The organism is Geminicoccus sp. (assembly GCF_036263595.1).
Lineage (GTDB): Bacteria > Pseudomonadota > Alphaproteobacteria > Geminicoccales > Geminicoccaceae > Geminicoccus.
Window position 1 is genome coordinate 1 of the sequence record NZ_DATAGQ010000174.1, and the last position, 56711, is coordinate 56711.

52 protein-coding genes (1 of these 52 running past the window's edge) are annotated in these 56711 nt (G+C 67.2%); 31 read left to right on the forward strand and 21 right to left on the reverse strand.

Features of this window, described 5'->3' with window-relative positions; translation table 11 throughout:
* The first annotated feature begins 770 nt into the window (after positions 1–770).
* From VHL31_RS18715 to mnmE, 3 genes are all read left to right on the forward strand, one after another.
* A complete protein-coding gene (locus VHL31_RS18715) occupies positions 771–941 on the forward strand; it encodes a hypothetical protein (protein WP_329662761.1) in 171 nt (56 codons plus the stop codon).
* A gap of 660 nt (positions 942–1601) precedes the next feature.
* Positions 1602–1904: a DUF6489 family protein gene (locus tag VHL31_RS18720; RefSeq protein WP_329662762.1), complete on the forward strand. Its 303-nt coding sequence runs from the start codon at positions 1602–1604 to the stop codon at positions 1902–1904.
* Positions 1823–3217: a tRNA uridine-5-carboxymethylaminomethyl(34) synthesis GTPase MnmE gene (gene mnmE, locus VHL31_RS18725; RefSeq protein ID WP_329662763.1), complete on the forward strand. Its 1395-nt coding sequence runs from the start codon at positions 1823–1825 to the stop codon at positions 3215–3217. The genes VHL31_RS18720 and mnmE overlap by 82 nt, the downstream gene beginning before the upstream one ends.
* 24 nt (positions 3218–3241) lie before the next feature.
* Here mnmE and VHL31_RS18730 read toward each other — a convergent pair whose 3' ends face one another.
* A complete protein-coding gene (locus tag VHL31_RS18730; protein ID WP_329662764.1) occupies positions 3242–5749 on the reverse strand; it encodes a cation:proton antiporter in 2508 nt (835 codons plus the stop codon).
* A gap of 100 nt (positions 5750–5849) precedes the next feature.
* On the opposite strand from VHL31_RS18730, the gene mnmG reads away from it, so the two are divergent.
* Genes mnmG through VHL31_RS18750 form a run of 4 tightly spaced genes read left to right on the forward strand, consistent with a single transcriptional unit; the run spans position 5850 to position 10042 of the window.
* Entirely contained in the window at positions 5850–7709 is a 1860-nt protein-coding gene (mnmG, locus tag VHL31_RS18735) for a tRNA uridine-5-carboxymethylaminomethyl(34) synthesis enzyme MnmG (RefSeq protein WP_329662765.1), read from the forward strand.
* Positions 7706–8353, forward strand: coding sequence for a 16S rRNA (guanine(527)-N(7))-methyltransferase RsmG (gene rsmG, locus VHL31_RS18740; protein ID WP_329662766.1), 648 nt, complete (start codon positions 7706–7708; stop codon positions 8351–8353). The genes mnmG and rsmG overlap by 4 nt, the downstream gene beginning before the upstream one ends.
* Positions 8319–9137: an AAA family ATPase gene (locus VHL31_RS18745; RefSeq protein ID WP_329662767.1), complete on the forward strand. Its 819-nt coding sequence runs from the start codon at positions 8319–8321 to the stop codon at positions 9135–9137. The genes rsmG and VHL31_RS18745 overlap by 35 nt, the downstream gene beginning before the upstream one ends.
* A complete protein-coding gene (locus VHL31_RS18750) occupies positions 9134–10042 on the forward strand; it encodes a ParB/RepB/Spo0J family partition protein (protein ID WP_329662768.1) in 909 nt (302 codons plus the stop codon). Before VHL31_RS18745 ends, VHL31_RS18750 begins: the two co-directional genes overlap by 4 nt.
* A 130-nt stretch (positions 10043–10172) precedes the next feature.
* On the opposite strand, the gene VHL31_RS18755 is transcribed toward VHL31_RS18750, so the two are convergent.
* Entirely contained in the window at positions 10173–11003 is an 831-nt protein-coding gene (locus tag VHL31_RS18755; RefSeq protein ID WP_329662769.1) for a helix-turn-helix transcriptional regulator, read from the reverse strand.
* Positions 11004–11106: 103 nt separating this feature from the next.
* Here VHL31_RS18755 and VHL31_RS18760 point away from each other — a divergent pair, with 103 nt between their 5' ends.
* Complete coding sequence (locus VHL31_RS18760) at positions 11107–11535, forward strand: hypothetical protein (RefSeq protein ID WP_329662770.1); 429 nt, start codon at positions 11107–11109, stop codon at positions 11533–11535.
* Here the strand turns inward: VHL31_RS18760 and VHL31_RS18765 are convergent.
* On the reverse strand, positions 11526–13301 hold the full coding sequence (locus VHL31_RS18765; protein WP_329662771.1) for a long-chain fatty acid--CoA ligase: 1776 nt from the start codon (positions 13299–13301) through the stop codon (positions 11526–11528). The genes VHL31_RS18760 and VHL31_RS18765 overlap by 10 nt on opposite strands.
* A gap of 93 nt (positions 13302–13394) precedes the next feature.
* Between VHL31_RS18765 and VHL31_RS18770 the strand changes: the two genes are divergently transcribed.
* Together VHL31_RS18770 and VHL31_RS18775 are read left to right on the forward strand one after the other, a co-directional pair.
* Entirely contained in the window at positions 13395–15257 is a 1863-nt protein-coding gene (locus tag VHL31_RS18770) for a M3 family oligoendopeptidase (RefSeq protein WP_329662772.1), read from the forward strand.
* Positions 15241–16626, forward strand: coding sequence for an AarF/ABC1/UbiB kinase family protein (locus tag VHL31_RS18775; protein WP_329662773.1), 1386 nt, complete (start codon positions 15241–15243; stop codon positions 16624–16626). Before VHL31_RS18770 ends, VHL31_RS18775 begins: the two co-directional genes overlap by 17 nt.
* A gap of 7 nt (positions 16627–16633) precedes the next feature.
* Here the strand turns inward: VHL31_RS18775 and VHL31_RS18780 are convergent, their stop codons facing one another.
* The 8 genes from VHL31_RS18780 to VHL31_RS18815 all read right to left on the reverse strand — a co-directional run bounded on the left by VHL31_RS18780 (position 16634) and on the right by VHL31_RS18815 (position 26192).
* Entirely contained in the window at positions 16634–18085 is a 1452-nt protein-coding gene (locus VHL31_RS18780) for an aldehyde dehydrogenase family protein (protein ID WP_329662774.1), read from the reverse strand.
* Entirely contained in the window at positions 18082–18516 is a 435-nt protein-coding gene (locus VHL31_RS18785) for a type II toxin-antitoxin system VapC family toxin (RefSeq protein ID WP_329662775.1), read from the reverse strand. Before VHL31_RS18785 ends, VHL31_RS18780 begins: the two co-directional genes overlap by 4 nt.
* On the reverse strand, positions 18513–18791 hold the full coding sequence (locus VHL31_RS18790) for a FitA-like ribbon-helix-helix domain-containing protein (protein WP_329662776.1): 279 nt from the start codon (positions 18789–18791) through the stop codon (positions 18513–18515). The genes VHL31_RS18785 and VHL31_RS18790 overlap by 4 nt, the downstream gene beginning before the upstream one ends.
* Before the next feature lie 50 nt (positions 18792–18841).
* Positions 18842–19660: an SDR family oxidoreductase gene (locus VHL31_RS18795; protein WP_329662777.1), complete on the reverse strand. Its 819-nt coding sequence runs from the start codon at positions 19658–19660 to the stop codon at positions 18842–18844.
* Positions 19653–20708, reverse strand: coding sequence for an N-acetylneuraminate synthase family protein (locus tag VHL31_RS18800; RefSeq protein ID WP_329662778.1), 1056 nt, complete (start codon positions 20706–20708; stop codon positions 19653–19655). Before VHL31_RS18800 ends, VHL31_RS18795 begins: the two co-directional genes overlap by 8 nt.
* A gap of 111 nt (positions 20709–20819) precedes the next feature.
* Entirely contained in the window at positions 20820–21818 is a 999-nt protein-coding gene (locus tag VHL31_RS18805) for a hypothetical protein (protein WP_329662779.1), read from the reverse strand.
* Positions 21805–25302, reverse strand: coding sequence for an ATP-binding cassette domain-containing protein (locus VHL31_RS18810; protein WP_329662780.1), 3498 nt, complete (start codon positions 25300–25302; stop codon positions 21805–21807). The genes VHL31_RS18805 and VHL31_RS18810 overlap by 14 nt, the downstream gene beginning before the upstream one ends.
* Entirely contained in the window at positions 25302–26192 is an 891-nt protein-coding gene (locus tag VHL31_RS18815) for an ABC transporter permease (RefSeq protein WP_329662781.1), read from the reverse strand. The genes VHL31_RS18810 and VHL31_RS18815 overlap by 1 nt, the downstream gene beginning before the upstream one ends.
* Positions 26193–26359: 167 nt before the next feature.
* On the opposite strand from VHL31_RS18815, the gene VHL31_RS18820 reads away from it, so the two are divergent.
* Positions 26360–28072: a capsule biosynthesis protein gene (locus tag VHL31_RS18820; RefSeq protein ID WP_329662782.1), complete on the forward strand. Its 1713-nt coding sequence runs from the start codon at positions 26360–26362 to the stop codon at positions 28070–28072.
* Here the strand turns inward: VHL31_RS18820 and VHL31_RS18825 are convergent.
* Together VHL31_RS18825 and VHL31_RS18830 are read right to left on the reverse strand one after the other, a co-directional pair.
* Positions 28058–29341, reverse strand: a complete 1284-nt coding sequence (locus tag VHL31_RS18825) for a glycosyltransferase (protein WP_329662783.1) — start codon at positions 29339–29341, stop codon at positions 28058–28060. The genes VHL31_RS18820 and VHL31_RS18825 overlap by 15 nt on opposite strands.
* The gene (locus VHL31_RS18830; protein WP_329662784.1) at positions 29338–30234 is read right to left on the reverse strand and encodes a glycosyltransferase family 2 protein; all 897 of its coding nucleotides are present in this window, start codon (positions 30232–30234) and stop codon (positions 29338–29340) included. The genes VHL31_RS18825 and VHL31_RS18830 overlap by 4 nt, the downstream gene beginning before the upstream one ends.
* A gap of 129 nt (positions 30235–30363) precedes the next feature.
* Here VHL31_RS18830 and VHL31_RS18835 point away from each other — a divergent pair, with 129 nt between their 5' ends.
* The 8 genes from VHL31_RS18835 (at position 30364) to VHL31_RS18870 (ending at position 38148) form a co-directional block, all read left to right on the forward strand.
* Entirely contained in the window at positions 30364–31032 is a 669-nt protein-coding gene (locus tag VHL31_RS18835; protein WP_329662785.1) for an acyltransferase, read from the forward strand.
* Positions 31029–31877: a class I SAM-dependent methyltransferase gene (locus VHL31_RS18840; protein ID WP_329662786.1), complete on the forward strand. Its 849-nt coding sequence runs from the start codon at positions 31029–31031 to the stop codon at positions 31875–31877. The genes VHL31_RS18835 and VHL31_RS18840 overlap by 4 nt, the downstream gene beginning before the upstream one ends.
* Positions 31878–31881: 4 nt before the next feature.
* Complete coding sequence (locus VHL31_RS18845) at positions 31882–33750, forward strand: NAD-dependent epimerase/dehydratase family protein (protein ID WP_329662787.1); 1869 nt, start codon at positions 31882–31884, stop codon at positions 33748–33750.
* A gap of 22 nt (positions 33751–33772) precedes the next feature.
* The gene (locus VHL31_RS18850) at positions 33773–34570 is read left to right on the forward strand and encodes an HAD-IIB family hydrolase (RefSeq protein WP_329662788.1); all 798 of its coding nucleotides are present in this window, start codon (positions 33773–33775) and stop codon (positions 34568–34570) included.
* A complete protein-coding gene (locus tag VHL31_RS18855) occupies positions 34567–35010 on the forward strand; it encodes a GNAT family N-acetyltransferase (RefSeq protein ID WP_329662789.1) in 444 nt (147 codons plus the stop codon). Before VHL31_RS18850 ends, VHL31_RS18855 begins: the two co-directional genes overlap by 4 nt.
* A 20-nt stretch (positions 35011–35030) precedes the next feature.
* Positions 35031–35945 (forward strand): DMT family transporter, encoded by a 915-nt coding sequence (locus tag VHL31_RS18860; protein WP_329662790.1) that lies wholly within the window; start codon positions 35031–35033, stop codon positions 35943–35945.
* 110 nt (positions 35946–36055) lie between these two features.
* Complete coding sequence (locus VHL31_RS18865) at positions 36056–37408, forward strand: LLM class flavin-dependent oxidoreductase (RefSeq protein WP_329662791.1); 1353 nt, start codon at positions 36056–36058, stop codon at positions 37406–37408.
* Positions 37405–38148: a DUF427 domain-containing protein gene (locus tag VHL31_RS18870; RefSeq protein ID WP_329662792.1), complete on the forward strand. Its 744-nt coding sequence runs from the start codon at positions 37405–37407 to the stop codon at positions 38146–38148. Before VHL31_RS18865 ends, VHL31_RS18870 begins: the two co-directional genes overlap by 4 nt.
* A 69-nt stretch (positions 38149–38217) precedes the next feature.
* On the opposite strand, the gene VHL31_RS18875 is transcribed toward VHL31_RS18870, so the two are convergent.
* Positions 38218–39051: a hypothetical protein gene (locus VHL31_RS18875; protein WP_329662793.1), complete on the reverse strand. Its 834-nt coding sequence runs from the start codon at positions 39049–39051 to the stop codon at positions 38218–38220.
* 187 nt (positions 39052–39238) lie between these two features.
* Here VHL31_RS18875 and VHL31_RS18880 point away from each other — a divergent pair, with 187 nt between their 5' ends.
* Positions 39239–39508: a hypothetical protein gene (locus VHL31_RS18880; protein ID WP_329662794.1), complete on the forward strand. Its 270-nt coding sequence runs from the start codon at positions 39239–39241 to the stop codon at positions 39506–39508.
* A gap of 91 nt (positions 39509–39599) precedes the next feature.
* Here the strand turns inward: VHL31_RS18880 and VHL31_RS18885 are convergent, their stop codons facing one another.
* Positions 39600–39971 (reverse strand): helix-turn-helix domain-containing protein, encoded by a 372-nt coding sequence (locus VHL31_RS18885; protein ID WP_329662795.1) that lies wholly within the window; start codon positions 39969–39971, stop codon positions 39600–39602.
* 90 nt (positions 39972–40061) lie between these two features.
* On the opposite strand from VHL31_RS18885, the gene VHL31_RS18890 reads away from it, so the two are divergent.
* Positions 40062–40364 carry a SemiSWEET transporter gene (locus VHL31_RS18890; RefSeq protein ID WP_329662796.1) on the forward strand — a complete coding sequence of 101 codons (303 nt, stop codon included), beginning with the start codon at positions 40062–40064 and terminating at the stop codon, positions 40362–40364.
* 162 nt (positions 40365–40526) lie between these two features.
* Here VHL31_RS18890 and pucL read toward each other — a convergent pair whose 3' ends face one another.
* Positions 40527–41393, reverse strand: coding sequence for a factor-independent urate hydroxylase (gene pucL, locus VHL31_RS18895; protein ID WP_329662797.1), 867 nt, complete (start codon positions 41391–41393; stop codon positions 40527–40529).
* A gap of 70 nt (positions 41394–41463) precedes the next feature.
* Here pucL and VHL31_RS18900 point away from each other — a divergent pair, with 70 nt between their 5' ends.
* The 3 genes from VHL31_RS18900 to VHL31_RS18910 all read left to right on the forward strand — a co-directional run bounded on the left by VHL31_RS18900 (position 41464) and on the right by VHL31_RS18910 (position 43800).
* Positions 41464–41865: a GFA family protein gene (locus VHL31_RS18900; protein WP_329662798.1), complete on the forward strand. Its 402-nt coding sequence runs from the start codon at positions 41464–41466 to the stop codon at positions 41863–41865.
* 57 nt (positions 41866–41922) lie between these two features.
* Positions 41923–42636 carry a DUF599 domain-containing protein gene (locus VHL31_RS18905; RefSeq protein ID WP_329662799.1) on the forward strand — a complete coding sequence of 238 codons (714 nt, stop codon included), beginning with the start codon at positions 41923–41925 and terminating at the stop codon, positions 42634–42636.
* 105 nt (positions 42637–42741) lie between these two features.
* On the forward strand, positions 42742–43800 hold the full coding sequence (locus tag VHL31_RS18910; RefSeq protein WP_329662800.1) for a 2OG-Fe(II) oxygenase family protein: 1059 nt from the start codon (positions 42742–42744) through the stop codon (positions 43798–43800).
* On the opposite strand, the gene VHL31_RS18915 is transcribed toward VHL31_RS18910, so the two are convergent.
* Genes VHL31_RS18915 through VHL31_RS18930 form a run of 4 tightly spaced genes read right to left on the reverse strand, consistent with a single transcriptional unit; the run spans position 43801 to position 48500 of the window.
* A complete protein-coding gene (locus tag VHL31_RS18915; protein WP_329662801.1) occupies positions 43801–44652 on the reverse strand; it encodes a DMT family transporter in 852 nt (283 codons plus the stop codon).
* Positions 44649–45812 carry a glycosyltransferase gene (locus tag VHL31_RS18920; protein ID WP_329662802.1) on the reverse strand — a complete coding sequence of 388 codons (1164 nt, stop codon included), beginning with the start codon at positions 45810–45812 and terminating at the stop codon, positions 44649–44651. The genes VHL31_RS18915 and VHL31_RS18920 overlap by 4 nt, the downstream gene beginning before the upstream one ends.
* Positions 45805–47697, reverse strand: a complete 1893-nt coding sequence (locus VHL31_RS18925) for a transketolase C-terminal domain-containing protein (RefSeq protein ID WP_329662803.1) — start codon at positions 47695–47697, stop codon at positions 45805–45807. Before VHL31_RS18925 ends, VHL31_RS18920 begins: the two co-directional genes overlap by 8 nt.
* A 41-nt stretch (positions 47698–47738) precedes the next feature.
* A complete protein-coding gene (locus VHL31_RS18930; protein ID WP_329662804.1) occupies positions 47739–48500 on the reverse strand; it encodes an acylneuraminate cytidylyltransferase family protein in 762 nt (253 codons plus the stop codon).
* Positions 48501–48602: 102 nt separating this feature from the next.
* On the opposite strand from VHL31_RS18930, the gene VHL31_RS18935 reads away from it, so the two are divergent.
* Together VHL31_RS18935 and VHL31_RS18940 are read left to right on the forward strand one after the other, a co-directional pair.
* Positions 48603–49706: an FAD-binding oxidoreductase gene (locus tag VHL31_RS18935; RefSeq protein WP_329662805.1), complete on the forward strand. Its 1104-nt coding sequence runs from the start codon at positions 48603–48605 to the stop codon at positions 49704–49706.
* 61 nt (positions 49707–49767) lie between these two features.
* A complete protein-coding gene (locus VHL31_RS18940; RefSeq protein WP_329662806.1) occupies positions 49768–50829 on the forward strand; it encodes an SDR family oxidoreductase in 1062 nt (353 codons plus the stop codon).
* A 30-nt stretch (positions 50830–50859) separates the two neighbouring features.
* On the opposite strand, the gene VHL31_RS18945 is transcribed toward VHL31_RS18940, so the two are convergent.
* Positions 50860–51861 carry an SDR family oxidoreductase gene (locus VHL31_RS18945; RefSeq protein WP_329662807.1) on the reverse strand — a complete coding sequence of 334 codons (1002 nt, stop codon included), beginning with the start codon at positions 51859–51861 and terminating at the stop codon, positions 50860–50862.
* Positions 51862–52086: 225 nt separating this feature from the next.
* Here VHL31_RS18945 and VHL31_RS18950 point away from each other — a divergent pair, with 225 nt between their 5' ends.
* The 5 genes from VHL31_RS18950 to VHL31_RS18970 all read left to right on the forward strand — a co-directional run.
* A complete protein-coding gene (locus VHL31_RS18950) occupies positions 52087–52932 on the forward strand; it encodes a BtpA/SgcQ family protein (protein WP_329662808.1) in 846 nt (281 codons plus the stop codon).
* Positions 52929–53783 carry a ribokinase gene (locus VHL31_RS18955; protein WP_329662809.1) on the forward strand — a complete coding sequence of 285 codons (855 nt, stop codon included), beginning with the start codon at positions 52929–52931 and terminating at the stop codon, positions 53781–53783. Before VHL31_RS18950 ends, VHL31_RS18955 begins: the two co-directional genes overlap by 4 nt.
* Complete coding sequence (locus VHL31_RS18960) at positions 53780–54952, forward strand: carbohydrate kinase family protein (RefSeq protein ID WP_329662810.1); 1173 nt, start codon at positions 53780–53782, stop codon at positions 54950–54952. The genes VHL31_RS18955 and VHL31_RS18960 overlap by 4 nt, the downstream gene beginning before the upstream one ends.
* An 81-nt stretch (positions 54953–55033) precedes the next feature.
* Entirely contained in the window at positions 55034–55978 is a 945-nt protein-coding gene (locus VHL31_RS18965; RefSeq protein ID WP_329662811.1) for a substrate-binding domain-containing protein, read from the forward strand.
* Positions 55979–55980: 2 nt separating this feature from the next.
* Positions 55981–56711, forward strand: partial view of an ATP-binding cassette domain-containing protein gene (locus tag VHL31_RS18970; protein ID WP_329662812.1) — the 5' portion only. The gene runs 67 nt beyond the window's last position; only the first 731 of its 798 coding nucleotides appear in the window; it begins with the start codon at positions 55981–55983; the stop codon falls past the right edge of the window.

The following is a 56711-nucleotide window of genomic DNA, read 5'->3' on the forward strand; positions in this document are numbered from 1 at the left end:
ACCTTCGTCACCGCCTGCAGCTTTGCCAGGCACTACAGTGGCGGACGCCTTTCAAGGCCATCGGCGACGCCTGGAAGGACAACCCCTCCATCTTCAGAAGCGGCCCGCACCACCTCATCCCGGAACCAACCAACTAGGGAAAGGCTGCAGGCCACCCTGGCCCTCCCACCTTCGTGTTCCTCGATGCTTGAGCGCCAGAGGCGGCAAGGTCACCAGCACCAACATGGTCAGTCGCCATGGCTGGTGGCCGAAGATCCGGCGCCTGGCCAGCCATGGCCATACCGGCCTCGCCCTTCGTCAACAGATCGGGGACCCGGGCAGCCAGCCAGTGATCCCGTCAAGGCGGCAGGCGACACAGGCCGCCCGTACTGCCTGGATCGACGCCAACAACACAGCAACCTCCTTCACTGGCGTCCTCTGCCCTGCCGTCTTACCTGACTGGCGCAGAGGCTGACGAAGTGCAGCTGTCTCCGTGCATCGCCGTTCCGCTTGAACCCGACAAGCGGCCTCACCCGTGACAACGGGAGCTGGCCAGGAGCCAAGAATCCGAACGACGTTGGGCGCGCCAACTTGGGCTGGGTGGTGACCACGAAGTGGCGGGGCAGGGGTACGGTCGTCATCCTGCCGTGACCATGCCACATCCAGGATTAAGGAAGTGTTAGCATCCGCCACACTCGCTTGATGTTCTATATATGTTCTTATAGTGTGGCGGCATGAAAAACCCTCCCGAAGCCGACGTCGCGGACCTTCGTGTAGTGGGACGCGACCACTTGGCTCACGTCATCGCGCGAGCGCTCGACGTGAGTACCCGCAGCCACCAGCATCGGATTCCGGTGGCCCAACGCTACGACTTGGCCGAGCAGATCGCGGATTCGATCGAACTGCTTGGCTGGCAGGTCCTGCGGCCACATCGGGATCCGGCTCGGCGGGATGGCAGCTGACTGGACGCTGCTCGTCGCGTTGGCTCAAGCCTTCGATGTGTAGCCTCTGCACGAGTTCATTCCGGTTGACTCGGGCGACCGCCCCTGGCTTCAGGCCCACGGGTCGGCGTTGGGAGCGCCAAGCTCTGTAGGCGGAGGTGGTGATGAGGCCGGCTGGCCGAGGTGGAGATGGCGACGTCCTGTGCAGTGTTGCAGGGCCATGATGCAGTGGCCGGTGGAGCCCAGCGTGGAGTGCCAGTCGGCCGGGCATGACGAGCAACCCCGGCGGCTGCACGGACGGGCGTCGGGCTGCTTGAAGCCGACCATCATGGCAGCCTCGGTACCGCGACGTGCAGAGGAGGCGGCAGGACAACCGGCATCATCCCTATCGACGTCATGTCCGTCCATGTTTCCATGGTCGCCGCACCACCCATGGCCGTCTCACCTCCACCACATGCTGCCGCCTTACGGCCGGGTACGGCCGATGGACATCGGTCTGCACCGGCTCGCCGATGACCATGATCGCCCTTTGCTACTCCAGCACCTCTGCTGGCGGCTTTCCGCAAGGCCACGCCGATGTTTCGTCCGCTCGCAACTTTCGGCGGTCTGGCGCCCCTTGCCCCGACGTCAGGAGCGATCGTTCAAGATGACCGTTCCAGACCAGCCGCCGGCGCCGTAAGGATGAGGCGGCTCATCATGGACGGCGAGGCGACAATGAAGGTCAGCATCGACATCGACTGCACACCGGAAGAGGCACGCCAGTTCCTGGGTCTGCCGGACGTGGCGCCGATGCAGAAGAGCCTGATGGACACGCTGGAAAAGCGGCTGTCGGACGCGATCAACGCCACGGATACCAAGCAGTTGATGGAAACCTGGCTGCCGCTCTCCAAGGGACTGGAGCAGTGGCAGACGATCTGGACCCAGATGATGGCGACCGCTACCGGCATGCGGCCGCCGAACCCGACGAAGGACGAGAAGAGCTGAGCCAGGACACGATCTGGGCCTGGGCGACACCGCCTGGTCGCTCGGCCCTGGCGGTCCTGCGTATCTCGGGGCCCGCTGTCGGCAATGTGCTGCATGCCTTGGGCGTCCGGGTGCTGCCCGCGCCACGTCGGGCCAGCCTGGCACGGCTGGTCGATCCGGCCGATGGTCAGCCGATCGACCAAGCGATCGTGCTGCGGTTTCCCGCTCCGGCCAGCTTCACCGGCGAGGATCTGGTGGAAATCCAGCATCATGGCGGCCTCGGCGTCCGACGGATGTTGGCGAACGTCCTGGCGCACATGCCATCGCTCCGTCCGGCCGAGGCTGGCGAGTTCACGCGCCGCGCCTTTCTCGCCGGCAAGCTTGGTCTCTCCGAAGTCGCCGGGTTGGGCGACCTCGTCGATGCGACCACCGCAAGAGCCGCCCGACATGCCCTCCTGCGGCTGGAAGGGGAGGTGTCTCGGCAGGTCGAGGCATGGTCCGACCAGTTGCTCGGGCTTCGGGCGGAGATCGAGGCCGACCTGGATTTCGCCGCCGATCAGGCCGATGTGACGGCGGGGGCGCTCGGGCGTGCGGGACCCCGACTGGAACTGCTTCGGGATCAACTCCGGAAGGCGGTCCAATCGGCTGGCGCCGCGACACGGCTACGGGAGGGGTTCGTCGTGGCCGTGACCGGCCGGCCCAATGTCGGCAAGTCCAGCCTTGTCAACCTGCTGGCGGGGCGGGAGGTGGCGATCGTGACCGAACGGCCGGGCACGACGCGGGACCCGATCGAGGTGGAACTCGACCTCAATGGTCTGCCGGTCACGCTGATCGATACCGCCGGTCTGCGCGAGACGGACGATCCCATCGAGCAGGAAGGTATCAGGCGAGCCAGGGAGAAGGCCGCCGGTGCGGACCTTGTGATCGAGCTGGTCGATGCCCGGGACATGCCTCCCGCCGTCGTTGACTGCCCCAACCATCTGATCGTGGTGAATAAGGCCGACCTGGTGCCGGATCGGTGGGCGATGCTCGCAATCTCCTGCCGGACAGGTACCGGGATCGACGAGCTGCTGGCAGCAATCGCGGCGCGACTGGACAAGGACCTGCCGGCTGAGCTCGGGGCGGTGCCGGCCGATGCACGCGGGCAAGCGGCGGTGTCGCAGGCCCTGGAAGCGGTCGAGCAGGCCCTGGCAGCGCTGCCGCTGGCCGAACCTGTCCTCGTAGCGGAAGAGCTGCGGGCGGCGGCCCTGGCGTTGGCCAGACTCACCGGTCTCGGCGGTGACCCGGAGGACGTGCTGAGCGCGATCTTCGCCCGGTTCTGCATCGGCAAGTGACGAGCTGATGTTTCACGTGAAACATCAGCCTGGTTCAGTCTCCGGCATATGCACCACGCCCAGCCGTTCGGCCGCCACCCGCCTGATTGCATCGGCCGCTTGCGGATCGGCTCGCAGGAAGCGCTCGAACACGACTGTGTGCAACTCGAGCAGCTGGCAATAGCCAAGGGCCACGACGTCGTTGCGGCGCGGCTCATGCGTGATCAAACCGAGTTCACCAAAGAAATCGCCGGTACCGAGGCGGATCGGCTCGGGCAGCACGACCTCCACCGCACCACTGGCGATGAAGAACATCCGGTCACCCGCTTCACCCTGGCGGACGATGCGCTCCCGGGGGAGTGCGAGCCGCGGCCGCAGCAGCCGGCTCATGGCAGCCAACTGTTCCGGATCCAGGTCCTGAAACAACGGCAGATCGTGCAGGAGGCTCGGCACGTCCATGCGCAGGTCCAGCTTCGGTGCCTTCTCCAGTCGGCGCTTCCGCTCCCGCAAGGCCTCCATCAGGTCCCGGTAGACTGGTGGGGTGATCAGTCGTTCCTGCAGCATCTGGCCATACGCATCTTCCTCCATGCGCAGCGCGGCCCGATCCATGTAACGTGTGCGCAGCGCCTCGGCATACTCCGGGTACTGAAGCTCCAGCGCCTCGAAACTCCGCTCGGTCTGTTCGCGCCGGGCCTGGACAACGTGAAGCGCAGTTTCCGCAACGCGTCGCTCGAACAGCATCGGCAGCCGGCTCTCGGCAAAATCCTCGACCTCGCTCAGCACGCGGCGGCTGACCAGCATCACCTCGAACCGGTCCGCCAGCCTCATGGCGAGCGGCCCCGACCAGCGCAGCGTTCGCTGCAACCAGACCGACGCGCGCAGGAAGACGTCGAACTGGCTGAGCCGCTTGGCCTGCGATCGGTAGCCCCTGGCTCCGTCCGTCTGCAGCGCGTCCTGAAGCTGATCAGTATTGCTGAGCAGCTGGGAGGCGGTGCGCCGGCCGACCAGTGCGCGGCCAATTTCCGCCACATAGAGTTCAGCCTCGTGCCGGGTGAGGGTGAGCAAGGCGGCCGAGAGCTGCTGCGCCAGCATATCGTCGCCAAGCGGCGCTACCCGGCGCGGGGTGGCCATCCGCGCCTTGTAGAGGCGGTCGATCTCCGGTGACGTATCCGGGTTGATCCCGAGCCGGCCCGCCTCCGTCCTGAGCTGGTCGAGCATGTTCGACTGGCTGAGTTCGATGGCCCGGTCGCGCACCATCCGTTCCAGGGGCCCCAGCTGGTTGAGGCCAAGCCAGCCGATCAGCGCCCGCAGCGTGGTCCCCTGCACGAACAGGGTGAACAGCACGTAGGAAACAGCCACGACCTCGACCAGGTGCTGCACGTCCTCCCCGATTCCGTCGATCTCCGTAACCGCCAGGGCCAGCGCGAGGGTGACCGCGCCGCGCAGCCCGCCCCAGAGCATCACCGCGCGGTAGGCGCTGCGAATCGGCTTGGCGAGCTTCAGCGCGGCCAGCAGCGGGATGACCACGTAGAGGACGAAGATGCGTGCGACGAACGTCGCCGCGATCAGGATCACCAGGAGGAGCAGGTCGCCCAGATGGAAGTCGGCCAGCACCTTCGGGATCAGCATCGCAGCCAGCACGAAGACCAGCGATGCCGCCCAGAAGCCCAGTTGCTGCCAGATCTGCTGGATGGCAGCCCAGGCCGGCGCACTCACCCGGCGCCGCCCGAGAAAGCCGAACACGACCCCGGCTGCAACGGTCGCCACTACGCCGGAGATGTGCAGCACGTGCTCGCCAACGATGTAAGCGAGATAGGCGAGCGCCAGCGACAACGTGATCTCGGCCGGTCCGGCGCTGTCCAGCTTGGTGAGCAGGGCTGCCCCCAGCCGGCCGAGGACCACACCGAACAGACCGCCGCCGATGAAGTCCCAGACGAAGGTCGATGCGATCACGGCTGGATGGCCGTCGCCGCCGACCTGGAGCACCGAGACGAACGCACCGAACAGGGCGATCGCGGCCGCGTCATTGAGAAGACTTTCGCCCTCGACCAAGTCGGAAAGGCGTCGTGGCGCGCCCACTTCCCTGAAGACGCCGATGACCGCAATCGGGTCCGTGGTTGCAACGACCGCGCCGAGCAACAGGCAGCCTGCCAAGGGAACGACAGTGAACGGATTGAGCGACAGGCCAACGACGACCGTCGTCACCAGAACAGCTAGGACGGCCATGGTCAGGACCGGAACGGCATCGTCCCGCAGGGCACGTGCATCCAGGCTGATCGAACTCTCGAACAGGAGCACCGGCAGGAAGACCAGCAGCAGGGTGTCTGGTGGAATGCTGAGGCTCGCAAGGCTGTTCACGAGCGCGCTGAAGATCACCGGCAGTTCGTCGGCGTAGCGGCCATGCGCCAGAAATAAGCCGCCGCCGATGAGCATCCCGGCCAGTGCCAGCACGGTGGTTGCGGGCAGGCGCAGGCGCTCGGCGAGCGCCGGCACGAAAGCGGACAGACCTAACAGCGCCGAGATCGCCAGGACGGCCAGCACGATCGAGGACATGGTGTTTCCCTGCGTCTCGCTTTCGCCTATCACGCCGATGGCCCCGATGCGAAGCACCCTGCGATCACGTGGAACGGCACGTGACCGAATGTGAATGATCATGAAAATCGTCGACGTCATCGTCATTGGCGGAGGCCATGCGGGCGTGGAAGCCGCGGCGGCTGCCGCCCGATCCGGTGCAAGAACCGTGCTGCTGACCCAGCGCGCAGAGTCGGTCGGCCGGATGTCGTGCAATCCCGCGATCGGCGGGCTCGGGCGCGGCCAGCTCGTCCGCGAGGTCGACGCCCTGGACGGAGTGATGGCCCGAGCCATCGATGCGGCCGGCATCCAGTTCCGCCTGCTGGCGGCCGACAAGGGCGCGGCCGTGCGGGCACCGCGGGTCCAGGCCGATCGCTGCGCCTACGAGCAGGCAGTGCAGGCGCTGCTGGCCGACCAGCAGGGACTGGAGATCGTGGAAGGCGAAGCGGCCGACCTGCTGGTGCAGGGCGACCGGGTCGCGGGGATCGTCGACATCACCGGACTGAAGATCAAGGCCGGTGCCGTCGTCCTGACCACCGGCACGTTCCTGCGCGGCGAGATCCACCTGGGCGATGAGCGGCGCCCAGCCGGGCGCCGTGGTGAGCATCCATCGGTGCGCCTCGCGCAGCGCCTCGCGTCCACGGGCATCACGATGGGGCGCCTGAAGACCGGGACACCCCCGCGCCTCTTGCGGGACAGCATCGACTGGGATGGACTCGAGGCGCAGCCGGGCGACGATCCGCCCGTGCCGATGTCCTATCTGACCCGGGCCATTACGCGGCCACAGATCGAGTGCCGCATTACCTGGACCAATCCGTCGACCCATGCGCTGATCACGGCGGATCTCGCGCGCTCGCCGGTCTATTCCGGCCAGATCAGCGCCGGTGGCGTGCGCTACTGCCCGTCCATCGAGGATAAGGTAGTACGGTTTGCGGACCGGACGCGCCACCAGATCTTCCTGGAGCCGGAAGGTGCGGATGATCCGCTCGTGTATCCAAACGGCATTTCCACGGCGTTGCCGCGCGACATTCAGCTGGCCCTGGTCCGGTCGATTGCCGGCCTAGCAAGGGCGGAGATCGCCCAGTTCGGCTATGCGATCGAGTATGACCATGTCGACCCACGTGAACTTGGTCCGAGCCTGGAGGTGAAGCGCCTGCCGGGGCTGTTCCTGGCTGGCCAGATCAACGGGACCACCGGCTACGAGGAAGCAGCGGGGCAAGGCATCCTCGCCGGGATCAACGCGGCGCGATCGGCGGGAGGCGAATCCGGAATCGTATTGGATCGTGGCGAAGCCATGATCGGCGTGATGGTCGACGATCTCGTCACCCGCGGGGTTACCGAGCCCTACCGGATGTTCACGAGCCGCAGCGAGTTCCGCCTTCGCCTGCGGGCCGACAATGCCGACCAGCGGCTGACCGGGCGGGGGATCGAACTCGGGGTGGTCGGACCCGAACGTGCAGCGGCCTATCGGGCCAAGGTAGAGCGATTGGCACAGGCACGGTCGATGATGTCGGCGCTCAGCGTCAGCAGCTCACAGGCGGCGTCGGCTGGTATTACAGTCAACCCCGATGGCCGGCGCCGGAATGGCTTTGACCTGCTGCGGCAACCGGAGGTCGGCCCGACGCAGCTGTTCGGCCTCGCGCCGGCGCTGGAGACCATGCCAGGAGAGATTCTGGAGCAGCTGGTCATCGAGGCACGGTACGCCACCTATCTACAGCGACAGGAGGCGGAGGTCCGGAGGTTCCGGGCGCAGGAAGAACTCCGCTTGCCGGCAGATCTCGACTATGGGGCCATTCCCGGGCTCAGCGCCGAGGTCGTGGCCGTGCTGCGCCGCGTCCGGCCCAACTCGCTCGGCGCTGCGGCCCGCCTGCCCGGCATCACGCCCGCTGCAACGGCGCGACTTCTGCGGTACGTCGAGCGGCGAGCGGACCATGCGGCATGAACCAGGATCGTCCGCTTTCACCCGAGGACTGTGCGGCGCTCCTCGATGTTTCACGTGAAACACTTGCACGGCTCGAGCAGTGGGTCGAGTTGCTGGCCATGTGGCAGCAACGGATCAACCTGGTATCGGCCACGACACTGCGCGATCCGTGGCGACGGCATGTGCTCGATGGCGGGCAGCTGCTGCGCCACGCGCCGGCTGCTGCCATCTGGGCAGACCTGGGCACGGGTCCCGGTGTCCCCGGCATGATCCTCGCCATCATGGGCGTGCCGCAGGTGCATCTCGTTGAGAGCGACCAGCGCAAGGTCGCCTTTCTTCGCGAGTCCGCCCGGGTCACCGCCACCAAGGTCACGATCCATGCCCGGCGGATCGAGCAGGCCGACATGCCGCCGGCCGACGTGGTGACGGCCCGGGCCCTGGCGCCGCTCGACAAACTGCTTGGTTTGGCCAAACCGCATATGGGTCCTGCCACGGTAGGGCTCTTTCCCAAGGGTGAAGGGCTCCCGGCGGAATTGACCGAGGCAGCGCGGCACTGGCATATGAAGCCGGACGTCCTGCCGAGCCTCTCCGATCCGAGGGGCAACATCCTGCGCGTCTGCGAGGTTGCACGTGTCGACGGTCGTCGAGTTCAAGAGCGGTCCTAAAGCCCGCATCTTCGCCATCGCCAATCAGAAGGGCGGCGTCGGCAAGACGACCACCACCATCAACCTGGGCACGGCGCTGGCGGTCGCCGGCAAGCGTGTGCTGGTGGTCGATTTCGACCCGCAGGGCAATGCCTCCACTGGGCTGGGTGTCGACCGCTCAGTGCGGACCGTCACGGCCTACGAGATCATCACGGGCCAGGCGCCGGTGGCTGATGCACTGACGGAAACCGCCGTTCCCGGTCTTACCCTAATCACCTCGACCGTCGACCTCTCGGCCGCCGAGGTCGAACTGGTCGACGACGGCAAGCGAAATTTCCGCCTGCGCGATGCGCTGCTGCGGCTGGAAGACCGGTTCGACTACGTGCTGATCGACTGCCCGCCATCGCTGGGCGTCCTCACGGTCAACGGCCTAGTGGCGGCGCACGCCGTGATCGTGCCCCTGCAGTGCGAGTTCTTCGCGCTGGAAGGACTCAGCATGCTGCTGCGGACGGTGGAGCGGGTCCGACGGACCTTGAACCCGCGTCTGCAGATGCACGGCATCGTGCTGACCATGTTCGACCGGCGCAACAACCTGTCCGAGCAGGTGGCCGAGGATGTGCGGAGCTTCATGGGCGAGCGTGTCTACGAGACCGTGATCCCGCGAAATGTCCGTATCTCCGAGGCGCCCTCGCATGGTAAGCCCGTGATGATCTACGATGTCCGGTCGGCGGGTGCGGTGGCCTATGCCCATCTGGCCGGCGAAATGCTGAGACGGGACCGACGCATGGTGGCGGCAACGCGGTGAAGCACGAGACCGATCATCCCGTTCGTAAGCGCGGCCTCGGGATGGGGCTCTCCGCGCTCCTGGGGGACGACGCCGTCACGATCTTCGACAGTGAGGAGCAGGCAGCCAGGCCATCCTCGCGGTCATCGCGGATGGTGCCGATCGAGCAGCTGGCACCCTCGCCCCATCAGCCGCGCCGCCGGTTCGACGAGGCCGAGCTCGACTCGCTGGCCGATTCGATGCGGCGGCACGGTTTGCTCCAGCCCTTGCTGGTGCGGCCTGCCGGCGACGGACGCTACGAGATCGTCGCGGGCGAACGCCGCTGGCGAGCGGCCCAGCGGGCCGGTCTCGACGAGGTGCCGGTGCTCGTCCGCGAGCTTGGCGAGCGGGACACGCTGGAGATCGCACTGGTCGAGAACGTCCAGCGCAAGGATCTGACGGCCCTGGAAGAGGCGGACGGCTATCGCCGGCTGATCGAAGAGTTCGGCCATACCCAGGACGAAATTGCCACGGCACTCGGCAAGAGCCGCAGCCATGTCGCCAATACCATGCGCCTCCTGGCCTTGCCCGAGCCAGTCCGCCTGCTGCTCGACCAGGACAAGCTGACGGCGGGCCATGCCCGTGCCCTGCTCGGCGCCGCCGACCCGGTCAGATTGGCCGAGACGGTGATCGCCAACGGGCTGAGCGTCCGGCAGACGGAGGACCTAGTCCGCCGCGAGCAGGCGACGGCCGGTTCGGCCAAGCGCAGCACCACCGCACCCACCGCCGACCCTGACGTGAAGGCGTTCGAGGAACGCCTGTCCCGGCGGTTCGGACTGCCCATTGCCATCCGGCAGAACAAGGATGGCGGCGAACTGGTGATCCGTTGGCGGACGCTGGACCAGCTCGACCGCTTCCTGCATCAGGCTGGCGGCGACGACAGCTGATGCCAAGCTGGCTGATGGCAAGCGACTGAAAACTGTCTTCGTGGTTGCTGCCGATCTGGCCAGCCCGGCCGGAGCAGGGACGGGCAAGTGCCCGGTTCCTCAGGCTGCACGGGATCCTATGCTGCCGGGGCTAGCCGCTCGCAGACGCGCCCGCAGGACCTTCCTGCATGCTGTCCACCAACCGGCGCATCGTGGCGGCGGTCGCCTCATCCGCGGGAAAGAACGTCTCCAGCGCCAGCTCGGCCAGGGTGATGTCGATCGGTGTGCCGAACACGGTCGTGGTGCTGACAAAGGCGAGGGGACCGTGACGCGTGGCCAGATGCAGCGGCACGGCGATCCCGGGCTCGCGTGAGGTCGTGCCGCGCTGCTGGATCGTATCCGGCTTGGGATAGGCCGCCAGTTCCTCGAACAGGGCGGCCAGGTTCGGGTCGGCGGACAGTTCCAGCTCCCGATGAAGCCGCGACAGGAGATGGGCGCGCCACTCGCTGAAATTGGTGATCCGTGGTGCCAGCCCATCGGGGTGGAGCGCCAGCCTGAGCGCGTTGATCGGCGGGCGAAGCAGGGCCTCGCCAATGCCTTCGAGCAGCGGCAGGATGGCACGGTTGTGCGCCAGGATGGTCCAGTGCCGGTCCACCGCCAGCGCAGGGTGAGGCTCGTGCCCGGTCAGGATGGTGTCGATGACCTTGCGGGCCGCGGCCAGGGCAGGGTCCGACAAGGGCCGCTCGGGGAACACCGGCGCATAGCCGGCGGCGACCAGCAGGATGTTCCGGTCGCGCAAGGGCACCTCCAGGCGATCGGCCAGCTGCAGGAGCATCTCGCGGCTGGGCTGGGCGCGGCCCGTCTCGAGGAAGCTCAGATGCCGGGCAGAAATCTCGGCCTCCAGCGCCAGGTCCAGCTGGCTGAGCCGTCGGCGCTGCCGCCAAGTTCGTAATAGGTCGCCAACGGGTTGAGTCATGGTCATGACGTGAACCTACCGTCGCAACGTCCGCCCCGCGATGACCTCGAAGGTAATCGACGCAAGCGTCGGTGCGGGTGACATAGGGGCTCCACCAAGGAGATCCGCAATGACCACGCTCTGCCCGTCGAGGTTCCTGCGCCGCGTGCTGCTGGCGAACGCTGCCGGCAACGGGGCGCTGGGGGCGGCCGCGATCCTCTTCACCTCCCAGCTGGAGGACCTGCTCGGCCTGCCTCCCCTCGTGCTCAGCGCTGCCGGCATCTATCTGGTGCTGCACGCTGCCCTGGTTGGCTGGCTCGCCAGCCGCGAAACGCTGCCGAGTGCCGCCATCTGGGCGCTGATGGCGTTCAACGCGATGTGGTCATTCGAGAGCATCGTGCTGCTGGCCTTCGGATTCGTCCGGCCGACCAACCTTGGCATCCTCGTCGTCTGCGCGGAAGCATGGATCGCGCTGTTGTTCGTGGAACTGCAGCATGCCGGGATGCACCGCTCGACCAGGCTGCGCACCGGTCGGCAGGATGCCATCGGTCAGTCGTAGAGGTCCCGGATCTGGCTTTCGTAGCGCGCATAGATCAGCGAGCGTCGCAGCTTTAGGCTGGGCGTCATCAGCCCGTTATCCGTCGTGAACGGCTCGTCCAGCAGCTGCCAGCGCCGGATACGCTCGATCGCCGACAGGTTCTCGTTGGCCTGCTTGATGCCCTCGGCCATGGCCTTGCGGAACTCCTCGTCCTGGACGAGTTCCGCAAGCTCGGCCGACTTGCCGCGTGCCTTCGCGAACTGCTTGGCGAACTCGGCTTCCGGGACGATCAGCGCCACCAGGAACGGCTTGCCGTCGCCGTAGATCACCACCTGCCCGACCTCCGGGCGCAGGCCCAGGACGCCCTCGACCCGCTGCGGGCTGACATTGTCGCCGCCCGAGACGACGATGATGTCCTTCTTGCGGTCGGTGATCTTCAGGTAGCCGTCCTCGTCGAACATGCCGACATCGCCCGTGTGCAGCCAGCCTTCACGCAGGGCATGCCGCGTCGCCTCCTCGTCGCGCCAGTAGCCCTTCATGACCAGGTCGCCGGCCACCAGGATCTCGCCATCCTCGGCGATCTTCACCTGCACGCCCTTCAAGGGCGGTCCCACCGTGTCCAGCTTGACCGCACCGGGCGGGTTGACCGCCACCACGGGCGACGCTTCCGTCTGCCCGTAGCCCTGGAGGATCGGCAGGCCCAGTGCATGGAAGAACATGCCGACATCCTGGTTCAAAGGGGCACCTCCGCTCACCAGCGCCTTCAGCCGCCCGCCGAACCGGCCGCGGATCTTGTCGCGCACGAGCCGGTCCAGCAACTGGTCGGCGATCGAGTCGACGAGGCCCAGCCTGCCCTGCTCATACTTGCGCTTGCCCAGCTCGATCGTCTTGGCGAACAGCCTTGCCTTAAGCCCGCCCTGCCGCTGCACCTCCGCATTGATCCGCTGGCGCAGGACCTCGTACAGGCGGGGTACGCAGGTCATGATGGTCGGACGCGCTTCCAGCAGGTTCGTGCGGATCGTCTCGGTACCTTCCGCGTAGTAGATCTCCGCCCCCAGCGCGATCGGGAGGAACTGGCCGGCCGTGTGCTCGTAGCTGTGCGACAGCGGCAGGAACGAAAGGAACACCTCGTCGCCCAGGCCGATCCGCAGGAGAAGGTCGTGCGCACCCATCAGGTTGGCCATGATGTTGCGATGCGTGAGCATCACGCCCTTCGGCCGTCCGCCGGTGCCGCTCGTATAGATCAGGCAGGCGATGTCATCGGGTGCCGCCGGGGAGATCTCCGGCACCGCCGACGACCGTGAGCCAAGCGCCAGGGCGTCCTTCCACGTGAAAGCCGACACGGGCAGGGCGCCCACGTCCTTCAACGGCTCCATGAACAAGACGGTCTGGGCCGTGCCTGTCTGGTTCATGGCAGGGATCAGCCGCTTGGCCAGCGAGCGGCCCGAGCAGATGACCAGCTTGGCTTGGCTGTGGGAGAGCAGGTAGGCATGATCGTCGATCGTGTTGGTCGTGTAGGCCGGCACGGTGATCCCGCCCAGCGTCACCACCGCCAGATCGGCGATGCACCATTCCGGCCGGTTTTCCGACACGAGCAGCACGCGGTCGCCTGCCTCGACACCGAGCTGGGCCAGTGCCCTCGCCAGGTTCTGGACGTCATCGGCGACGTTGCGGAACGAGGACGACCGGTAGGTGCCGTTGCTCTTGGCCCAAAGAAAGGGTGCCTCGCCCTTCCGCTGCACGGTCTTCTGGAACATCTCCACGAGGTTGCCGCCAAAATCGGTCACGCACGCGCCTCCCCCGTGTCATGTTGGCACCTTCGGGTGAATCTCACCCGGGGAACCCTTATATGCTGCCCACGCGCGTAAGGGAGAACCAGGGTGCTGTCGACTCGTCTGGACTGGATCAGGGACACCGAGACTTCCGCGGCGGCAGGGTTGCCGAGGGAACAGCAGGGACCGGCCTGGGACCTTACCGACCTCTATCCCAGCCGCACCGATCCGCAGATCCAGGCCGACCTCGCCGCGTGCAAGGCGGAAGCCGAACGGATCGCCAAGAGCTGGCAAGGCCGCGTCGCCACCTTGTCAGGCGACGAGTTGGCCGAGCTGATTGAGGCATATGAGGCACTGGACGACCGTCTGGGCCGCCTCGCCGCGTTCGCGCAGCTCCTGTTCGCGGCTGACCGCGACGATGCGGAGATCGGCCGCTTCTATCAGGGCGTCCAGGAGCAGATCACGGCGGTGTCGTCGACGACCCTGTTCGTGACGCTGGAGATCAACAAGGTCGAGCAGGCGGACCTCGACGCCAAGCTCGACGCCTCCCCGCGCGTCGCCCGCTTCCGGCCGTGGCTGCGCGACACGCGTGCCTGGCGGGAGCACCAGCTGGAGGATGCGGTCGAGAAGGTCCTGCTGGAGAAGTACGTCACCGGCCGCTCGGCCTGGGTGCGGCTGTTCGACGAGACGATGGCGGGCCTGCGCTTCCCCTTCGAGGGCAAGGACCTCACCAGCCAGGAGATCTTCGACAAGCTCTCCTCCAAGGACCGCGGGGTTCGCGAGGCCGCCGCCACCTCGATCGGGGCGGTGCTGGCGAAGAACCAGAAGCTATTCGCGCGCATCACCAACACGCTGGCCAAGGACAAGCAGATCGAGGACGGCTGGCGGAAGTTCCCCCGCCCGATCAGCGCCCGCAACCTGTCCAACCAGGTCGAGGACGAGGTCGTCGACGCATTGATCTCGGCCGTGCAGTCCACCTACCCCAAGCTCTCGCACCGTTACTACGCGCTGAAGGCGAAGTGGCTGGGCCTGGAGCAGCTGGAGTACTGGGACCGCAACGCGCCGCTGCCGGAGGAGTCCGACACGCGGCTGCCCTGGAACCGGGCCATGGGCTTGGTGGTCGACGCCTATGGCCGCTTCTCGCCGAAGCTCGCCGGGATCGTCCAGGACTTCTTCGAGCGCAACTGGATCGACGCTGAGCTGCGCCCAGGCAAGGACAGCGGCGCCTTCTGCCACCCGACCACCACCTCGGCACATCCCTACGTGCTGATGAACTACCAGGGCCGCACGCGCGACGTGATGACCCTCGCCCACGAGCTGGGCCATGGCGTGCACCAGGTCCTGGCGGCCAAACACGGTCCGCTCATGGCCAGCACGCCGCTGACCCTGGCGGAAACCGCCTCGGTGTTCGGCGAGCAGCTGACGTTCCGATCCCTGCTGGACGCCACGCAGGACCGCAGCGAGCGGCGCGTGCTGCTCGCCAGCAAGATCGAGGACATGCTGAACACGGTCGTTCGCCAGATCGCGTTCGTGGAGTTTGAGCGACGGGTGCACGATGCAAGAAAAACGTCCGAACTGACGCCGACAGAGATCTGCAAGATCTGGATGGACGTACAAACAGAGAGCCTCGGGCCGGCGTTCCGGTTCAGGCAGGACTACGAGACCTTCTGGTCCTACATCCCTCACTTCATCCACTCGCCGTTCTATGTGTATGCCTATGCCTTCGGTGACTGTCTCGTGAACTCGCTCTACGCGGTGTACGAGCAGAACCCGGACGGCTTCGAGCCGAAATACCTGGAACTCCTGGCCGCGGGCGGAACGCTCCGCCACAAGGAGCTGCTGGCGCCCTTCGGCCTAGACGCGACCGATCCCGACTTCTGGACCAAGGGTCTGGGCGTGCTCGAACGGTTCATCGACGAGCTTGCAACCGAATTGAAAGAGGCGGGAATCGCCGATGAGCACACCGCTTAAGACGCCTCCTCCCCCCGCTCCTTCCGAGAACAGCCTGGGCAACCGCGTCGCGCGCTATGCCCAGGTCGGTTCCTCGGTGGCGGGGCAGGCGGCCCGGATCGCCGGCAGCCGCCTGTTCAGCCGCGGGATGGACCGGGGCACCCATGCCAACGACTTGCGCGCAGCGCTTGGCGGCCTGAAGGGGCCGCTGATGAAGGTCGCGCAGATGCTGGCGACCATTCCGGATGCCCTGCCCCCGGAATATGCCGACGAGCTGGCCAAGCTGCAGTCCTCGGCACCACCCATGGGCAAGCCGTTCGTCCGTCGCCGCATGGCCTCCGAGCTGGGGCCCGACTGGCGGCAGCGCTTCGCCGAGTTCGACCTGGACGCCGCGGCCGCGGCGTCGCTGGGCCAAGTCCATCGCGCCACCCTCCCGGACGGCAAGGTACTGGCCTGCAAGCTGCAGTACCCGAACATCGAGGCGGCGGTCGATGCCGACCTTTCCCAGCTCAAGGTGCTGTTCGCTGTCTATCGCCGCTGGGACAAGGCGATCGACACGAACCTCATCTACGCGGAGATCGCCGACCGCCTGCGCGAGGAGGTCGACTACGAGCGGGAAGCCCGGCACATCAAGCTGTACCGGCACATCCTGCGCGACGAGCCGACGGTCTCTATTCCTGAGGTGATCGAGGACCTCTCCACGCGCCGCCTGCTCACCATGAACTGGCTGAGCGGCCGGCCGCTCATGGAGTTCCGGGATACCGACCAGGAGGTGCGCAACCAGATCGCGATCGCCATGTTCCGCGCCTGGTACATCCCGTTCTACCGCAGCGGCGTGATCCACGGCGACCCGCATCTGGGCAACTACACCGTCCGCGCGGACCACGGCGTGAACCTCCTGGACTTTGGCTGCGTCCGGGTGTTCCCGCCGTCCTTCGTGCGCGGCGTCATCGACCTGTACTGGGCGCTGGCGCGCGGCGACCGGGACCTCGCCGTCTCGGCCTATGAGCGTTGGGGCTTCAAGGGCCTCTCCAACGCCACGATCGACGTGCTGAACGAGTGGGCCGCCTTCCTCTATGCCCCGCTGATGAAGGACGAGCCCCGCCTCATCCAGCAGACCAACAGCGGCCAGTACGGCCGTGAGGTCGCGCAGAAGGTGCACCAGAAGCTGCGCGAGGTCGGTGGCGTCACGCCGCCCCGTGAGTTCGTCTTCATGGACCGCGCCGCCGTGGGCCTTGGCTCGGTGTTCATGCACCTGAAGGCCAACATCAACTGGTATCGCCTGTTCGTCGACCTGATCGGCGACTTCGACGAGGACGCCCTGCGCAAGCGGCAGGACGAGGCGATGAGCCTCGCCGGCCTGACAGGCGTGACGGCCGACCCGGTCTGAGCACCGCTCAGGTCTGGGCCGGGTCGACGTTCAGCGCGATGTTCTTCAGCTCGCTGTAGACGTCCAGGGCCTCCGTGCCGGGTTCCCGGCTGCCGTTGCCCGACAGGCCGCGGCCGCCGAACGGCATGTGCGCTTCGCTGCCATGGGTCCCGGCATTGATGACGGTGACGCCCGCCCGCACCCGCTCGCAGAACAGGAGCCCCCGGTCGAACGAGCGGGTGTGGATGCAGGCGGTAAGCCCGAACGGCGTGCCGTTGGCGAGCTCGACCGCATGGTCGAAGCTCGTCGCCCGGTAAAGGCAGGTGATCGGGCCGAACAGCTCCGTCTCGGTGATCTCGTCGTCTGGCCCGAAATTCTCGATGATGGTCGGCATCATGAAGTAGCCCGGCCTGTCCATCCGGCTGCCGCCGGCCAGCACGACCGCACCCTTCTCCTTGGCCCGCTCGATTGCCGCCAGCATGTTGCCGAGCTGGCGCGCGTTGATCACCGGCCCCAAATCGTCCGTGTCGGCGTTGCCGAGCTTCAGCGCCTCGGTCGCCGCGACGAACTTCGCCTTGAAGGCATCAAAGATCGCGTCGTGCAGGATGATCCGGCTGCCGGCCGCACAGCGCTGCCCGGCATTGCTGAAGGCAGAGAGCGCCGCCCAGCGCACGGCCTTGTCCAGGTCCGCATCATCCATCACCACGAACGGGTTCTTCCCGCCCAGCTCCAGGCTGATCTTCTTGAGCCGTGGCCCGGCCAGCTCCGCCAGCCGCCGTCCGACCCTGGTAGAGCCGGTGAAGCTCACGACATCCACCTCGTCATGCACCACGAGCGGCTCGCCCGCCTCGGCACCCAGCCCGTGCACCACGTTGAACAGACCCGCCGGCAGCCCTGCCTCCAGCGCCACCCGGGCCGTCCAGGACGCCGTAAATGGCGTGTCCTCCGCCGCCTTCAGGACGACGCCGTTGCCGCAGATCAGCGCCGGGAACAGCTTCCAGGCCACGTTGGCGATCGGCGTGTTGGCCGCGATGATCAGCCCGGCGACACCGGCCGGCGTGCGCACCGTCAGGTTGAGCTTGCCCGGCGTGCCCGAGGGGATGGTCCGCCCGAACAGCCGCTGCCCCTCGCCCGCGAAGAACCGCGCGCACTGCACGGCGGCACCAACCTCGCCCTTGCCTTCCTTCCTCGACTTGCCCGTCTCCGCCGCCACGACCGCGCCCAGTTCGTCCGCCCGAGCCTCCATCAGGTTCGCGATCGTGTGCAGGACCTGCCCGCGCTGTACCGCCGGTGTCGCTGCCCAGCCCGGCTGCGCTGCCTTGGCCGCCTTCACCGCGTCATCGACATCGGCCGCACCGGAGCGCGCGATGGTCGACTGCAGCTCGCCTGTCGCCGGATCGAACTTCTCGATCCGCCCGCCTCCGCGCGCCGCGACCTCCTTGCCGCCGATATGGTTGTCGAGGGTGCCGGGGATGGTCATGCGGAAGCCTTCGGATCAAACGGGTTGACAAGAGGAACGCCGAACGCGGCGAAGTCGTCGATGTCGCGCGTGGCGACGGTCATCGAGTGGACGGATGCGGTTGCGGCGATCTGTGCATCGGCCAGGGAAGGCGGCCTGCCCTTACCTTGGGCCAGCGCCCAAATTTCGCCGCACCGGATGGCAGCATCTTCACCGAAGCCCAGGATGTTGGCGCGAAAGATCCGCTGGCGAATATCGTCGAGCTTCGCCGCCAGCACGGTACGTCGGCGCCCAAGTGGCAGCCTTTCGACGCCGAAGACCATCTCCGCCAACGAGATGACCGAGATGAACAGCTGCGAGCTGTTCGTCGACATCACCCACAGCCTGACATTGTCGTCGGGCATGGGCTTCATCAACTCTGAGATGACGTTCGTATCGAGCAGGTACATCATCGCGTACGGTCGTAGGCCTCGTACGCGTCACTCTCGAACGGATTGGGCTCGACTGTGCGGTCGTCCGGAATATCCAGCTCGAAGCCTTCGGTGACCTGAGGCCCGCTGCGAAGGAACTGCCAGAAGGCCTCCCCCGTCAGGTTCTCGTCCGGCTTGGCCGCCTCCGCCAGCACCGCCCGCACCTCGGCCTCCATCGACCGGCCATGCGCCTTGGCCAGCTCCTTCAGCCGCGCGACCACCCAGTCGTCGACGTTGCGTACCAGGATCGTCGCCATGCTCATCTCCACCCGGTGCTAGCACATGCTAGCACAAGGCGGCGGCAAGGTCACCAGGCCGTCCAGCCGCCGTCGATCCGGAACTCGGCTCCGGTCGCATAGCGGGACGCATCCGACAGCAGGTAGACCATGATCCCGGTATAGTCGTCCGGCTCCGCCATCCGTCCGAGCGGCATCTTCTTCAGATACCCCTCCAGGAAGCGCGGATCCTGGTTGGCGAACACGCCGGCCAGCGTCACGCTGTTCACCCGTACCTGCCTGGGCGCCCAATAGGTCGCGAGATAGCGGGTCAGGTTGTAGAGGGCCGACTTGCTGGCGGAATAGGCCACCGGCTTGAAGAAGGTCTCGGTCTCGCTGCGCCGGTACTCGTAGATCGACTGGTCGGGCGAGACGACACCGTAGATCGAGCCGATCAGGACGATCGACCCGCGCCCCGACCTGGCCATGGCGCCGCCGAACACCTGGCAGCACAGCATGACGCCGGTGACGTTGACGTCCAGGACCTTGCGGAACGAGTCGACCGGGTAGTCCTCGAACGGCCCGTTCTCCGATGCCGGGGCACTTGGCGGGCTGTCCAGCGCCGCGTTGGCGATCAGCCCGAACGGTGTCCCAAGCTGCGCCTCGATCCGCTCCAGCGCTGCCACGAGCGCATCCCGATCCGTGACGTCGGCTGCCACCGCCAGGGCACGACCATCCGCACATGCAAGCTTGAGCTCGTCGGAGAGCTTGGAAACATCGTCATGCCGATCGAGGAGGGCGACCTTCGCCCCCCTCTGCACCAGAGCTTCCGCATAGGCGCTGCCGAGCTGGCCTAGCGCACCGGTCACCACGACGACGCGCCCGGTCAGGTCGAACAGCGGATCATGCACGGGCGAGCGTCTCGAACGAGATGTTGTCGTCGGCCGAGAGCGCCGCCGTCAGCTTCTGGCCAATCACCGCATTGATCTGATAGGGCGGCAGGCCGTCGTTCGGCGACTTGATCGCGATGTCCTCGCGGCTCAGCACGTGGCCGGCCGGCAGGTCGCGTGCCGCCACCAGCTTCTTGGCCATCTTGAAGAGCGGCTTTTCTTCCGACTTGTACTGCTTCTTCACGCCGTCGCCCATCGCGACCCGGGCGCGGCGCAGGTCGCGCACCAGCTTGCGCATGCCGACCGGCTCCAGCGAGAAGGCATGGTCGGTGCCCTTCATCGTGCGGTCGAGCGTGAAGTGCTTCTCGACCATCCGTGAGCCCAGCACGTAGCCGACCAGCGGCATCGAGATGCCGGAGTCGTGGCTCGAGAAGCCGATCACGATGTCCGGGAAGGCCTTGCGGTAGGTCTCGATCACCCGGAGGTTCAGTTCCTCCCAGGCCGGCGGGTAGCCGGCCGTGCACTGCAGGATGCAGAGCTGCCGGTTGATCGGCATGATCGTCTCATAGGCCCGCTTGACGTCGTCCATGGTGGCGCCACCGGTGGAGACGATCATCGGCTTGCCGAGCTTCGCGACATACTCGAGCAGCGGCGTGTTGATGATGTCGCCCGACGCGATCTTGAAGGCCGGCATGTCCAGCGCGTGCAGGAAGTCGGCGCTTTCGAAGTCGAAGGCCGTCGAGAAGAAGGAAATGCCCTTCTGCTTGCAGTAGTTGGCAAGCTCGACATACTGCTTGTCGTCGAACTCCAAGGCCTCGCGATGCTCGCCATAGGTCGAGCCGAAGGCGTTCTCGGAGTTGTACGAGCTCTCGTACATCTGCTTGGTGAACAGCGAGCGGTTCTCACGCTTCTGCAGCTTCACTGCATCGCAGCCGCAGGCGACCGCAGCGTCGATCATTTCCTTGCACTTCTCGACGCTGCCCTGGTGGTTGTGGCCCACCTCGGCGATCACGTAGGTGTCGGTATCATCGGCGATCCGCCGACCGGCGATCACGAGTTCACGAGACATCAACCACTCCAAAGAAGCCGAACGGCGCAACGGCGCCGCTGGACGTCTGCACAATGTCAGGGCAAGCCATAGGTGCGGTCTGGTAGCGCCGTCCGATGTCCCGAACAACTGTCATTGGTTCCCACCATCGATGAGCGGGACAATTCGCGCGGCGAGCGTGTGGCGCCCGGCATCGGCCATATGCTCGGTCGCCAGGTTCACATGAAAGAACGCCGTCTCCGGCAACAGCGCGTGAAGGTCGACAAACGCCGCCGAGGCCGGAAGCTGCCCTTGAACGACGGCCAAGTTGGCCCGGATCCGGCCGATCAACTCGTCGCCACAGATCCGTTGCGCCGCATGGACGTTGAGCGGCGTCGCATAGGCCACGACCTGGATGCCGAGCGCTGCCGCACGGGCGCAGAGGCCGGCCAGCGCCCGCAGCCTCGGATGGGAGGGCAGGAGCCTCTCCCCATAGTGCCAGCGCAGGAGCCGCCCCAGCCTCGCCTGGGCCGCCGCCTGGCCGGCACTCTCCGCCGGCCTGGAGGATGCGAGCCGCCTGAGCTCGCCCAGCCTGCCAAGGTCCCGCACCCCGGCGCTTCGCCGGTCATAGCCGGCGAACAGCTTGTGGTCGCCGACGACCCGCGGGATCGGTCCCACCATGTCCGCCGGCTGCCAAGCCTGGAGGGCCGCCTGCTCGGCCTGCAGCGCCCAGAGCGGGTTGCCGGTCCACTGGGTCGAGAACGCGCGGAGGTTGACCGGGAGGAGCAGGATCTTCGGCCTTTGCTCGAGCCGACCCTCGAACAGGGGCACCACGTGCTGCCAGAGCTCAGGCTGATGGGCCGATCCCGCCGACCAGACCAGAGCTCCAGGCCCGCCCGCCGCATCCTGCACCATCTGGCCGAGCGGCCGCTGGTCGACGTCCTGGTGGGCCACCCGGAACACCGAGCTGTCGCCGAGATACAAGACCCGCGGTGCCGGCGCTCCACGCCCATAGCCCAGCACCAGGTCGGCCAGCAGCGGGAACGGCCGTCCCTCCGATCCTGGAAAGACCATCTCCGGGATCGGCGGAACCTGGCTGCGCGCGCGCATGCGTCGCCGGAGGCCGAACGACACCATCTCAGTCGTCGCCAAGGCCCCGCCGCATCGCCAGCGGCTGGAAGCTGGAGGCATCCACGCCCTCGATCAGGCACAAGAGACAGGTGTGCCTGATCCGGAAGAGCGGGCGTTTCTTCGCGAAATCATGGGCGAAGCGGGCCACGCCCGGCGATTTGGCCGCGTAGTCGTGCCAGATCACGATCCCGCCCGGGCGCACCAGCTGCAGGGCACGCTCCGTGTCGGCCACGACCGCCGGATAGCTGTGGTCGGCATCCACGAACACCAGGTCCATCGTGCCGGCGAGTTCGCCGGGGTCGAAGGTCTGGCTGTCCGTCCACAGCTCGTGGATCCGCGCTTCCTCGGGCTGGCCGCGATAATAGGTGCCCAGCACCGGCGCGATGCGCGGATCGGCTTCAGGCGGAAGGTTCAGCGTCCAGACGCGAGCATCGGGCGCCGTCCTGGCGAGATTCAAGGTGGTGCGGCCCATATAGGTGCCGAACTCGAACATCCGTTTGGCACCGATCGCGCGGGCGATCGCCGAGACGAAGAGCAGGTCGACCTGGTTCTCGTGGGCGCTTTCCTGGTTGATGGCACCGATCGGGACGCTGATCTCCTCGATTCCGGCGAAGATCTCGGAGAGGTACAGCTCGCGTACCGCCGAGCTGGCCTGCCAGGCACGGAACAGCTCGTCCGCACCAGCTCCGGCATCCGCAGGCGCGGCTTCCAGATAGGCGGCCCAGTCGGCCACGTCCTTCAGCCGCAAGGTCACCTGGCCATGCACGTCGCGTACAGCGGCATCGTCCGGCGCTGCCGCCAGCAGGCTGTCCAGCCGCCTGAGGAACTCCTGGGCGCGGGCGCCGACCATTCGCATGGCGGCCCGCTGCTGCTCCCGGCCCCCCCAGTTCTCCTGGGCATGATCGACATAAGCGGTCAGGACCCCGGCCGGTCGACTGAACTCGGCAATGCTCGCCGCAACACTCTCCCGCTCCGCCAGCGAATGGTCGGCCAGCAGGTTCCAGCTGGGGTCGCCCTCGCAGGGAGGCAGGCCCAGCAGGACCGCGATCTCCGCTTCCCCCAGCGCATGGCTGGTGCGGGCGAGCACGGCATCCAGCTGCCGGGCGACCTTGCCGGCCAGCTCGTCATCTGCAGGGGCCAGAGCCTTCAGCGACGCGGTGCGCGCCGCGAACGCCTCGTTCCACTTCCTCAGCATCGCATACTGCGCCGGGTCGACAGGCGTTGCCTGGCCGGCCAGTTCGCCGACGGCCGCTTCCAGGGCGTTGAGCGGGTTGGCCAGCACGGCTAGGCGGTTCTGGACCGGCTTGTCGACCGGATCCCTCACCTTGTCCGGCGCACGCAGGGCATTGGCGATCGACACACGCTGCCAGGCCCGCCGCAGGCTCTGGACGCTGGTGCCAGGCTCGGCGGCGGCCATGAGCTCAGCCTGGTGCACGACATCGTCCAATTGGCGGGCAACCTGCTCGTGGACCCGCTCGGCGACCACATCGTCAGGGGCCGATGCCAGCAGGTCGTGCGCGCGGCGCAGCAGGCCGGCCGCCCGCGCCGCGATGATGCCTGCCGCCTTGCGCTGCCCCTCCTGGCCCTCCCAATGGTCCATGGCATGCCCGGCAAACCTCGCCAGGGCCGCGGTCGGCCGCGACAGTTCCGCGAGACTGGCCGAGACGCTGTTTCGCGTGGAAAGGCGTGGGTCCTCCGCCCCGAATCCGCGGTCCTCCGCCAGCGGCGGCACCGGGATCCCCAGCAGCATCGGGAGCTCGGCGTCGGCCAGATGCAGCCTCGTCCTGCTGATCGCCGCCTCGAGCTTGGCGGCGAAGGAATCGTTCCCAGGCACCGACGCCTTCAGCTCGGCCACGCGCGCCGCAAGGTCATCGAGCTCCTGGACGAGCTCCTCGTGCCGGCCCGGATCCACCGTCTGGCCCTGCTCCACCAGCTCACGGCTTGCGGCCTCCAGCGCGTTGAGAGCCGGTGCCAGGGCGGGGAGCGGGGGCGCGTCCTCTTCCCTGGTCAGGTTGAGCCTGATCCTGCCGAGCACGGCCTCGAACTGGGCGGCGACCTTGGCCGCATCCCGATCGTCCGCCGGGATCGACGCTGACAGCGCCGCGACCTGCGCCGCATGATCCTCGAGCTTGCGCACAAGCTCCAGGTGCTGGCCAGGATCTGCGAGCTGCCCCTGCGCGGCCAGGTCCCGGCTTGCCGCTTCCAGTGCGTTGACGGCCGGCGCCAGCGCGACGAGCTGGGACGTGATGCTCTTCTGCTTCGGCCGCTCGGGTTGTGACGGCTTTGGCGTTCCTGCCTCCGGCGGCCGGCTGTCCTTCCCGAACGACCAGCGATACTCGGCCAGGAGATCGCCCGACAGGCTGTTGGGCAGGCGGCCGGAGGGATAGAACGGCCCTTCCACCACGGGCAGCACCGCCGCACCGGTCACCTTGTCGACGGTCAGCCGGTCGATCTGGAAGGCCAGGTCGATCTCGTAGCGGCCGGGCATGAGCGGCAGCTTCGGCATGTCCAGGTAGCACCAGCCGTCGCGCTCGACCGTGCTGGGCGTGGCCGTCACCAGGTCGGCGGGCGTGGCGAACAGGCGCTGACCGCGCGCATTGTTGAAGGCGACATTGACGTTGACGCGCTCGCCCATCGGCGTGTCCGGGTCGAAGCGGTAGCGCAGCGCCATGCGCAACGGAGCGCCGGAACGGGCGAACTCGATCTTCCGGCCGTCCGGGTCCTGCAACTGGACTTCCTGGAAGCGCACGCCACCGGCACCGCTGCGGTCGTCCCGCTCCGCCAGCTCCTTCTTGTCCTTCTGGCCATGGACGAGGGCGTGGTACTTCTTGATGATCTCGCCGGTCGGGCCCAGCGCCACGCAATTGCCCTGGTTCAGCAGGAGCGCGCGGGGGCACAGCGTCGCCACCGCGTTCATGTTGTGGCTGACGAACAGTACGGTCCGGCCGAACTCGGTTGTCAGCTGGTTCATGCGCTTGAGGCAGCGGTCCTGGAACTCCATGTCGCCGACCGAGAGCACCTCGTCGATGAACATGACTTCCGGGTCGAGATGGGCTGCGACCGAGAAGGCCAGGCGGACGCGCATGCCGGAGCTGTAGTGCTTGACCGGCTGGTCGATGTAGCGCTCGACGCCGGAAAACGCGACGATCTCGTCGAAGCGCTTGCGCACCTCCGACGGCATCATGCCCAGCAGCGTGCCGTTCATGAACACGTTCTCGCGGCCGGACAGCTCGTCATGGAAGCCGGTCCCGACCTCCAGCAGGCTGGCGACCCGGCCGCGGATGATGGCGCGTCCCCTGGTGGGCTCGGTGATCCGGGCCAGGATCTTGAGCAGCGTGCTCTTGCCCGCACCATTCTTGCCGATGATCCCGATGACGTCGCCGGGCTCGGCCTTGAACGAGATGTCGTTCAGGACCCAGACGGTCTTTGCCTGGGTGTCGCCACGGCCGCGGTTCAGCACATAGCTCTTGGCGAGGTTCTCGACCTCGATGGCAGGCTGGCTCATCAGAAGTGGTCGACGATGTCGCGTTCGGTACGGCGGTAAAGCACCAGCGCATAGGCCAGCAGGCCGGCACCGGTCAGGAGCGTCCAGGCGATCGCCGAGATCGGCGGCAGGGCCTGCCCGGTGAGCGAGGCGCGGAAGCCCTCGACGATCACGGCGACGGGATTCATGCGGTAAAGCCAGAGCCAGCGTTCGGGAATGTAGGAAATCGGGTAGATCACCGGTGCCGTGTACATCCAGACCCGCATCACGATCGACATGATCATGCCGACATCGCGGTGGCGCACGCTCATCGAGGCCGCGAACAGGCCGACACCCGCCGTCCACACCAGCAGCAGCAGGAGCCAGAGCGGCAGGCTGAGAAGGCCGATGTTCGGCGCCAGGTGCTCGTCGGCGCCCATCAGGCCGGGGACGAGGCCGTAGACGAGCATGAGCACGATGCCGAACAGGAAGGCCGCCCCCATGTCGGCCGCTTCCACCACCGTCGCCACGATCGGCGGGACCAGGCGCGGGAAATAGACCTTGGTCATCATGCCGCGATAGGCGTTGAAGCTGGAGGAGACGCGCGTGGCCGCGTTCGAGAAGAACAGCCAGGCAATCAGGCCGGTATAGACATGGACGGGGTAGGGCAGGCTGCCCCGGTGCAGGTTCAAGACCAGGCCGAAGATCAGGACGTAGACCAGCATTTCGGAGAGCGGCTTGATCAGGAACCAGGCCCGGCCCAACGACAGGGCCCGGTAGCGGCCCTTCAGCTCCCGGCTCGCCAGGTAGATCACCAGGTGCCGAAAGGCCCACAGGTCCGCCCACATCGTGGCGAGGTCGACGACGCTCTTGTGTTCGATCACGAGAGTCGGCTGCGTCTGGTCCGGACGCGGCGACTGGATGACTGCCATGGATGGGGGACTCTCGGTCTGCAATCGAGCCGCACGCGGTGGCCATACGACACCCCATGGCGATATCTGCCAGGGCGGAGCCGCCGCGATTGACACGCGGCCTATCGCATGATCCTAGGCACACATCAATCTTCCCGCACGCCGGCCGGCGTCAGGAGTTCCACACCTTGCTGCAGCGCTTGTTCCGCCGCCTGAAGGCCGAGGCGGCTCCGATCCGTGCGGCCGCGCAGGGCGCGCTCGTCGACTGGGCCAGCCTGATCGAGAAGGACCGCAAGCTCTGGGAGCAGGCGACCCGCCGCTCCCACAAGGGCAAGTCCGTCCTGATCGCCACCAACACCGGCGGCCATGCGCTCGTGACCCTGCTGGAAAGCGTGCTGGCGGTATCCCTCGCCTTGCGCGGCGCCAAGGTCCACCACCTGCTCTGCGATGCGGCCCTGCCGGCCTGCCTCCAGGCCATGTGGACCAACCTCAAGGGCCCGGAGGACCTAGTCGACCGCAAGCTGGCCGAGCGCCTGTGCAAGCACTGCTTCAAGACCGGCTCCATGGTCTTCGACCAGCTGCCGATCGAGCACCACACGCTCGGCACGCTTTGTGACGATGCTGGCAAGGCCAAGGCCCGCCAGCTCGCCGAGACCATCCCGGCCGACCAGATCCCGGCCTATGTGCTGGACGGCATGGCCGTGGGCGACCACGCCAAGGCCGGAGCGCTGCGCTTCTTCGCGCGCGGCACGCTCGAGAACGAGCCCACGGGCGAGGACGTGCTGCGCCGCTACTTCGAGGCGTCGCTGATCACCGCGTTCGCGATGAAGAACCTGATCGTGAAGCACCGGATCGATGCGGCCGCCTTCCACCACGGCATCTACGTGCCTCAGGGCATCATCGGCGAGGCCTGCCGGGCCAACGACATCCACGTCGCCAACTGGGTCGCCGCCTACCGCAAGAACTGCTTCATCTTCAGCCACCACGACACCTACCATCATACCCTGATGGACGAGCCGGTGTCCGAGTGGGAGAACCTGCCGTTCGACGAGAAGCAGGAAGAGCTGATCGTCGACTACCTGAAGAGCCGCTGGTCTGGCACCCGCGACTGGATCTGGTTCCACGAGAAGCCCGACGAGGACGTCGAGAAGCTGATCGACGAGCGCGGGATCGACCGGAGCAAGCCGATCATCGGCTGCCTGACCAACGTGTTCTGGGACGCCCAGCTCCACTACCCGGCCAACGCCTTCCCGAACATGGGCGCCTGGCTGATCGAGACGGTGCGCTGGTTCGCCGACCACCCTGAGCTGCAGCTCCTGATCCGCGTCCATCCGGCCGAGATCCGCGGCACGGTGCCGGCCCGGCAGAAGGCGGTGGACGAGATCGCCAAGGCCTTCCCGGTCCTGCCGCCCAACGTCTACGTGGTAGGCCCCGAGGAGCAGGTCAGCACCTACGCCGCCATGCTGCTCTGCGACTCAGCGATCGTGTACGGGACCAAGACCGGCGTGGAGCTGACCTCGCTGGGGATCCCCGTGATCGTCGCGGGCGAGGCCTGGATCCGCAACAAGGGTGTGACCACCGACGCCCGCTCCGTCGAGCACTACCGCGAGATCCTGGGCCGCCTGCCGTTTGGCGAGCGCCTGGACCGGGCGACCGTGCAGCGTGCCCGGATGTACGCCTACCACTTCTTCTTCCGCCGGATGCTGCCGCTGCCCTTCCTGGTGCCGTCCAAGTCCAAGGCCATGTACGACCTGGGCATCGACAGCCTCCAGCAGCTCATGCCCGGCAACTACCCCGGCCTGGACGTGATCTGCGACGGGATCCTGAACGGTACGCCGTTCATCTATCCCGCCGAGACCTTGGGCCTTCACGATGCGGAGGAGGTCTCAGCCGCGGCCTGAGATCCAGCCCTTCACCTTGGCGAACAGCGAGCTCGGCACGTCCACGCTCGCTTCCACCTTCATCGCCGCCACCGCCTCCTTGGCGGACAGCCGGCGCTTCAGGACGTTGACGGCGCCGCGCTGGCGCTGGACGAGGTCGGCCATCTTGGGCTGGACCGCCAGCGCATCCAGCGCCTTCTCGAAGTCCTGCACCAGCACGCCCGGGTCGTGCCTGTTCGGGCAGTAGCGTTCCTTCGCTATCCGGGCCAACTCCAGCAGGCGCTTGGCACAGACCATCACGTTGGCCTCGGCGTCGAAGGGCACGGCCTCGATCTGCCCCGCCCAGGCATCCTCCATCGCCCGTGCCAGTCCCGCGGCATCGTCGGTCTTGAAGAACCGGGCTTCCGGCGCCTGCTCGCGATGCACGGGGAATTTCGACAGCAGCAGCGGCCGATGGAGCACTTTGGCCTCCTCCACCACCGAACTCCAACCCTCGAAACGGGAAGGCTGGATCACCGCAGCGCAGTCGCGCAGCAGCGCCAGCTGCGTCTCGCGCGGGATGCGCCCCAGTACATGGCATCGCGCCGTGAGCCCGTGCTGCTCCATCAGGCCCCGGATGCGGGCCTCATCGTCCGGCCAGCGCGGGTCCTTCGTTTCGCCGGTGAAGACAAGCTCGATGCTGCGGTCATCGCAGCGTGCCAGCGCCTCGACCGGCAGCTCCAGGTTCTTGTGCCGCCACCACTGGTTGCAGATCAGCAGATAGCGCTCCGGTACTCCCGCTGCCCTGGGCAGCTTCGCCACCTCTGCCGGGTCGACCAGGGCCGGGAAGGGCAGCCGCACGGTGGGCACCATCGCCTGGCCTACGATGCGCCGCGTGTCCTCCTCGGCCATGGTCGAGGACACGGCCAGCGCCGGTGTGCGCGCCGCCAGCAGCCGGAAATGCAGGTCGCGCCGTGCATACTCCGCCTGGTCGAACAGCTCCGGCAGGTAGCGGCACTGCCAGTCCGGGATCCACCCGGCCCAGGGTGCACCGATTGGTGCCTCGAAGAGCTGGGTGGCCGGATAGACCAAGTCGAGGTCCAGCTCGCTTGCCCGGTCGAACGGCTCGATCGCCGACACCAGGTGCCGGTTGGCCTCCGCGATCGGCTGGCCGCGCTCGTCCGCCACCAGGAACACGACCTCCGGCCGCTCCCCTTCCGGCAACCTGGACAGCGCCGTCGCCCAGGCCAGGACGTAGTGGATCCCGCCCGTCCAGAGCGGGTTGCTCAGGACCCGAAGCCCGATCCTCACGCCGTCACTCCCGCCTTCGCTAGGCTCTGCTCCCGGATCGGCCCGAACACCCTGTCTGCCGTCCCTTCAGGGTCCTGCCAGTCCGACTCCTGCCGTGACGGCAGCTCCTGCTTCGCCAATGCCTGCCAGCGTGCGACATAAACGTCGCGATCGGCCGCCATGGCCTGGTTGTTCTGCATCCGGAGCGCCTCGCCCGGGTCGACATAATGCTCGACGAAGGCACCCGGCACGTCGCGGATCGTCCAGCCCTTGTCCCACATCTTCAGGCAGAGGTCGCTGTCGGCCTTGTAGAAGCGGTAGCTCTCCGCATCGATCCAGCCGACATCCTCCATCGCGGCACGCATCAGGAACCCATGGTTCACCATCATGCGCCCGCCCAGCGTCTTGCCGACGAAATAGCGCTTGTCGTCCGGCCAGTTGCGGAAATGGAAGGCGAGCCCGCCCACCTTCTCGCCGCCAGCCTCCAGGCTCCCCAGCCTGTCCAGCCCCGCCTGCAGCGTGCCCGGCAACAGGAGGCAGTCGTCGGAGATCATGCAGATGATCGGCGTGCTGGCGGCCCGGAACGCCAGGTTCATGAAGAACCCCCAGCTGCGCCTGGGCAGCGGCCGGCCCTGCCAATCCCCCCGGTTGTGCTGCACGATCGTGATGATGTCCTTCTGGGCCACCAGCCATTCCAGCGTCCCGTCGGAGGAGCCGCCGTCGATCACGACGATCTCCACCTCCGCATCCACCTTCTGGGCGCGCACGCTCTCGATCGCGACCTTGAGCAGATGCAGCCGGTCGAGCGTGCCCAGCACCACCGACAGGCGGGACGGGTCGGTCGGTGCTGCAGCCTGGACATCTGCCGGGGCAGGGGCGGGTGTTGAGCGGCCAAACGGCCAAATACTAGGCATCAGATGCTGAATCTCGCGTTCTTGAACCGGTTGCAGCGCCGGTTTAGAACCTGCGCCATTGACATGCCATCCGCGCGTTGATCGACGTTCGGGCGACCACCCACCCTTTCGCGAACGGTCTTAGGCCGCATGCCGGCACTCTCTCCCTTTGACCACGCGTTTGCCGATGGGCCGGTGTTCCTGGAGCCTTCGGGCTTCCTTGCCGCCGTGAAGATGACCCGTTCGCTGACTGCTGCAAGAAGCCTGCATTCGGTCTGGCGCCAGTTCCACGCGAACGGCCAGATCGGGCCGGAGGTCCGCCTCGGCCTCGGTGCCCGGCTGGTCAACCGCAACAAACCGGACAAGGTGTCGATCGGCCGCCACACCGTGAGCCGCGGCATCTTCCGGCTGGAGCCTCAGGGCAGCCTGACGATCGGCGAGCGCTGCTATTTCGGCGACGGCGTCCTGATATCAGCCATGAACCATGTCCGGATCGGCGACGGCACGCTGTTGGCCCACGGCGTGCAGGTGTTCGACAACAACACCCACCCGGTCGACGCCGAGGAGCGCGAGCGCCACTTCGCCAAGATCCTGGGCCTGTCCAAGAACACCGACTACCGCATCGCCCATGCACCGGTCACGATCGGGCGGCGCTGCTGGCTCGGCATGAACGCCATCGTGTTCCGTGGCGTCACCATCGGCGACGATACCGTGGTCGCCGGCGGCTCCGTCGTCACGTCAGACCTTCCCTCCGGCGTCATCGCCAGCGGCAACCCGGCCGTGCCGGTCCGCAACCTCAAGGAGTTCGTGGCTGCATGATCCGGCGTCTCTTCCGCCAGCCCACCCCCACGCCCGTTTCCACGCCCGAGGAGCGCGCTGGCTGGGCGAAGCCCGTCTACGGTAAGAACCCGGCCCGCTGCGATGCCGTCTGCTACCAGGCCGTCCCTGGCGAAACCGAATGGTACCCGCCGGTCATGGCCGGGGCCGAGACCTTCAGCTTCGCCTGCGCCTCGGCCGAGACGCTGCAGGACGCGCTGGAGGTCATGCAGAAGCTCTCGCCGGACGACTACACGCGCTACCTCACCAAGTTCTACACCGAGGGGCTGAACCGGTTCGGCGACGGCTGGATCTATGCCGACATCGTCACCGTGCTGCTCACCATGTCCCGCGTGCTGCAGCCCAGGCGCTACCTGGAGATCGGCGTGCGCCGCGGCCGCAGCGTCTGCACGGTCGCCAGCCAGACGCCGTCGGTCGACATCGTGCTCTTCGACATGTGGATGAAGGGCTATGCCGGCATGGAGAACCCCGGCCCCGACTTCGTCCGCGAGGAGCTGAAGAAGGTCGGCCACGAGGGCAAAGCCGAGTTCATCGACGGCAACAGCCACATCACCGTGAAGAAGTACTTCGCCGACAATCCCGATGCCTTCTTCGACCTGATCACGGTCGATGGCGACCACACCGACCCCGGCGCCGCCGAGGACTTGGCCGACGTGCTGCCGCATCTCTCTGTCGGCGGCGCCATCGTGTTCGACGATGTCTGCCATCCCGTCCATCCGGGCTTGGCGCAGGTCTGGCGCACCCAGGTGGCCGATGACCCTCGCTTCTCCGCCTGGACCTTCGCGGACGCCGGCTACGGCGTGGGCTTCGCCATCCGCAAGCACTAAAGCGATGTCGGAGAAGCTAGGTGATCGTCTCGCCCTGGTAACCGGCTGCTTCGGCTTCCTGGGCGGCCTCGTGGTGGAGCAGTTGGTCAAGTCCGGCTGGCGCGTGGCCGGCATCGGGCATGGCCGCCGCGGCGTCCCGGTCGCGATGGCGGTCGAGGGCGAGGTTAATGCCGAGAGCGTGCGCGGGCTGATCGCCTCGTTCGGGGTGCCGCAGCTCGTGGTCCACTGTGCCGGCACCGGCAGCGTGGGCCGGGCCCAGGCCGACCCGTTCCGCGAGTTCCAGCGCTCCGTGGGCGTCACCGCGGAAGTGATCGAGGCCATCCGCACGGACGCGCCCGAAGCGGTGCTGGTCTATCCATCCTCGGCGGCCGTCTACGGCGAGAGCGGCAAGGCCGCCTCCCAGGAGGACGACCCGCTCCGGCCGGTCTCCGTCTATGGCAGCCACAAGATCGCCTGCGAGGAGCTGGTCCGCTCCGCCGCGCGCGACCAGGGCCTCACCACCCGCATCGTCCGCTTCTTCTCCCTCTACGGCGAAGGGCTGCGCAAGCAGCTTCTCTGGGATACCTGCACCAAGCTCTCGGACGGCCGCCTCGACCTGTCCATGTTCGGGACCGGCGAGGAGCGCCGCGACTTCATGCACGGCCGCGACGCCGCGCGCCTGATCGAACGGCTGGCCGATCCGTCCCTCGGCCCGTTCGTCCTGGTCAATGGCGGCACTGGCACGGCCACCACGGTCCGCACGATCGCCGACCACCTGGCGCGCGCGACTGGCCATTTCGTCAACCTCCACTTCGACGGCGGCGAGCATCACGGCAACCCTAAGAGCCTCGTCGCCGACACGACCCGACTCCGCCAGGTCACCGGCTTCAAGCCGGAGGTCCAGCTGCCGGCCGGGATCGCCGCTTATGCCCGCTGGGCCCTGAACCAGCTGGGGATGCGCCAGGGGCTGGTCCTGCCCGACCATTCCACCGTCAAGCTCACGGTCGTGGTCGGCACCTGCGACCGCTGCGGCGACCTCTCCGACCTGCTGGACAGCATCGAGGCGCACACCCACACCCCTCATCTGGTGGTGGTGAGCGATGCCGGCAGCACCGACGGCACGATCGAGATGCTGGAGCGGCGCCAGCAGGCCAACCTGGTGGTGGTGCGCGAGGGCGAGCGGCGCGGACAGGCCAAGGCCCTGAACGAGGTCTTCGCCCGGGTGCAGACGCCCTATGTCTGCTGGGTGTCGGACGACAACCTGATCACCGAGGGCGGCCTCGACGATGCCGTCGAGATCCTGGAGAACGACCCCGGGATCGGCATGGTCGGCCTGAAGGTCCGCGACCTGGTCGGTCCCTTCATCGACGCCCCCTATATCGGCGGGATCGGTGTGGCCGGCGTGCTCAACGTCAACCAGGGCGTCCTGCCGACGACGCTCCTGCGCGAGCTGGGCGGCTTCGACGAGGAGCTGCGCGATTACGGCATCGACCCGGACCTGACGCTCCGTGTCCTGAAGGCCGGCAGGAAGGTGGTCTTCACCAAGGACGTGGCGATCCTGCACCGCCGTGGCTGGCCGTCCGACCGGAACAGCCCGGAGGCCAAGCGCCTGGCGGAAAAGCACGAGCGCGCCCGCAAGCTCCTGGCGGCCAAGCACAAGGATCTCGGCGGCGACATCCGCGGCTGGAAGATGAAGCTGTTCTGCTGGCGGGCGATGCGCGCCGTGCCGGTCCTGCGCCCGCGGCTCAACATCAACGCGCCCCGGCCCTTGCTCGGCTTCATCCCGCGCGACTGGTACAACGCCTTCAATGCCCGCTGGGTCCACCCGCTGGATCCCCTGCGCACCCGGCGCAAGAAGTACCACCTCGTCCAGCGCATGCGCCCCGAGACCTGACGCCCAAGACCGAGGATTGCCGATGAAGCCGCTCGCCGCGATGCCCGAAGACGTCCGTCGTGCCTGCGTCGGCCTGTTCACCGACATCGACGACACGGTCACCACCGAAGGCCGCCTGACCGCCGCCGCCTATACGGCGCTGGAACGCCTGCATGAGGCCGGCATCACCGTGGTCCCGATCACCGGCCGCCCGGCCGGCTGGTGCGACATGGTGGCCCGGTTCTGGCCCGTGGCGGGCGTGGTGGGCGAGAACGGCGCCTTCTTCTTCCGCTACGACCACGGCGAGAAGCGGATGATCCGCCGCTTCTCGCAAGGCGACGATGAACGTGCCGCCAACCGCCAGCGCCTCGTGGCCATCCGCGACCGCGTCCTGGCCGAAGTCCCCGGTGCCGCTGTCGCCTCCGACCAGGGCTATCGCGAGACCGACCTCGCCATCGACTTCTGCGAGGACGTCCCGCCGCTCCCGCGCGATTCCGTCGACCGTATCGTCGGGATCTTCGAGGAGGCCGGAGCCGTCGCCAAGATCTCCTCGATCCACGTGAACGGCTGGTACGGCAGCCACGACAAGCTGACCATGTCGAAGACCTTCGCCACGGAGGCGCTGGGCATCGACCTGGAAGCCAACCGCGAGCGCTACGTCTATGCCGGCGACAGCCCCAACGATGCACCCATGTTCGGCTGGTTCCCCAATGCCGTGGGTGTCGCCAACGTGCTGCGCTTCCAGGACCGCATGCCGGCCTTGCCTGCCTATGTCACCCCGTCCGAAGGTGGCGCCGGTTTCGTCGAGCTGGTCGACGCCATCCTGGAGGCAAGAAGATGACCACCATCGTCCCGATCACGCCTGACTACCGGGACGACTGGGAGCGCCTCTACAAGGGCTACGCCGAATTCTACAAGGTGAACCAGACACAAGCGATGCGGGACCGGGTCTGGAACTGGATCCAGGACCCCGCCCACGACGTCACCGGCTTCCTCGCCCTGGACGACAGCGGCAAGCCCATCGCCCTTGCCCACTTCCGTCCCTTCTACCGCCCGCTCATGGCCAGCATCGGCGGCTATTTCGACGACCTCTTCGTCGACCCCACCGCCCGTGGCTCCGGCGCCGCCCAGGCCCTGTTCGCCGCCATCGCCGAGGAAGGCAAGAAGCGCGGCTGGTCCGTGATCCGCTGGATCACCGCCGAGGACAACTACCGCGGCCGGGCCGTCTACGACCGGGTCGGGACGAAGACCAAGTGGGTGACGTACGACATTCCGTTGTAAGTCCGCTGGAGTCCGAGCCCATGGAGCCGACGACAGCGTCCTACCGACGGGGCGTCCTGCTCGTCGTGCTCGCGACCTGCTTCTTCAGCCTGTCCGGCATCCTCGTCCGGCTGACCGAGGACGCCGGCGGCTGGCAGATCATCTTCTACCGATCGCTGACCCTGACCTGCACCATGCTGGCCGTGCTCGCTGTCAACTACCGCCAGCGGATGGCGGCGGTGATCTGGTCGGCCGGCTGGAACGGGCTCCTTGCCGGAACCGCGTCCTGCGGCGCGCTGGTCTTCTATATCCTCGCACTGCAGACGATCACGGTGGCCAACGCCCTGTTCATGGTCGGCATCGCGCCCTTCATCACGGCACTGCTCGGCCGGGTGTTCCTGAAGGAGCCGATCCCGGCGGTGACCTGGGTCGCGATGTGCCTGGGCACGGCCGGGGTCGCCGTGATGGTGGAGGGTGCCGTCAGCTTCGACCGCGTGGCCGGGAACCTGCTGGCACTGGGCAGCGCGGTCTCGTTCGCGCTGCTGAGCTTCTTTCTGCGCCGCGGCCGGCAGGGAGACATGCTGCCAGGGACCCTGCTCTCCGGCGTGATCTCCGCAGCGCTGGCGTTCGTCATCCTGGCACTCGGCACCGGCGAGGTCGGCACGGGCTTCGCGATCGGCCCGTGGGACCTGGGCCTGTGCATCATCATGGGCGTGGTCCAGCTGGGCCTGGGCATGCTCTGCTATACCCGCGGCGCCCGGCACGTGCCCGCCGCCCAGCTGCAGCTCCTGGCGATGGTCGAGCTGGCCATGGCGCCGCTCTGGGTCTGGCTGATCGTGTCGGAGGTGCCGCCACGCACGGCGCTGCTGGGTGGCCTCCTGATCCTGGCCGCCACCATGCTCCAGGCCGTGGCAGGTGGGCTCAGCCGGCGCGGTGCAACGGCCAGCACGGCCTGAACGCGCCGCATCCAGGCCACGCGGCGCTGCGTCGGGCGGTGGCCCCGTGATTCCTGCGCCACCCGACCTCATTCTCTCCCGAGGATCCAAGACTGGAAACGACGCAAGCGATGGCAGCACGCAACTCGATGATCCTGAGCGCCTTCTTCTTCAATCCCCAGGGCGACCACCGCGTCGCCTGGCGCCATCCCGATGCCCCTGGCGCGGACATCCTCGACCTAGCCTACTACCGCCGCCTCTGCGAAACGGCCGAGCGGGCCAAGATGGACGTGCTGTTCGTGGCGGACGAGGTCGCCATCTGGGACCAGCTCCCCAGCGGCATCGCGCACTACGCCAACGTCCGCCTGGAGATGTTCACGCTCCTCTCCGCGCTGGCCGCCGTCACCAGCGAGATCGGCCTGATCGGCACGGCGTCGACCACCTATAACGAGCCGTTCCACATCGCGCGGAAGTTCGCCTCGCTCGACTTCATCAGCCATGGCCGCTCGTCCTGGAACATCGTCACCTCGGCCATGGACGAGGAGGCCCTGAACTTCGGCCGGGACAGCCAGCTTGAGCACGCCAAGCGCTACCTGCGTGCGCATGAATCCGTCGAGGTCGTGAAGGCCTTGTGGGACAGCTGGGAGGACGGGGCTCTCCTGATCGACAAGGAGACCGGCTTCTTCGCCGATCCCGCCAAGGTCCACCACCTCGACCATGTCGGCGAGCACTACAAGGTGCGCGGCCCCTTGAACCTGCCCCGCCCGCCCCAGGGCCACCCGGTGCTGGTCCAGGCCGGCTCGTCGAACGACGGCAAGAACCTGGCGGCCAAGCATGCCGACCTGCATTTCGCCATCGTCCGCTCCGTGGAGGAAGGCCTGCGCTACCGGGCCGACATGAACGAGCGCCTGGCCCGCTTCGGCCGCTCGCCTGAGGATCTCCGGATCCTCCCGGGCATCCAGCCGGTCGTGGCCGACAGCGCCGACGAGGCGGCGGAAAAGGCGGAGAGCATGCAGGGCCTGCTGCTGGACAAGGTCGGCGTCGACCTCTTGTCCTACTGGACCCGCATGGACCTGTCCAAATACCCGCTGGACGGACCGATGCCCGAGCTGCCGGACGAGACCGGCTTCAACTCCGGCCACACCCATCTGCGCCTGGTCCGCGAAACAGCCGCTCGCGAGCAGCTCTCGATCCGCGAGCTGGGCCGCAAGATGGCCAATACCGGCGCGGTGGCCACGGTCGCCGGCACGCCGAAGGACGTGGCCGACCGCCTGGAGGAATGGTTCACCGCCGGGGCCGCCGACGGCTACAACCTGATGTTCCCGCTCCTGCCCGAGGGCCTGGAATCCTTCGCCACCAAGGTCGTCCCGGAGCTGCAGCGCCGCGGCGTCTTCCATCGCGAGTACGGCCAGGGCACCCTGCGCGACCGCCTGGGCCTCAAGCGCCCACCCAACCGCTTCGCCACCGAAGGGAGTGCCGCGTGAGCACCGAACATCCGCAGGTGGAGGTCCTGCCCTGCCCCAAGCGCGTCCGCGTGGTATTCGCAGGCCAGGTGATCGCCGACAGCCGCAGCACTCTGCTCCTGCGCGGCAAGCGCCGCCTGCCGGTCTACTATTTCCCGCGCAAGGACGTGAAACCGGAGCACCTGCACACCACGTCCGTGACCTCCGACCATGAGCTGGGCGGCCGTACCACGCACTTCGCCCTGGCCTCCGGCGAACGCCGGGTGGAGGATGGCGCCTGGAGCTTCCCCGAGCCGCCCCACCCTGTCCTGGCACCGCTGGCCGACCGTATCGCGTTTGCCTGGAAGGCCGCCGATGCCTGGTTCGAGGAAGACGAGGAGGTTTTCGTGCACGCCCGCGACCCGCATGTCCGCGTCGACACCCTGCAAAGCTCGGCCCACATCCAGGTGATCATCGACGGCGTCGTCGTCGCCGACAGCCGCCGCCCGGTCATGCTGGTCGAGACCAACCATCCAGTGCGCTGGTACCTGCCGGAAGACGACGTCCGCATGGAACTGCTCACCTTCTCGCCGAAGACCACGCGCTGCCCCTACAAGGGTGTCGCCTCCTACTGGTCCGCCACGATCAACGGAAAGACCCACGAGAACATCGCCTGGCAGTACCGCGACCCCATCCCCGAGATCCCGAAGATCAGAGGCCTGATCTCGTTCTATACCGAGATGGTCGAGGCCGTGCTGCGGGACGGGGACCGGGTATCCTGAGCACTGGCCTCGTCGCCCGAGGAACGACCGGCGGCTGAGCGGACCGCGCCGGCGCGGCCAAAGTGCTGCTCATGACCGTCGTGCCGGCCAGGCCATGCGCCAGAGCTGGCTCCAGCCTGGCCACCTCCTGCGCGGCAGCCGTGCGGCGATCACGTCGCGGCAGAAGGCGGCGTAGCCCGCGGTGACCGGGATCGGCACGCCGGTCTCGGCGGCATAGGCACGCAGCGATCCCTCGTCCGGCGCCCGTTCCCGATCCTGGCACCACATGCCGAACGACAGCTCCTGCCCCCACCAGCCGGCGGCTTCGGGGCCCAGCGCCCGGACCATGCCCGCCGTCTGGGCCGGCGCCTCGCTCGCACCACAGACCGGCCAGATGTCCGCATAGAGATAGTCGGCATGTCGCCCGCCGGTCGCTGCCTTCACCTGCGCCGGCAACTCGGGCCCGAGCGCATCGGCCTGCAGGATCGTCACCTTCTCCCGGCCGGCCCAGTCCGCCAGCCCTGCGGCTTCGCGCATGACCGCGATCACCTCGGGCGCCTGCTCGACCACCACGACGCGCTCCACCTCGGGCTTGAGCGACACGGCATGGGCGTACATCGCCATCCCGAGCCCCGCCACGACCACCACGCCCCGTGCCTGGTGGACATGGAAGGCATGGCTCTCCTGCTCCATCAGGCTGGTCGACATCCATGCCGTCCGGCCCTGGTGGAGGACATGGCGGCAGGGCTCCATCACGAGGCCCGAGACATAGCCCTCGACGGGACCGGCCCCGTAGCGCGCCATGCGCCATTCGCCGACGGTGGCGTCGCGATAGGCCGGGACCGGGAACAAGCCGAAGCCGTAGCTTTCGAGCATCGCGCGGTGGCGGCCGGGATGAGGGGGCTGAAGGAGGTCGTCCGGCATCGCGCGTCCTGCAGGCTGCTTCACCCATGCCACCAGGCGGCTGCACCGGGTGATGTGAGCGCAGGTAGGCCGGGCGACGACCGCGACCATGCCAGGCCGGACGGGACCTTTCGGCGGCACGACGCAGGACGACGTTGTTCCACCCATCTCTTCGTGGGATGATGACCGATCGGCTCGGGATGTGCCCATGCGAAGGTCGCTCGTTCTGTCGCTGGCCTGGCTGGCCCTTGGTGGCGGTCTGTCCACGCCGGTTGCCGTCGCTCATGTCGACCGGCCCTGTCCGTGCACCTACCCGGGTGGCATCGCGCAGCAGGGCGAGGTCGTCTGCCTGGAGGTCGCCGGCCAGCGCCAGCTCGCCCGCTGCGAGATGGTCCTGAACAACTCCTCCTGGCACTTCCTGGGCACGCCATGCAGCCCCACCGCCAAGCTCGGCCCACGCCATCCGACGCTGTCCTGAAGCATCCCGGCGAGGCGCGTCGGCACCGCATCCGTTCCGCGGAAGGTATCGCCATAGGTCGAGGCAAGGGCGTCTTCGGCCACTCGGACGGCTAGTCCGATGGATCGCTCGCCCGATCCGATGCCCGCAGGCGGTCGCCCCAGTCACGCATGCTGAGCAGCACGGGCGCCAGCGACCTGCCGAGGTCCGTCAGCTCGTATTCGACCTTGGGCGGCACCTCGGGAAACACCGTACGCCGGACAGCCCCATCGGCCTCGAGTTCGCGCAGCTGAAGCGTGATCATGCGGGCTGTTGCCGAGGGCGTGAGCCGGCATAGCGCGTTGAAGCGCAGCTTGCCCTCCAGCAGGTGGAAGAGGAGCACCGGCTTCCACACGCCGCCGATCACGGACAGCGTCGCCTCCACGGCGCAGCCGGTGCGGCCGGCCTTGCGTCGGGTCGCCCTGCGGCTCTTGCTATCATCCATGATACTACATGTTCACTTTGTGCGTACTGCTGCAAAGAGCATCATGGCGCTAACTATGGCGTGTGGAAGCAGCGGCGCAAGCGAGTGCGCATGGACCGGTCAGCGATGGCCAGGGAGGACGAGTTGGACAGGATCGAGTTGATAGGCCTTGTCGCCTGTTTCCTGACGACGTTCGCGTTCCTGCCGCAGGCCGTGAAGACCTGGAGAACAGGTAGCGCCGATGATTTCAGCTTGCCCACCCTGCTGATCCTCGAAGGTGGCGTGGCGCTCTGGGCGATCTACGGCGTGCTGCGGGCCGCGCCATCGGTCTGGATCGGCAATGGCATCACCCTGGTCCTGGCCGGCTTCATCCTGAGCGTAAAGCTGCGGCAGGCTTGGCCAAGTCGGAACTGAGGCGCCAGCGCCAATTCCGTTTCCCCGGTATCCACGCCTATGCGATGATGCCGGCTGGACTCTGTGTCGGGGAACCAGCCGGTCATGTTCGCACGGACGGGAAACTGCAGGAACGAACCCAAGGAAGGCCTGCTTCTTCAATCACTTGAATGTCTTAGACATTCAGGACTGGTTGTAGCTCCGCCCGACCGTGCACTCGATCTGGCCGTGCGGCTCGTCGGTGGCCGTGAACACGAGGTTGTCGTTGTCCATCCCGAACGGCTCGAGGTTGACCAGGAGGTAGTGCTTGTTGGGGCAGGCGAGGCTGATCTCCTCGACTTCCGGCACGGCCTCCAGCGCGGCCGTGCCCATCCGGTACAGGCTGTCCTGGATGGAGTGGCTGTAGGTGCCGGCGAAGACCTTCAGCATGGTGTCGAGGACCATCGCCTTTGCCGCGTCGTAGTCGGACGGCACGCTGTGCCAGCGCCAGGACGCGTCCATGGCGGTGGCGGCGATCCGGTCGTGGGTCTCCTTCAGCGTGGTGAAGGGCTCCTTGACGTAGCCGGCCCAGCCGGACTGGGTCGACTTCATGAAGGTGAAGCCGGAGATACCCGATTCCGTCGTCATGCTGGAGCGGGTCATGGTGACCCTGGCGAACGGCTTGCCGTTGCCGTCCAGCACGAAGCCGTGCGGCTGCGGCTCCCCGTCCGAGACGATCCGGCGCCAGATCGTCTCATGACCGGTGACGGTGGCGCCATCCAGCATCGGGTACTCGTCGAGCAGCCGCCGCGCGATCGCCGCGCAGAACGCCTCGTTGCCGAACGCCACGTTCTCGCGCGCCACGATGTTGACGATGTTCTTCACCGTGTCCGTGCAGATCGACTTGGAGTTGTCGGCATGGGTGAAGGTCTCGGCGAAGTCGCCGGTCACCATCGCCTGCACGGTGGTTTCGCGGACCTCGTGCCAGCCTGCCGGGCGGCCGGGTACCTCGCGCTGCACGCGCAGGACGCGGACCCTGTCCTTGCCGTAGGTCTTGCGGACGAGCGTCATGATGATTGGTCCTCCGTATCAGCCGAACTATCGTTGCTGCGCTGTCTGAGCCACGAGGAGCATTCGCGCAATGACGACGACCGGCGGCTGCCTGTGCGGTTCCGTGCGCTATCGGGTGGATGGCGTCGTGCGGGCGATCTCGGTCTGCCATTGCGGCCAGTGCCGGCGCGTCCATGGCTTCCTCGGCGCCTACGCCGCAGCCCCGGCCGATCGCCTGCACCTCTCCGGCGCAGACAAGCTGACCTGGTATCGCTCCTCGGACGTGGCCGAGCGCGGCTTCTGCTCGGTCTGCGGCTCGTCCATGTTCTGGAAGCCCTCCCACGGCCGGCACCTGTCGTTCTCGGCCGGCTCGATCGACCAGCCGAGCGGCCTCTCGATCGACCGCCACATCTATGTCGCCGACCGCGCCGACTACGAGACGATCGACCCGAACGGCCCGAACTGCTGGCCAGGCGACGACGAGCCGGCGTGACGCTCGGCGGGCCTGCGTCTACCACTGCCAGGCATCCGCCCGACCAAGTGAGGCCACGTGCCGGTCGATACGAACCTCATTCCCGTCTACTGGCCAGACCTGCTCGCGATTGCCATGCTGGTCGGAAGCTGGCGCCTCTATCCCCTGTCGCTCGCCGTGATCGGCCGGTACCGGACGACGCTGAACGACACCATGCTGGAGATCCGCCAGGACTGGATGGTGTCGATGCTCAAGCGCGAGAACCGCATCACCGATGCGGCCTTGATCGGCCACGTCATCTCCAGCGCCTCGTTCTTCACCTCGACGACCGTGCTGGTGATCGGTGCCCTGCTGGGCGCGCTGGCCAATGCCGAGACGATCGTGAGCACGCTCGGCCGGTTCCTCGTGGCCCATCCGCCGACGGTCTGGCTGACCCAGCTGAAGACGGTCGTGATCCTGACCATCTTCGTCTACGGCTTCTTCAAGTTCACCTGGGCGATCCGCCAGTACAACTACATGATCGCGATGGTCGGCGCGGCACCGCCGGCGCCGCTGCCCGATGCCAAGATCGTGGCACTGGCGCCCATCTATGCGCGCCACTTCAGCCGCGCCGCGCACGACTTCAACCACGGCCTGCGCGCCTATTATTTCGGGCTTGCCGGCTTTGCCTGGTTCATCGACCCGCTGATCGTCCCGCCGGCCGTGATCCTCATCATCGCCATCCTCGTCCGGCGGCAGACCCATTCGGGCGTGCTGGTCGATGTCCAGGCGGCGCGCGACGTGCTGCGCTGAACCGTCCGAGCATCGGAGGGTTGCACAGTTCATCCGGTGGTTGACATGACATGAACAGATGTTAATCCAGCAGACCGTGGTCACTTCTGGACGGATGTAGAGCAAATGTTGGTCGGCGATCCCTGCCCGTCGTTCGTGGTCCGCTCGTCCAATACGGCGGCCTTCAAGTTCGACACGGCCGCCGGCCGCTGGTTGGCCCTGACCTTCATTCCCGGGATGGGCGACGAGCGTGCCGCAGCGATCGCGCCCGGCCTGGCGGCGTCCCCGCTCTTCGACGATTCCCATGCCGGCCTGTTCTTCGTGAGCGCCGACTCGGCCGACGAGGAAGCCAACCGGCTGCCCCTGCGCACGCCCGGCGTGCGTGCCTTCTGGGACTTCGACCGCTCAGTTGCCGGCCAGTTCGCCGTGAAGCAGGACGAGGTCGTCACCGCCGTCATCAGTCCGCGCCTGCAGGTCGTGAGCATGGTCCGGGAGGCCGACCCGGCCCGCCATGCCAAGACGGTCCTGGACATCCTGGCTGCGGTGCCGAAGGCGGACGCCCTTCCGCCCATGCTGGCCCACGCTCCGATCCTGGTGATCCCGTCGGTGTTCGAGCCGGAGTTCTGCCGGATGCTCATCGAGGGCTACGAGAAGAACGGCGGCCGCGAGAGCGGGTTCATGCGCGAGATCGACGGCAAGACCGTCGAAGTGAAGGACCGCTCCCACAAGGTGCGCAGCGACTGGACCATCGAGGACGACAAGATCACCCGGGCGATCCAGACCAGGTTCATGCGGCGGGTCATCCCCGAGATCAAGAAGGCCTACCAGTTCGACGTGACCCGGATGGAGCGCTACATCGTCGCCTGCTACGCTGCGGAGGACGGCGGCCATTTCCGGGCCCATCGCGACAATACTACCAAGGGTACCGCGCACCGTCGCTTCGCCGTGTCGGTGAACCTGAACGCCGACGAGTACGAAGGCGGCGACCTTCGCTTCCCGGAGTTCGGCAGCCGCACCTACCGCGCACCCACCGGCGGCGGGGTCGTCTTCTCCTGTTCCCTGCTCCACGAGGCGACACAGGTCACCAGCGGCCGGCGCTACGCCTTCCTGCCCTTCCTCTACGACGAGGCCGCCAAGAAGATCCGCGAGGCGAACATGGCATTCGTGCAAAATGCCACGAACTGATCAGCGCGAGGCCCTGGCCCCCAGGATGCACAGCAGCGTCCCCGCCGCTGCCGCCAGCATCCAAGGGTCCAGCGCCTCGCCCAGCAGCAGGGCGGAGAAGCCCAGCGTCAGGAAGGTCTGCAGCAGCTGAACTTGGCCGACGCTGGCAATCCCGCCCCGCGCCAGCCCGCGATACCAGAAGTAGAAGCCGAGATACTGGCTGAAGATGGCAACCCAGAGGAAGCCCATCCAGGCTTGCCAGGGCGCGTCGAGCGGGACGCCGGGCAGGAGAAACAGGCTGGCGGGCAGGCTGATGGGCAGGGCCAGCACCAGCGCCCAGGCGATGACCTGCAGTCCGGGCATGGTCCGCGCCAGCACGGCCCCCTCGGCATAGCCATAGGCAGCGAGCAGGGCCGCGGCCAGCAGCAGCACGTCCGGCAGCGCCGCATCGAAGGTCGTATGCGCCAGCGTGTAGGCCACCACGCAGGCGCCGCCGCCGATCGCGAACAGCCAGAAGGCCGGCTTCGGCCGCTCGCCCGCCACGATCACGGCCGCCACGGCCGTCAGGAGCGGGAGGAGCCCGATCACCACGGCCGCATGGGCGGACTCGACGTGTCGGAGGGCCAGGGTCGTGAGCAGCGGAAAGCCCAGCACGACGCCTGCCACCACCCGGACGATCGCCCGGCGCTGCAACGCGTCGGGCCAGGCGGCACGCGAGAGCCGGAGCGTGAGCCCGGCAACCATGCCGGCCAGCGCCAGCCGGCCGAACGCCACGAACCAGGGGTCCAGCACCGCCACCGCCGCCCGCGTCGCCGGCAAGGTCAGGCTGAACACCAGCACGCCCACGAACCCGTCGACGAGACCCGGCTTCATCCGGCGGCCGCCGCCTCGATGATGCGGACGAAGTCCCGCCCGAACCTCGCCCGCGCCAGCGCATAGGCATCCAGGGCCTGGGCTTCGTTCATCAGGTCGGGACCGGGCCTGCCATGGTCGCGCACCTGCTCAAGGGCACGGGCGAGGCCGGCCATGTCATCGACGCCGAACCATGAGGCGCGTCCGGGTTCAGCCTGGGCGCGGTGAGTACGAATGTCCGAGAGGAGGAGCGGCCGGCCCAGTGCCTTGGCTTCCTCGACGGTCGTGCTCCACCCCTCGAAGCGCGAGGGGTTGAGCAGGGCCATGGCACGCCGGTGCAGGGCGAAGACCACCTCGAGCGGCACAGGTCCCAGCAGGCGGAAGCGCTGACCCAGGCCCAGCGCCTGGATGCGCGCTCGCAGCGCCACGACATGGTCGGGCGCGCGATAGTCGACCAGATGCCCCGTCGACACGATCGTCAGGTCGGGCACCATCGCCAGCGCCTCGACCACGAGAGCATGGTTTTTGTGCCGCCAGAGCTGGGCAGGGAGGTAGACGAAGCGCTCCGGCAGCTCATAGCGCTGGATGACGGCCAACGGGTCGGTCGACATGACGTTCCGCGGGACCGTCACGGCGAACGGCAGCACCCGTGCGCGATCGGCGTGCATCGGGAACCAGCCTGCCAGTTCAACGGCCGCCTCCTCCGTCTGCACGATCGTTAGGGCCGAGCGTTCCAGGAACCGGGCATGCTCGTAGGCACGGGTGCGCTGGTCGGCAGCCGTGAACATGTCCGGCAGGTGCCGCTCCTGGAAGTCCGGGATCCAATGGACGTTCGGCACGACCGGCGCCCGGCACGGCAGGGGGCGTAGGAACGTCACGTCCACCCGGCCCGCCAGCACCCGATCCAAGCCGTCCACCCTCGGAAAATCCAGGTACTCGCCGAGCTTGCGGCCCCACCATGCCGGCCGGTGGCGCGTCAGCTGATCCAGTGCCACCGTCTCGCTGCCAAGACCACGCCAACGTTCGACCCGCTCGCTGCTGGCGTCGTGACCATGGAACAGGACGACCTTCAGCTCGGGCCGCCGGCCGATCGCGTCCAGGAGATTGAGCAGATAGCTCTCGCCGCCTCCCCAGCTCGGATCGAACGCCGCGAACAGCCCGAGCCGGAGCGGTTCAGCCACCGATCGCCTTCGCGATGCCGGCGGCATCCAGCCCATGGTCGGCCAGGACCTCGTCATTGCCGCCGGATGACGGGATGCGGTCCACCCCCAGGTGCAGCACCCGGCCCGGGAAATGCAGCCTCTGTAGCGCTGCACCGATCATCACGCCCTGGCCGCCCTCAACATAATGATCGTCGATGGTGACGACAGTCGTGGCACCGGCTGTGACCTCCTCCAGCCAGTCATGGTCGAGCCGGTTGAGCCAGGGCAGGATGGCGAGGCGACCGCCGCCGATCCTGTCGAGCGCGTGCCAGGCCTGGGTCGCCATGGTGGGGCCATAGGCGATCATCACAACGTCTGTGCCGGTGTCCTTCGCGACCCAGCCCTCGCCTACCTGGACCTGATAGCCGGCCGGCAGTTCGTAGGGCACCGACACAGGGATCGAGACGAAACGCAGGTAGGAGCTGCCGGTGTTCGTCTCCAGCGCCCAGCGGACGAGCGGCCCGACCTCGGCCGCCAGCGACGGCTGCACCAGCGTCAGCCCGGGCGTGCTGGCCATGGCCGCGATGTCCCGCACCGATTGGTGCGAATGGCCAGGACCACCCGGGACGAGCCCCGCCAGTGCTGCCATGTAGACGACCTTCGAGCGCTCGGTCGCGTTGTTGTAGATCTGCTCGTTGGCACGGGTGGCGAGGAAGCAGGCAAAGCTGTGGCAGACCGGGACCAGACCGTTCAGCGCCATGGTGCCGGCCTGGCTCACCATGTCCATCTCGGCGATGCCGCACTCGATGAACCGCTCGGGGAACTTGTCCCTGAACGGGATCAGCCCGCAGTCGAGCATCAGGTCGGCGTCGAGTGCCACTACCTTGGGATTGCCGGCTGCGACGTCGAGCAGGGCTTCGGAGTAGGCCGGGATCAGCCGCTCCGGTGCTTGCGCCGGCTGCGCCGCCACCGGCCGCTCCACCGTCTCCAGCGACAGCTCGGCGGCACGGGCCTCCCGCAGCGTCCTGTTGATCCGGTCCATGATCTCCTGCGCGCCACGCGTGTAGTCCGCGGCCTGCGGCGCACCGGAGTGGAAGCGATAGATCGCGGCATCGCTCTCCATCGCCACGTGCTCCATGAAGGACACGCCCTTGCCCTTCACCGTGTCGGCGATGATGAGCTTTGGCTTCTTCACGCCGCGGATGCCGTCCAGCGTCTCGGCGAAGCGTGGCAGGTCATGGCCGTCCACCCGCACCGTGTGCCAGCCGAACGAGGCGAACTTCGCCTCCAGCTCGCCCAGGTCGGAAACCTGCTTCACGAAGGTGTCCGACTGCAGCTTGTTGTGGTCGACGATCGCGGTGATCTCGGAGAGGCAGCGATTCACTGCTCCGCCCAGGCTCTCCCAGATCTGCCCTTCCTGCAGCTCGCCATCGCCCAGCATCACGAAGATCCGCGGGCTCTTGCCGTGCTGCAGCCGGTTGGCCAGCACCATGCCCTTCGCCTTGGAGATGCCCATGCCGAGCGAGCCGGTGTTCGTCACCATACCGGGCGTGCCGACATCCGGATGGCCCGGCAGGCCGCCCAGCTTGCGGAAGCGGTGCATGAGGTCGGCCGGCAGCTTCCCCAGGGCCGTCAGCACCGCATAGAGCCCAGGTGCGTCATGCCCCTTGGACGAGAAATAGACGTCGCCCTCGCGCATCTCCTCCAGGTGCAGCCAGGCGACCATGTCCATCGAGCTGAACGAGCTGCCGATATGCCCGGAGCCGGCCCGTGCGATCATGTAGAGCGTGTTGAGCCGCGCTAGGTCGGCAAACAGCCGCGCCCGGGCAACCGAGGGCATGGCAAGGTTGCGGATCCGCGCGAACTCGTCGGGTGCCACCCAGTAGAGCGTGCCCTCGACGGCGTTGCCGGTCAGTTCACCCATGAGACGCTGCTTTCAGGGAAGATGGAGTTCGATCGGGATGGTCAGGCATTGCCGAGGTTGATGGGCGGCCGGTCGATCACCGGCAGCTTCGCCCCCTCGTGCTCGATGATGTGGAGGGCGTAGAACCAGTCCTCGGGGTCGTTCAGGTCGACCCCCTCGAAACCCTGGGTCAGGAAGGGCATGAAGCTGACGCCCGCGATCGTCCGCCCGTCCCGCACCACCCTCGACCACGCGATCTCCAGGCTGGCATTCTGGACATAGACCTCCGGCAGGGACGGGTACTGAGAGCTGTGCCAGGGCTGTTCGGGCGGCCCGAAGGGAAGCAGCGGCGACATCCGGTTGCCGCGGATCACCCACATCTTGGCAGGATGCTCCCGGCACTTCTGCACCGCGCGCAGGCTGTCGAATTGCTCCCGCTCGCCCAGGAACTGCGCCCAGGCGCGCTGGATCGTCTCGGGCTGACGGAACGGCGAGGTCGGGCGCAGGATCGAGAAGCAGTCATAGGGCCGCTCCAGCGTGGCCAGCGCGTGCTCGACCCAGTCGATGTCGGGCGAGCGATCGCCGGCCATCTCCGGCGGCCGCATCACCACCTCGGCTCCATAATGCCGGGCGATCTCAGCATAGTCGCCGCTGTCGGTGGACACGCAGACCTGATCGAACACGCCCGACGAGTGGGCAGCACAGATCGTATAGGCCATCGCCGGGTGGCCCAGCAGCGGACGGATGTTCTTGTCGGCCACCCGCTTCGATCCGCTACGGGCGGGGATCAGGGCGACGATCGAGGGTGCATGGTCGGCGGGCATGACGAATCCAGGCGCCACGTTGGTGGCAGGCCTTCTAGTGGGTTTTGCCGGTCAGGGGAAATAGGTAGGGAAGAGCCAAGCCGCTCGCGAGGATGGTGAAGCATGGCAGCGCCCAGGATCGTCGTGATCGGTACAGGCATCATCGGCGCGTCCATCGCATGGCATCTGACATTTGCCGGTGCCGCGGTCACCGTGGTCGATGCGAGCGAGCCGGGCGGAGTCGCCACGCCCTGCTCGTTTGCCTGGATCAATGCGAGCTGGGGCAACCCGGAGCCCTATTACCGCCTGCGGATCCGCTCGATGGCGGAATGGCGGCGGTTGGCTGAGGTCGTGCCGGCACTGCCGCTGTCGTGGACCGGCGGCCTGTGCTGGGATCAACCGGTCGCGCAACTGCAGGCCTATGCGGAGGAGCATGGGCGCTGGGGCTACGGCATCCGGGCAGTCGCCCAGGCCGAGATCGCCCTGCTCGAGCCGAACCTCCTGGACGTGCCGACATTTGCCCTGCATGTGGCCGAGGAAGGTGCCGTCGAGCCACGCCTGGCAGCGGTGGCGCTCCTGGCGGACGCGCAGCGCCGGGGCGCCAAGATCCTGCAGCGAACGGCAGTTTCTGCCCTTCAGCATGGCAATGGCCGCATCGATGGCGTCAAGACGACCAATGGCATGCTTCCCGCCGACCACGTCGTGTTGGCCGCCGGTGCCGGAACGCCTGCGCTGGCCGCCACGGCCGACATACATCTGCCGCTTCAGACGCCACCGGGCATGCTGGTCCATTCCCGGCCTCACAGGCAATTGCTCAACGGGCTCGTGATGGCGCCTGGCATGCATATGCGGCAGACGATGGACGGCCGTATCGTTACCGGTGCCGACTTCTCCGGTGCCGACCCCGGCACCCATCCGGCCGAGGCGGCACGCATCCTGTTCGAGCGCAGCAAGGCCGCCCTGCGCGGTGCCGACGACCTCACCCTGGATTTCCACACGGTTGGCTACCGGCCGACGCCTTCGGACGGCTTCCCTGTCATCGGACGGCCAGCCGGGCGCAAGGGCCTCTATGTTGCAGTGATGCATTCCGGTGTCACGCTGGCGCCTGCGGTCGGCCGGTTCGCTGCTGAAGAGATCGTTGGCGAGCGTGAGGAAGCGTTGCTGGCACCCTACCGACCGTCGCGCTTTGCGGGGTCGGCCTCTGCCGAACTGGCGAAGACGACCTGATAGTGGCCACGGTCACCGACCCGCCCTACCTCTGCTGGCACTGGAGAAGAAAGGTGAGACGATGAGCGACGTAGCTCTGGTGGTTGGTGCCAGCGGCATCATCGGAAGTGCCACGGCGCACGAACTGGCCGGCCAAGGCTGGACGGTGCATGGACTGGCGCGTCGGCCGCCGACCGATGTGCCTGGGCTGCAGCCGGTGGCAGCCGACCTGCTGGACCCGACCAGCCTGGAGGCGGCGCTCAAGGACGTGGCGCCGACCCATGTGTTCCTGACCTCCTGGATGCGCAATGCCACGGAGGCCGAGAACATCAAGGTGAACGCCGGAATGGTGCGCAACGTCCTGGCGGCGCTCTCGCCACGCAAGTCCGTGCGTCATGTCGGGCTGGTGACGGGCCTGAAGCACTATCTCGGCCCATTCGACGCCTATGCGAAGGGCGAGATGCAGACGCCGTTCCGCGAGGAACAGCCGCGCCTGCCGATCGAGAACTTCTATTATGCGCAGGAAGACGAGGTATATGCCGCGTCGGCCCGCGATGGCTTTACCTGGAGCATCCACCGGCCTCACACGGTCATCGGCAAGGCCGTCGGCAACCTGATGAACATGGGCACGACGCTCGCCGTCTATGCCAGCATCTGCAAGGAGACCGGCCGGCCGTTCCGATGGCCGGGTTCGGAGGCCCAATGGAACGGGCTGAGCGACGTGACCGATGCACGCGTGCTGGCCAAGCACCTTCTATGGGCTGCGACCACGGAGGCTGCGCACAACGAGGCGTTCAACGTCGTCAATGGGGATGTCTTCCGCTGGCGCTGGCTTTGGAAGAGGCTGGCAGGCTGGTTCGGCGTGGAAGCGGCCGGCTTCGATGGCAACGTCCGTCCGCTGGAAGCCGAAATGGCGAACGACGCGCCCATCTGGCGCCAGATCGCGGAGCGACACCAGTTGGTGGAGCCCGACCTGACCAAGCTCGCCTCGGCTTGGCATACCGATCTCGACGTCGGCCGGCCGATGGAAGTCATGGCCGACATGACGAAGAGCCGGAAGCTCGGCTTCACGGTCTTCCAGCCGACGGAAGACTCATTCTTCGATCTGTTCGAGCGGCTGCGGGCGGACCGGCTGATCCCCTGATCGCCGCCCCACCCGCAGTGCCGCCTCGCTTCAGATGGGACGGTTCCCGCGGGCGAGGCGACCGGCCGCGAAGACCAGGCCGGCCACCATGGCCGTCGTGACGGCCGGGTGTAACCGTGCGCGGGTATAGAGGCTGGGACGGATCATGCTGCCCTGCGTGTCGCCGCGCACCTTCGCCTCGGCAAAGCCGTTATAGAGATTGTCGCCGCGCGACACTGGCTTGGGTCCGAGCTGGGCATCGAACAGCACCTGCTCGCTGACCTTGTCGACCATGCGTGGGGCCGCATGGCTGATGGTGCTGGCTGTCTGTGCCGCGGAGCCGACGAAGATGTCGCGCCTCGGATGGGCGGCCGCATCCAGGATGGCCAGGGCGACCTCCTCCGGCGCATAGACCGGGGGCGGAAACCTGGCTTCCTGTGACGTGTAGTTCTTCACGTGCTGCGGCATCGGTGTGCCGATCGAGGCAGGCTTGATCAGCGTGACCGAGATCGGAGCGCCGCGCTCCTCCAGTTCCATGCGCAGGGCATCGGTGAATCCCTTCACCGCATGCTTGCTGGCAGAGTAGATGCCCTGCAGCGGGATGGCGCGGTCCGACGCCATGCTGCCGACATTGATCAAGGCGCCGCCCTGCTTTTCCAGATGGGGGATCGCGACCAGGGAGCCGTGGATCATCCCCCAGAAGTTGATCTCGAACAGCTGACGCATGTCGGCTTCGCTGACTTCTTCCAGCCGCCCCCAGATGCCTACGCCGGCATTGTTGACCCAGCTATCGATCCGGCCGAAGCGCTCCAACGCCTTGTCGGCAACTGCCTGGACATCCTCGCGGCGGGCAACGTCGCAATGGACGGAGATGGCCTCGCCGCCTGCCTGCATGATGCCCTGCACGGCCTTCTCGAGCGCCTCGTCGCTGCGGGCCGCCAGCACCACCTTGGCACCTTGCGCCGCCGCCGACTGCGCCGTCGCAAGCCCGATGCCGCTCGATGCGCCGGTGATCACGATCACCTGGCCCTTCACGGGCTTCAACTTCACCATCACGAACTCCTGGTCGCCTGTCCGGACCCAGGCGCGATGTCCGCGCGACCCGGACGTTGCACTGGCCAACCAAGCTCTCATGCTCCGGCCAGTTCCGTTTCCCGGCCCTGTGCTGTGATCCGGGGACGCATTCGTCCTGTTTTCCCGATAACCGCGACGAAAGCGACGGACGCTGCTAGAGCGGCCCTTCGCAGATAGTGTTGAACCCCGTCCTGGGTCCGGATCATGTCCACCACGCCCGTCGTACGTCCCCGTGACCACGCGCTCCGCACACTGTTCGGCCGCGAACGTGGCGTCGTGATCGGGGTCGTGCATCTGCTGCCGCTTCCAGGCTCGCCCGAACACGATGGCGGCCCTGCAGAACAGGTTTATGAACGAGCCGTGCGGGACGCCGAAGCCTACGCATCGGGTGGCGTCGACGGGTTCATCGTGGAGAACCACGGTGATGTCCCGTTCCTCAAGCCCGACCGGATCGGACCTGAAACGGCGGCTTGCATGGCGATCGCCACCGAGCGGGTGCGTCGTGCCTGCGGACTGCCAGTCGGCATCAATGTACTCGCCAACGCTGCCGATGTGGCGCTGGCCGTGGCGGCGGCGGCGGGAGCGGGGTTCATCCGGGTGAACCAGTGGGCCAACGCCTATGTCGCCAACGAAGGGATCATCGAAGGGCCGGCCGCGACCGCACTCCGCTATCGCAAATCGCTGGGTGCCGCGGGCATTCGCATCTTCGCCGACAGCCATGTGAAGCACGGTGCGCATGCCATCACCGGAGACCGCTCGGTGGCGGAGCTGACCAGAGACCTGGAATGGTCCGGTGCCGACGTCGTGATCGCGACGGGCCAGCGTACGGGCAACGCGGCCAATACCAGTGAAATAGAGGAAATTGCTTCTTCCACTTCTTTGCCGGTAGTTACTGGGTCTGGCGCAACAAAAGACAATGTCGGTTGCATCCTGAAGTTTGCCTGCGGGGTAATCGTGGCAAGTTCACTGAAGGAGGACGGCGTGTGGTGGAATCCGGTGGAGCCCGGCAGGGTGCGGGCCTTCATGGCGGAAGTGGGCAAGCATCGGTGAGCACCCTGCTCGTCCTGGGCAATGCCGCGATCGATCTCACCTTGCGGATGGAGCGCCTGCCTGTCCCGGGCGAGTCGGTCCTGACGAACGCTCGCCAGGAGGATATCGGCGGCAAGGGGCTGAACCAAGCCGTGGCGGCGCATCGCGCAGGTGCACGCGTCCGCTTGGTAGCCGCCGTCGGAGCGGACCGTGATGCCGCCCTAATCCGCAGGTCGCTGGCCAAGGAAGGAATCAGCCCCGACGACCTGGTGAGCTTTCAGGGTCCAACCGACCAGTCCATCGTCATGCTGTCGGAGGCGGGCGACAACATGATCATCACGTCGAGCGACGCCGCGCGCTCGATTGCACCACAGACGGCGACGCTGGCTTGCGCGGGCCTGGGCTCGGGCGACATCCTGCTCGTGCAGGGCAACCTCCGGCAGGACACGACCGAGGCTGCCGTACAGCAGGCGCGGCGCCGTGGCATGCGGATCCTCGCTAACCCTGCACCCCTCGGCTTCGACTGGGTACCGTTCTTGCCGGACCTCGACCTGCTGATCGTCAATGCCGTGGAAGCGGGGCAAATCGACGTCAACAGAGCAGCCAGGGCCATTATCACCCGGGGAGCTGACGGCGCAGAACTGCTGGCAGGCAACGACAACATCCACGTACCTGCGTCAGCGGTCACGGCACTCGACACGACCGGGGCGGGGGACGTCCTGACCGGGGTGCTGGCGGCGGGATTGTGGCGTGGCATGGATGTGGAACCTGCCCTGCGCTGGGGGATGGCGGCAGCAAGCATGAAGGTCCAACGGCGAGGCACGATTTCCGCCTTTCCCGATCGGACCGAACTGGCGAACCTGCGGTCTTGAGCGGGAACGGCCGGCCAACCATCCGTGAAGTCGCCCGCCTGGCTGGCGTCTCGATCGGCACGGTCAGCAATGTCCTGACCGGCGCCCGGTCGGTCGCTCCATCGACCAGGGGCGCCATCGAGAGCGCAATCAGCCGCCTGGGCTATCAGCCAGACCAAGCCGGCCGGGTCCTCAACAGCCGGCGCCGTCGCGGACCAGTGATGCCGCCACCCGACCGCCCCCGCCTGACGGCGGTCGGCTATCTCTGCGCCGACCTCACCGCCCGCCTGCCTGTCCTGCCGGGGCGCGACATGCGGTCGACCGCGCACGTGATCACCAAGACGCTCGGCGGTTCGGCCGCCAACGTCGCGGTGGTGGCAGCCGGGCTTGGTAATCCCTTTGCGATGTGGGTCGAGCTGATGACCGTGCTCGGCACCGACCCTGAGAGCGATTGGGCAGCGGACCTGCTGTCCCAACGCGGCGTGGCGCTGACGCCAGGATCCAGGCGCCCGGACGCGCAGCTGTCCAAGTGCATCGTGCTGGTGGACGGTACCGGTGCGCGGACGATCGTCAATGAGCCGCTCCTGGTGCCAAGGGAGCATCTGATCGGGTGGCTCGACATGCTTGCCCCGGCAGCTGGCCGCCATTGCCTGCACATCCAGGGCGACCAACTGGAGGAGCTGATGGATGTGCTGCCGTTGGCGCGAGGTCGCGGCCTGCTTTTGGCCTTCCATACGCCAGGACTGCCCACGGCATTGCGGACTCCCGAGGGGCTCCGGCTGATCACCGCCCTGTTCGACCTGGTCCTGCTCGACCTGGATGTTACCCACGCCGTTGCTGGGCATGCGGGGAATTGCCGTGAGCTGGTGAAGCAGTTCGACGCCCTGCTGGACAGGCGTCGGCGGGCGATCGTCGTGGTGACGCTGGAGGCCGATGGCGCGGCCGTGCTTCAGGCCGGCCAAAGCCCCGAACTGGTCCCGGCCGAACCCGTGCCGCCCGTGGACAGGACAGGGGCCGGCGACTGCTTTGCCGGCACCTTCCTGGCCGCCTGGCTGTCTGGCTATGGTGCACCGGCCGCCTGCCGCCTGGCTGTTCTGGCAGCATCCCGCTCCGTCACCGTTCCAGGAGCGCAGGAGTTCCGGCCAAAGGGAGCCAGTCTGCTGGAAGCTGTCAGCGCAGAAGCAGTTTGAACGTTTCAATCGATGGAGATACGGTTTTTTCGACAACGCCTCGCCGGCACAGGTGCCGTCGAGTTGGGGGAGACCTGGGACATGATTCTTCGTCGACACGTCCTCCTCGCCGGCGCGGCCATCGCCGCCGGCCTCGGCATCGCCGGCACCCCGGTGCGGGCCCAGGAACCGACCATCGGCCTAGTCCAGATCAACCAGCAGGCCCTGTTCTTCACGCAGATGAACGAGGGCGCGCAGAAGAAGGCCGACGAACTCGGTGTCAATCTCGTCATTTTCAACGCCAACAACGATCCGGCTGCGCAGAACAACGCGATTGAAACCTATATTGCTCAGAAGGTCGCGGCTCTGGTCGTGGTCGCCATCGACGTGAACGGCATCATGCCGGCCGTTCAGGCCGCCGCCGATGCGAAGATCCCGGTGGTCGCTGTCGATGCGATCCTCCCTGAAGGTCCCCAGGTCGCCCAGGTCGGCGTCGACAATGCGCTGGCCGGCAAGATGATGGGCGAGGAGTTCCTCAAGATCGTGAAGTCCGACATGGGCGGCAGCGCCAAGCTCGGAATCGTCGGTGCCCTGAACTCCGCCATCCAGAACGTCCGCCAGAAGGGCTTCGAGGACGTCGTGGCGACGGCCGAGGGCATCACCATGGCGGGCGTCGTGGATGGCCGGAACATCCAGGACAACGCCATGTCGGCCGCCGAGAACCTCCTGACCGCGAACCCTGACCTCACGGCCATCTACGCCACTGGCGAACCCGCCCTGGTGGGTGCCGTGGCGGCGGTCGAGAGCCAGGGCCGGCAGGCCGATGTGAAGGTGGTCGGCTGGGACCTCACTGCCTCCGTGATCAAGGGCATCGACGACGGCTATGTCGTAGGCGTGGTCCAGCAGGATCCGGCCGGCATGGGTGCCGCGGCGGTCGAGGCTGCGTTCAAGGCGTCGAAAGGCGAGACGGTGGAGAAGAACATCGCCGTGCCCGTGACGATCGTGAACAAGTCCAACGTCGAGCCGTATCGCGCCGTCTTCAAGTGAGCATGGGCGACAGCACGGCAGCCGCGCAGGCGGCTGCCGTTCCCCGGGTGAGCCTGCACGGCATCAGGAAGCGCTTCGGGTCGATCGAGGCCTTGCGCGGTGTCGACCTGGACCTGATGCCGGGCGAGGTACTGGGCCTGGTCGGCGACAATGCCGCAGGCAAGTCGACCCTGACCAAGATCATCAGCGGCGCCTATGTCCCAGACCAGGGTCGCATCCTCGTCGATGGCGTCGAGGCCGTGTACACCACGCCGGCCGAGGCCCGCGGGATCGGCATCGAGATGGTCTATCAGGACCTGTCCTTGTGCGACACGGTCGACGTGGCCGGCAACCTGTTCCTTGGCCGCGAACCACGCCGCTCTTTCCTGGGCTTCCAGTTGCTCGACAAGAAGCGGATGCGCGAGGAGGCCAGACGCAATCTGGATGCCCTCGACATCCACGTGCCCAGCCTCGATGCCTATGTCGAGAAGCTGTCGGGCGGGCAGCGCCAGTCCATCGCGATCGCCCGCGCCGCAGCCTTCAACCCGCGTGTCCTGATCATGGACGAACCGACCTCGGCCCTGGCCGTGGCCGAGGTGGAGGCGGTGCTTCGCTTGATCCGGCGTCTGGCCGAGGATGGCACCTCGATCATCCTGATCACGCACCGCCTGCAGGATCTGTTCCGCGTCTGCGACAGGATTGCAGTGATGTATGAAGGGGTGAAGGTGGCGGAACGCAACATCGGCGAAACCGA

What these genes read in the sequence shown, in the direction of transcription:
- VHL31_RS18720 (WP_329662762.1), top strand. Translation starts at nt 1,602, where the DNA reads ATGAGGCGGCTCATCATGGACGGCGAGGCGACAATGAAGGTCAGCATC.
- VHL31_RS18730 (WP_329662764.1), bottom strand. Translation starts at nt 5,749, where the DNA reads ATGTCCTCGATCGTGCTGGCCGTCCTGGCGATCTCGGCGCTGTTAGGT.
- mnmG (WP_329662765.1), top strand. Translation starts at nt 5,850, where the DNA reads ATGAAAATCGTCGACGTCATCGTCATTGGCGGAGGCCATGCGGGCGTG.
- rsmG (WP_329662766.1), top strand. Translation starts at nt 7,706, where the DNA reads ATGAACCAGGATCGTCCGCTTTCACCCGAGGACTGTGCGGCGCTCCTC.
- VHL31_RS18755 (WP_329662769.1), bottom strand. Translation starts at nt 11,003, where the DNA reads ATGACCATGACTCAACCCGTTGGCGACCTATTACGAACTTGGCGGCAG.
- VHL31_RS18760 (WP_329662770.1), top strand. Translation starts at nt 11,107, where the DNA reads ATGACCACGCTCTGCCCGTCGAGGTTCCTGCGCCGCGTGCTGCTGGCG.
- VHL31_RS18775 (WP_329662773.1), top strand. Translation starts at nt 15,241, where the DNA reads ATGAGCACACCGCTTAAGACGCCTCCTCCCCCCGCTCCTTCCGAGAAC.
- VHL31_RS18780 (WP_329662774.1), bottom strand. Translation starts at nt 18,085, where the DNA reads ATGACCATCCCCGGCACCCTCGACAACCATATCGGCGGCAAGGAGGTC.
- VHL31_RS18785 (WP_329662775.1), bottom strand. Translation starts at nt 18,516, where the DNA reads ATGATGTACCTGCTCGATACGAACGTCATCTCAGAGTTGATGAAGCCC.
- VHL31_RS18790 (WP_329662776.1), bottom strand. Translation starts at nt 18,791, where the DNA reads ATGGCGACGATCCTGGTACGCAACGTCGACGACTGGGTGGTCGCGCGG.
- VHL31_RS18800 (WP_329662778.1), bottom strand. Translation starts at nt 20,708, where the DNA reads ATGTCTCGTGAACTCGTGATCGCCGGTCGGCGGATCGCCGATGATACC.
- VHL31_RS18810 (WP_329662780.1), bottom strand. Translation starts at nt 25,302, where the DNA reads ATGAGCCAGCCTGCCATCGAGGTCGAGAACCTCGCCAAGAGCTATGTG.
- VHL31_RS18815 (WP_329662781.1), bottom strand. Translation starts at nt 26,192, where the DNA reads ATGGCAGTCATCCAGTCGCCGCGTCCGGACCAGACGCAGCCGACTCTC.
- VHL31_RS18830 (WP_329662784.1), bottom strand. Translation starts at nt 30,234, where the DNA reads ATGCCTAGTATTTGGCCGTTTGGCCGCTCAACACCCGCCCCTGCCCCG.
- VHL31_RS18835 (WP_329662785.1), top strand. Translation starts at nt 30,364, where the DNA reads ATGCCGGCACTCTCTCCCTTTGACCACGCGTTTGCCGATGGGCCGGTG.
- VHL31_RS18840 (WP_329662786.1), top strand. Translation starts at nt 31,029, where the DNA reads ATGATCCGGCGTCTCTTCCGCCAGCCCACCCCCACGCCCGTTTCCACG.
- VHL31_RS18845 (WP_329662787.1), top strand. Translation starts at nt 31,882, where the DNA reads ATGTCGGAGAAGCTAGGTGATCGTCTCGCCCTGGTAACCGGCTGCTTC.
- VHL31_RS18850 (WP_329662788.1), top strand. Translation starts at nt 33,773, where the DNA reads ATGAAGCCGCTCGCCGCGATGCCCGAAGACGTCCGTCGTGCCTGCGTC.
- VHL31_RS18855 (WP_329662789.1), top strand. Translation starts at nt 34,567, where the DNA reads ATGACCACCATCGTCCCGATCACGCCTGACTACCGGGACGACTGGGAG.
- VHL31_RS18860 (WP_329662790.1), top strand. Translation starts at nt 35,031, where the DNA reads ATGGAGCCGACGACAGCGTCCTACCGACGGGGCGTCCTGCTCGTCGTG.
- VHL31_RS18865 (WP_329662791.1), top strand. Translation starts at nt 36,056, where the DNA reads ATGGCAGCACGCAACTCGATGATCCTGAGCGCCTTCTTCTTCAATCCC.
- VHL31_RS18875 (WP_329662793.1), bottom strand. Translation starts at nt 39,051, where the DNA reads ATGCCGGACGACCTCCTTCAGCCCCCTCATCCCGGCCGCCACCGCGCG.
- VHL31_RS18880 (WP_329662794.1), top strand. Translation starts at nt 39,239, where the DNA reads ATGCGAAGGTCGCTCGTTCTGTCGCTGGCCTGGCTGGCCCTTGGTGGC.
- VHL31_RS18885 (WP_329662795.1), bottom strand. Translation starts at nt 39,971, where the DNA reads ATGGATGATAGCAAGAGCCGCAGGGCGACCCGACGCAAGGCCGGCCGC.
- VHL31_RS18890 (WP_329662796.1), top strand. Translation starts at nt 40,062, where the DNA reads ATGGACCGGTCAGCGATGGCCAGGGAGGACGAGTTGGACAGGATCGAG.
- pucL (WP_329662797.1), bottom strand. Translation starts at nt 41,393, where the DNA reads ATGACGCTCGTCCGCAAGACCTACGGCAAGGACAGGGTCCGCGTCCTG.
- VHL31_RS18900 (WP_329662798.1), top strand. Translation starts at nt 41,464, where the DNA reads ATGACGACGACCGGCGGCTGCCTGTGCGGTTCCGTGCGCTATCGGGTG.
- VHL31_RS18910 (WP_329662800.1), top strand. Translation starts at nt 42,742, where the DNA reads ATGTTGGTCGGCGATCCCTGCCCGTCGTTCGTGGTCCGCTCGTCCAAT.
- VHL31_RS18915 (WP_329662801.1), bottom strand. Translation starts at nt 44,652, where the DNA reads ATGAAGCCGGGTCTCGTCGACGGGTTCGTGGGCGTGCTGGTGTTCAGC.
- VHL31_RS18925 (WP_329662803.1), bottom strand. Translation starts at nt 47,697, where the DNA reads ATGGGTGAACTGACCGGCAACGCCGTCGAGGGCACGCTCTACTGGGTG.
- VHL31_RS18930 (WP_329662804.1), bottom strand. Translation starts at nt 48,500, where the DNA reads ATGCCCGCCGACCATGCACCCTCGATCGTCGCCCTGATCCCCGCCCGT.
- VHL31_RS18935 (WP_329662805.1), top strand. Translation starts at nt 48,603, where the DNA reads ATGGCAGCGCCCAGGATCGTCGTGATCGGTACAGGCATCATCGGCGCG.
- VHL31_RS18940 (WP_329662806.1), top strand. Translation starts at nt 49,768, where the DNA reads ATGAGCGACGTAGCTCTGGTGGTTGGTGCCAGCGGCATCATCGGAAGT.
- VHL31_RS18945 (WP_329662807.1), bottom strand. Translation starts at nt 51,861, where the DNA reads ATGGTGAAGTTGAAGCCCGTGAAGGGCCAGGTGATCGTGATCACCGGC.
- VHL31_RS18950 (WP_329662808.1), top strand. Translation starts at nt 52,087, where the DNA reads ATGTCCACCACGCCCGTCGTACGTCCCCGTGACCACGCGCTCCGCACA.
- VHL31_RS18965 (WP_329662811.1), top strand. Translation starts at nt 55,034, where the DNA reads ATGATTCTTCGTCGACACGTCCTCCTCGCCGGCGCGGCCATCGCCGCC.